Genomic DNA, 52,704 nt, shown 5'->3' on the forward strand with positions numbered 1-52,704 from the left:
CGGGACGGGCGTTCGCTGCCTATGGCGGGGTCTATATCTGCGCCTCGCTGATCTGGATGGCGATGGTCGAGAAAAGTCCTCCGGACCGCTGGGACCTGATCGGCGGCGCGGTCTGTCTGGCCGGGGCCGGGATCATCCTGTTCGCGCCCAGAGGCTGAGGTCGGGGCTGGAGGCCGCCGCAAAAACGCCTGTTTACGGTGGAGCTTGGACGGCATGTTGAACCGTCGCGTCGTCCTTGGGTCCGCCGCCTCCCTGCTGGCCGGCTCCACCTTCGCCTCACGCGCGCTCGCGGACGACGCCGATGAGGCGACGCTGCGCGCCCTGGCGGCCGAAACCGGCTTCACCGGCGTGCTGATGACCGGCCGAGCGGGGCGAGCCGAGCAGACTATCACCCTGGGGATGCACGACGTCGAGGCGGGGGTCCCGACGCGGGCGGACGGCGTCTACTGCCTGGCCTCGATCTCCAAATGGCTGACGGCGACGGCGGTGCTGAAGCTGGTGGACCAGGGCCGCCTGTCGCTGGAGGCGCCGATCACGACCTGGCTGCCGGAGTACCGGGCGGACACCGGGGCGAAGCTGACCCTGACGCACCTGCTGTCGAACACCAGCGGCGTGCCGGCCCTCCTGGGCGACGTCATGCGGGCCGATCCGTCGTTGCGGACGCGGGTGATCCCGACCGAGGAGGCGCTGCGCCTGTTCTGCCAGGGCGACCTGAAGTTCGAGCCGGGCGCCCAGTTCGACTACGCCTTCACCAACTGGATCATCGTCCTGGGCATCGTCGAGCGTGTGACCGGGCAGGCCTTCCCGGACGCCATCCGGACCCTGCTGCTGGAGCCGCTGGGCCTGAACGAGATCCGCGGCGACGACGCCTTCATCGAGACGCCGCGCACGGCGGTGTCCTACCGCACGCTGGAGCCCCTGGTGCGCCAGCCCAATGAGCGAATGCCGATGATGCTGGCTGCGGGCGGCTATTACGGGACCGCCGCCGACCTGCTGAAGGCCGCGCATGGGGTGTTCGACGGCGACTTGCTGTCCACGGATTCGCAGCGCCGGTTGAGGACCGTCATCGCCACGGGCGACGACTACGCGCTGGGCGGGCGGGTGCGGACGCTGATGATCGACGGACAGGCGCGCCCGGCGGCTTGGAACACGGGCAGCACGGTGGGTTATCGCGCCTTGCTGGCGCACCGGTTCGACGATGGGCGCACGCTGGTGATCCTCAACAACACCAGCCTGCCCAATCCCGTGCGCGGCCGGCTCGGCGACGCCGTCTTCGGAGCCTCGCCGCCGGCTTGAGACGGGTCACGCGGTTGATCCCGCAAATCGGTTCCTGTAGGAGCCGCCTCGTTGGGGAGTAGCCGCCGGCGACGTTCAGCCGGGATCGCGTCAACACACTCGTAGCCTTCGATCCGAGGATTGGGGACTCGTGGTGCGATCAGCGGACCGAGTGTCCGCCTGGCGAGACCAGCGTGCTTCGCGGGCCCCTACCGGCAGGGTCGCGAACGCGCTGTCTCGTGCGCCCGGCGGATTCGTTCTCATGACCCCTCTTTCCATCGCGGTGCTGTCGCTCAGCATGTCGACGGACGCCTTCGCCGCCGCCGTGGGGCGCGGCGCGGCCCATCGTCCCCCTTTCGCCACGGCCGTCCGCAACGGCCTGGTCTTCGGCGTGATCGAGGCGATCACCCCGCTGATCGGTTGGTCTCTGGGCCTGATCGCCGCCGGCTTCGTCGAACAGGTCGATCACTGGATCGCCTTCGGCCTGCTGGGGGCGGTGGGCGCCAAGATGCTGTGGGAGGCCTTCCAGCCCGTCGACGATGAAGACGGCGGCGCGAGGGCGGCGCGCAACGGCGTTCTGGCCCTGGTCGCCACCGCCATCGGCACCTCGATCGACGCGGCCGCGGTGGGCGTGGGCCTGGCCTTCATCGGCGCCAACATCTGGATCATCGCCGCGAGCATCGGCTTCACCACCTTCGTGGCGACGACCATCGGCATGCTGATCGGCAAGGCCGTGGGCGCGCGGATGGGCAAGGCGGCCGAGTTCCTGGGCGGGGTGGCGCTCATCGTGATCGGCGCCTCGATCCTGGCCGAACACATGGGCTGGCTGGCCTAGCCCAGCAGCCGGTCCACGAATGCGGGCACGGTCCGGGTCGCCGGACCATAGAGGACCTCGTCGAAGCTGCGGGCGCCGTGGGACGGGTCGAGATTGATCTCGACCGTGCGGGCGCGGGCGCGTCGGGCGTCCTGGACGAAGCCGGCGGCGGGATAGACCGCGCCCGATGTGCCGATGGAGACGAACAGATCGCAGTCCGCGATGGCCGCTTCGATCCGCTCCATGCGCAGCGGCATTTCGCCGAACCAGACGATGTGCGGGCGCAGCCGGCCTTCGCTGCTGAACGGACTGTCGTGGCGCGGGTCGAGGTCGTCGGGGCAGTCGATGACCGCGCCGGTGGCGGTGCAGTGCGCCTTCAGCAGTTCGCCGTGCATGTGGATCAGCTCGAAGCCCGGGGCGGGCGGCTGCAAGGCATGGGCGCGGTCATGCAGGTCGTCGACATTCTGGGTCACCAGCAGGAAGTCGCCCTCCCATCGCGCGGCCAGTTCGGCGAGCGCGTGGTGGGCGAGGTTGGGCTGGACCTCGGCCAGCTGGCGGCGGCGTTTGTTGTAGAAGTCCTGCACCAGGGCGGGGTTGCGGGCGAAGGCTTCAGGCGTGGCGACATCCTCGATCCGATGTCCCATCCACAGGCCGTCGTCGGCGCGGAAGGTTGGGACGCCGCTCTCGGCCGATATGCCGGCGCCGGTGAGGATGACGAGGTTTCCAGAAGCCATGGGTCTTCATAGCATCGACGGGGTCGGCCTCGCAGCGCGTGGCGTCGTCCGGATGGCGGCCCGGCGCCGCCGCCATCCGGACTGGGCCGCTAGCAGTTCAGGGGAACGAAGACCTCGTGCTCGGTGATCCAGGCATAGGGCTCGCCCGGGCCGGGGTAGGGGCCGTGGCGGACTCCATTGCACTCGACGATCTGGTACCCGGCCAGCTGGGTATGGGCTTCGTCCCAGTACCAGTAGGTCGTGCCGGCGTAGATGATGGGATCGCTGACGGCGACGGCGGGCGCGACACCGGCCGACAGACACAGGGCGGCGGCCATGGCCGCAACGGCGCTTCCAAGTTTCACGGTCGTCTCTCCAAGGGTGGTTTCAGACCTTGGGACTGTCGTTTCTTTTCGGCGCGACGGCAACCTTTGCTTGTGGTTTTCGGACGCCTCACAACCTTAGGAGATTTCTAAGTCGCGAGAGGTTGAAGTCCGTCGAACGCCGAACGCCCAAATGGACACTCCGGAGTTTGCTTCCACCCGTGCAGGCAGGGTGAGCTTCCGCCGGGCGCGTGCGGTCGTGCGACCGGCTTTGACGCATCCCTCCGCTAAAGTCCTCCGGACGTCCCGGACGAGCGTGAGCGATGTCAAGTACACTTTACAAAAGTGCACTATGTGCACTCCATTTTTTCACAGTGCACTTTATTGGCGTCGCGACGGTCTGGCCTTTGCGACGCACCTCGTGACACACAGGCGCAAATCAAGGAGCCCAGCCATGAAAACCCGCGCCGCCGTCGCCTTCGAGGCCAAACGTCCGCTGGAGATCGTCGAGGTCGATCTGGAGGGGCCGCGCGCCGGAGAGGTGCTGGTCGAGATCAAGGCCACGGGCATCTGCCACACCGACGCCTACACGCTGGACGGCCTGGATTCCGAAGGCATCTTCCCGAGCATCCTGGGCCACGAGGGCGCAGGCGTGGTGGTCGAGGTCGGACCGGGCGTCACCTCGGTCGAGGTCGGCGATCACGTGATCCCGCTGTACACGCCGGAATGCCGCCAGTGTAAAAGCTGCCTGAGCCGCAAGACCAACCTGTGCACCGCCATTCGCGGCACCCAGGGCAAGGGGCTGATGCCCGACGGTAGCAGCCGCTTCAGCTACAAGGGCCAGGCCATCGCCCACTACATGGGCTGCTCGACCTTCTCGAACTACACGGTTCTGCCGGAGATCGCGCTGGCCAAGATCCGCAAGGACGCCCCCTTCGACAAGGCCTGCTACGTCGGCTGCGGCGTGACCACGGGCGTCGGCGCGGTGGTCAACACGGCCAAGGTCGAGCCCGGCGCCAACGCCGTGGTCTTCGGCCTGGGCGGCATCGGCCTGAACGTCATCCAGGGCCTCAAGATGGTCGGGGCCGACATGATCGTCGGCGTCGACATCAACGGCGACAAGGAAGAGTGGGGCCGCCGCTTCGGCATGACCCATTTCGTCAATCCGAAGGAAGTGTCGGACGTGGTCGCCCATCTGGTCGAGCTGACCGGCGGCGGCGCCGACTACACCTTCGACTGCACCGGCAACACCGTGGTCATGCGCCAGGCGCTGGAAGCCTGCCACCGCGGCTGGGGCGAGAGCATCATCATCGGCGTGGCCGAGGCGGGCAAGGAGATCGCCACCCGTCCGTTCCAGCTGGTCACCGGCCGCGTCTGGAGGGGCTCGGCCTTCGGGGGCGCGCGCGGCCGGACGGATACGCCGAAGATCGTCGACTGGTACATGGACGGCAAGATCGAGATCGACCCGATGATCACCCACACCCTGCCGCTGGAGCGGATCAACGAAGCGTTCGACCTGATGCATGCGGGTACGAGCATCCGCAGCGTGGTAGTCTTCTAGGGCGGATGCCCTGACGATGGCGAAGTGGTACACCCGGCCCGTCCTGTTCGTAACGGACGTCGATGTCGCTCTGGAATTCTATGGCCGGCTGGGGTTCGCCGTGGCGTGGAAATTCGCCGAGGACGATGCGCCCGGACTGCCCGCGCCGACGAAACCCGGCGGACCGTCAGTGGTCGCTCAGGTGCAGCGTGACGAGTGCGAGATCATCTTCAGCAAGCAATGGCCCGACAAGGTCGGCGCGGGCATGCTGTTCATCGAATTGACCGACGAGGATTGGGCGGCGCTGCCGGAAGCCTTCACGGCCGGCGGCGTGGAGTTCTCCCGGGGCTGGTGGGGCTACCGGTCCCTGATCGTAAGCGATCCGGACGGCAATCAACTCTACTTCCCCGATCCGAGCGATCCGGGCGGGGGCGGCTGAGTTCCCGTCCGACCGGCTTGCGCGTCGAGATCAGTTCTCTAAAAAGACTAACCAATAGCAAGGCAGGGAGGGAAAGCCATGTTCACCCACATGACGGTCGGCGCGAACGACATCGAGGCGTCGCGCAAATTCTATGACGCCGCGCTCGGCGCCCTGGGGCTGGAGCCCGCGGCCGGGCCGGATCCCAAGGGGCGCTACTGGTGGCGTTCGGCGCGCGGCGCCTTCGCGATCGGCAAGCCCATCGACGGGGACCCCGCCTGCCACGCCAACGGCGGCACCATCGGCTTCCACGCCAAGACACCCGAAATGGTCCAGGCCTTCCACGACGCCGGTGTCGCCGCCGGCGGCCGCGCGATCGAGGACCCGCCCGGCGAGCGCAACGGCCCGTTTGGCCCGATGATCCTGGCCTATCTGCGCGACCCGTCGGGCAACAAGATCTGCGCCATGCACCGGCCGAAGTAGGCACATCATGTCGGTGGACGCGATCCTGAAAGGGTATGCCGACGCCGCTGACGACCAGATCGCGCGGGCGGAGGCCATCGATCCGGCGGGGCTGTTGTCGCCCGTCCACGCCTTTCTGACGCCGGGGCCCGCGAGGGTGCTGGACGTCGGGGCGGGGGCGGGGACAAACGCCGCCTGGCTGGCGGGACGCGGCTCAAGCGTGCTGGCGGTCGAACCCGTGGCGGCGCTGCGCGAGGCTGGGGCCCGCCGGAGCGGGCCCGCCGTGCGCTGGATGGATGACCGGCTGCCCGCGCTGGAGACGGTTTCCGCGATGGGGCAGCGATTCGATCGGGTGCTGCTATCCGCCGTCTGGCAGCATCTGGACGCCCCGGACCGGCGCATCGCCCTGCCGACGCTGGCGGGTCTGCTGGCGGATGACGGCCTGCTGATCCTGTCGCTGCGGCACGGGGCCGGCGCGGCGAGCCGTCAGGTCTTCCCCTGTACGGCGGACGAGACGATCGCCCTGGGACAGGCGAGCGGCCTGTCGCTGAAACATCGGGAGGCGCGGCCCTCGGTGCAGGCGGAGAATATCGCCAACGGCGTGAACTGGACGTGGCTGGTGCTGGGCCGATAGAGAACCCGGCATGGAAACCACCAAGACCCACACCGTTCACGGCGGCACGCTGCGCTATCTGAAGCACGACAGCACGACGACGGGTACGCCGATGACGCTGTCGGTCTTTGTTCCCGGCGGAGAGGGGCCGTTCCCGGTGCTGATCTGGCTGTCGGGCCTGACCTGCACCGAAGACAATTTCACCACCAAGGCGGGGGCCTATCGCGCCGCGGCCGAGCATGGGGTGATCATCGTCGCGCCCGACACCAGCCCGCGCGGGGAGGGTGTCGCCGACGATCCGGCCTATGACCTGGGGCAGGGCGCGGGCTTCTACGTGGATGCGACCCAGGCGCCGTGGGCGCCGCATTTCCGCATGGAAAGCTATGTCGTCGAGGAGCTGATCGATCTGATCGACGCGAACTTCCCGACGATGAAGACGCGCTCGATCTCCGGCCATTCCATGGGCGGACATGGGGCGCTGACGCTGGCGCTGCGCCATCCGGCGCTGTTCCGCTCGGTCTCGGCCTTCGCGCCGATCAGTTCGCCGACCCGCTGCCCCTGGGGCGAGAAGGCCTTCACCGCCTATCTTGGCGGGGACCGGGCGGAATGGGCCGGGCACGACGCGGCCCGGCTGATCGAGGCCGGAACGGCGAACGGCGTCTATGACGACATCCTGGTCGATCAGGGCGACGCCGACGGCTTCCTGGTCGAGCAGCTAAAGCCGGAACTGCTGATCGCGGCGGGCGAGGTCAGCGGGCAGAAGGTCACGGTGCGGATGCAGCCCGGCTACGACCACTCCTACTTCTTCATGGCCAGCTTCATCGCTGACCACGTGGCCTTCCATGCGGCGCGGCTGAAGGCGTAGGCTCCGGGCGAACCGGAGCGACGCCGATGAAGTGGTCTGTAGTGATCCTGTCCATCCTGACGCTGGCCGCGCCTGCCGCGGCGCAGGAGCAGATGGGCGATCCGTCCTTCCATCCGGTGGTGGCGCGTCCGGCCTATGCCGGCGAGGGGCCTCTGATCCAGCTGGATGCGGCGCACGGCAGCGTGCAGACCATCGGCGGCCGCTATGCCGGGTTCGCGGCGTTGGTGCAGGCGGACGGCTATCGCATCCGGGCGGGCGAGCAGAAGCTGGACCAGCCGGGCGCGCTGGACGGGGTGGACGTGCTGGTCATCTCCAACGCCGTGCGGCCTGCGGACGGCGGCAGTCCCGACGCCTTCACCGCGAGCGAGATCGCGGCGCTCGACGCCTGGGTGCGCGCCGGCGGCTCGCTGTTGCTGGCGGCCGATCACGCCCCCTACGGTAGCGCTAACGAGACCCTGGGCCAGGCGTTGGGCGTCGACATGGGCAAGGGCTACGCCTTCCGCTTCGAGGACGGGCGGATCACCTCCCAGATGAACTTCTCGTCGGAGGCCGGGACGCTGGGCGACCATCCGATCCTGCGCGGGCGCGACGCATCGGAGGCGGTGAGCCGGGTGCGCAGCTTCACCGGCCAGTCGCTGTCCGGACCGCCGGGATCGACAGTGCTGATGGCCCTGCGGCCGGACGACCACGAGGCGGCGAACGTTCAGGTGCTGGGGCAGATCAACAACCGGGTGGAGGGCGACCCCTCGACCCGGGACGCGGTGCTGGCCGAACTGGCGCGACCGGCCCTGCCGGCGCAGGGGCTGGCCTTCGAACATGGACGCGGCCGCGTGGTGGTGCTGGGCGAAGCCGGGATGCTGACCGCGCAGGTGGTGAAGTTTCCCGCCGATTCCGGGCGCGAGGACGTGGTTTTCGGTCTACAGACCCCCGGCCACGACGATCAGCAGTTCGCGTTGAACCTGCTGCACTGGCTGAGCCGCCTTGAGGGCCTGAGATGACCGACGCTTCCTATGACGACATGTTTGCGGCCCTCTGCACCGAGGTGGGCTTCTGTCTGCACGACAAGGGGCAGAAGCGGGTGATCGCGGCCTTGCCGCAGGGGCTGGATGCGGCGACCAAGGTCGCGTTCGAGGCGGCGGGCATCGACTATATGGCGGCGCTGGGCGATCACCGCCGCGCGGTGCGCGACTGCCTGAAGGCCAATCTGCCGAAGGCTGGCTAGCCCTCGCCGCTGCAGCCAATCCGGGGACGCACGCGTTCCTGCATCGAAGATTTCCGCGGCCGCGCCTTGGGCCTCCGCCCCGGGCCGCCTACATGCGGACCAGACTCAACCTGTCGAAAGGAGCCTCCCCATGGCCTTCACCCTCCCGCCCCTCCCGTACGCCTATGACGCCCTGGAGCCGGCGATCGACAAGGAGACGATGACCTTCCACCACGACAAGCACCACCAGACCTATGTCGACAATCTGAACAAGGCCGTCGACGCCGATCCGGCGCTGCAGGGCAAGTCGCTGGAAGAGCTGTTCGCCAACATCTCCAAGCTGCCCAAGGCCGTGCGCAACAACGGCGGCGGGCACTGGAACCACAGCCTGTTCTGGGAACTGCTTGCCCCGCAGGGCGAGACCGGCGAACCGTCGGCCGAGCTGGCCGCCAAGATCGACGCTGAACTGGGCGGACTGGACAAGTTCAAGGCCGACTTCGACGCCGCCGGCGCCGGCCAGTTCGGCTCGGGCTGGGCCTGGCTGATCCTCCAGGACGGCAAGCTGAAGGTCACCTCGACCCCGAACCAGGACAATCCGCTGATGGACCTGGCCGACGAGAAGGGCGCCGTCCTTCTGGCCGCCGACGTGTGGGAGCACGCCTATTATCTGAAATACCAGAACCGCCGGGTCGACTACCTGAAGGCCTTCTGGTCGGTGGTGAACTGGAACAAGGTCAACGAACTGTACGAAGCCGCCAAGTAAGGTCGGCCGGGCAGTCCGGACTTCGGAAAGGCGTCGCATCGCTGCGGCGCCTTTCCTGTATCCTGGGGGTGGCGTTCGGGCGCGGACGCCCCAGATCAGGCGTCGCCGTATTCGCGCACCGGAGTTTCCATGACCTTCTACGCCCGTCTCGCCGCCGCCGGACTGCTCCTCGCGGCCCTCGGCGCCTGTTCGCCCGAAGCCGAGAAGAAGGCCGCGGCGCCCGCGCCGTCGCCCGCCCCGGCCGCGGTCGTGCAGGCGAACACCTACGCCTTCCGCATCGGCCAGTTGGAGGCCGTGGCGCTGAAGGACGGGACGCTGAACCTGCCGGCGGGCAATACGGAGGCGAGCCCGTGGGCGAACACCGCCGAGGTCTCGGCCCTGCTGAAGGCGTCCGGCGTCACGGACGACACCGTCCATCTGTCGATCCAGCCCTTGCTGGTGAAGGACGGCGACCGGGTCGTGCTGATCGATACGGGCGCGGGCGGCCAGATGGGCACGGAAGGCCAGCTGCAGGCCTCGCTGCGTGAGGCGGGCGTGACGCCGGCGCAGGTCACCGACATCCTGATCTCTCACGCCCACGGCGATCACGTCGGCGGGCTGGTGGCCAACGGGGCGCTGGTGTTCCCCAACGCCACGATCCGGCTGAGCATTCCGGAATGGACCGCCCTGCAGTCCGACGCTGACATGGCCGATCTGGTCCGGGCGATCACGCCGAAGGTGCAGGCGTTCGCCCCGGGATCGGTGGTGGCGCCGAACATCACCGCCGTGTCGCTGGACGGCCATACGCCCGGCCACTCAGGCTATGAGATCGCGCAGGGCGGCGGGCGGCTGCTGTACATCGGCGACGCCCTGCACAGTTCGATCCTGTCGGTGCAGCGGCCCGACTGGAAGAACAACTGGGACGCCGACAGCGCCACCGCGATCGCCACGCGGCAGGGACTGCTGGAGCGCGGCGCCTCGCAGAACCTGCGGATCTACGGCGTCCACTTCCCGTTCCCGGGGCTGGGCCGGTTCCAGCGCCGCGACGACGGCTTCGTCTGGACGCCCGAAGCCAACTAGTCGGCACCGTACTCCCAGTCATAGGGCACGCCGGTGTCGCCGAGGATGAAGCGGACCAGATCGGCGAAGCCGGGCTCGGAGCGGACGTCGTTGGACAGGATGACCACGCACCGCTGACCGCGCTCGATGCAGACCATGGTGTTGCCGGTCGTATCGTTGTGGCCGCCCTTGAAGAAGCCGGGACCCTGCGGACCGATGAAGGTGACGACGCCGAGCCCGGACTGGAGGTCGGGACGGCGCTGCGCGGGCGGCAGTTCGTCCTGCAGGGTCGGGAACTGGCTGGCGGTGGTGATCGGCAGCTGGGGCCGGACCAGTTCCGCGCGGGAGGCGCGGCTGAGTCCGTCGCCGCGGATCAGGGCGGCGGCGAAGCGGGACATGTCGGTGATGGTGGTGTCCATCGACCCGGCGGCGCGCACCTTGGAACGCTCGTCATGCGGCTCTGGCGATCCGTCGATCTTCCAGCCGTCCGCCATGTTGGCCGCGAAGTCAGGGCGCCAGATCAGGCTCGTGCGGGTCATGCCCAACGGGGCGAAGGTGCGGTCGCGGGTCCAGTCGCCCAGGTCCGGGCCCGGCCCGCGGTCGATCATGAACTGGAGCAGGGTCAGGCCCTCGCCCGAATAGGCGAAGCGCGAGCCGGGATCGAAATGGATGTGGAGCTTCTCGTCCGGCTCCAGCCAGTAGAAGTTCGCGAAGCCGGTGCTGTGGGTCAGGCTGTGGCGCGGCGTGATGGCGCGCCAGCGCGGATCCTCGGCCAGAGCGCGATAGTCGGAGTAGAGGTCGGCGAGGCGCTCGTCGTAGAGCGACGGCAGGTCGGGCAGGGCGGCCGAGATCGGGCGGTCGAGATCGACCAGACCGTCATCGACCATCTGCATGACCGAGTAGGCGAAGACCGCCTTGGTCAGGGAGGCGCCGTACATGATGGTGTCGGACGTCAGGGGATCGCCGGCCTCGTTGCGCTGGCCGTAGGCCTTCACATGGGCGACCTGGCCGCCGTCGATGACCGCCACGGCGATGCCGCGGGAACCCGTCTGCTGCATGAGGCGAGCGACGGCGGCGTCGATCTCGGGACCGGCGGGGGTCCGATGGGCGGTCTGGGCCGCGGCGGGGGCGGCGCAGAGGCCGAGGGCGGCGGCGAGGGCGGCAAGCAGTCGGGACGTCATGTCGGGGCTCCTTGAGGATCAGCTTCGCCGTAACACGGGTCGGCGCCGGCGTTGACTTAAGCTTTGTCCATAGGCATAAGCGCCGCCTTCGCGCACCCGACTCCGGTCGGGCGCGGGATTTATGACGGATGATGCGTGGACCGCCGTTGGGATTGTCCCTCCAGTTGGGGAGGGACCGGGCCGCATCGCTATAGAGAGTGACTTCATGTCCAAGCGCCACAGCGCCAAGTACAAGATCGACCGCGCCATGGGTGAAAACCTGTGGGGCCGTTCCAAGTCCCCGGTGAACAAGCGTTCGTACGGCCCCGGCCAGCACGGCCAGCGCCGCAAGTCGAAAGTCTCGGACTTCGGCCTGCAGCTGAAGGCCAAGCAGAAACTGAAGGGCTACTACGGCAACATCACCGAGAAGCAGTTCTCGGCCACCTACGCCGAAGCCACCCGCCGCAAGGGCAACAGCTCGGAAAACCTGATCGGCCTGCTGGAGTCGCGCCTGGACGCGATCGTCTACCGCGCCAAGTTCGTCCCGACCGTCTGGGCCGCTCGCCAGTTCGTCAGCCACGGCCACGTGACCGTCGACGGCAAGAAGGTCGACATCGGTTCGTACCGCGTGAAGCCGGGCCAGGTCATCGAGGTCAAGGAAAAGTCCCGCGCCATGGCGCTGGTGCTTGAAGCCCAGCAGTCGTCGGAACGCGACATCCCGGATTACCTGGAAATCGGTGATCGCGGCTTCTCGGTCCGCTACGTCCGCGTGCCGGAACTGGCCGACGTGCCGTACCCGGTGAAGATGGAGCCGAACCTGGTCGTCGAATACTACTCGTCGTAAGGTCTGGCGCGTCAGCGCAATCAAAGTTGAAGGGGCCCCGGAGCAATCCGGGGCCCTTTTGCTTTTCCGGCCCCGAACGCCGGTTCACTTCGCCAGAGAACACGCGCACAATCCGGACGTTCAGGATTTGAGGCGGGAGGTTTGGATGAGGTCGAAGGCGGGCCGACGTTCGCGTCGCTGCTTATCCGTGGAGCGCTCGGCCGGTCCGGAGGCGCGGCGATGACCGCCGAAGTCTTCGCGGACGGGATCGGAGGCGTCCGGATCGTCGGCGACACCGCGCGGATCGATTTCGTGAGCCTGACCGGCGACGGCCGTTTCGAGTCGCGCGTGCGGGTCGTGGCGCCCGTCAGCAACCTCAACAGCATGATCGACATCCTGACGAAGGCGCAGCGCAGCAGGCTCGCTGCGGCTGACGACGGGACGGAGATCCCGGAATGAAGTGGACCGCCGTAGTCGCCGTGCTCTCGCTGTCGCCGCTGATGTCGGCGTGCGCCCTGATGGGCGGCCTTCTGCCCGACCGGGCGCAGAGTGTCGCCGTGGGCCAGATCGAACCCATCCACGCCGCCGCCGTCGGCCAAGGACAGGCCGTGTTCTGGGTCAGCTCGAACGGGTGCACTCGCAAGAACGACCTGAACGTCATGGTGCGGCGCTCGGGCGACACCTCGATCATCACCCTGCGCCGGATTCGGCAGGATCTTTGCGCCGACATCCAGCCGGAAGGCGTCGAGATGCGGTGGTCGTTCGAGGAGCTGGGGCTGAAGCCCGGTTCGCGCGTGACGGTCGAGAACCCCTATCAGCTGAGACCGACGGCCTGACTGTTCCGCCGAGAGCGGGGATGTAGGCCGGCAGCCGCCTTGCCGATTGTTCACGTGCTATTCAGCCCAACGAACGTCACATTGTCCGCAAGCTTCACAAAGAAGCGCTCTCATCATCTGGAAGGGGATTTCCACATGCGCCGTATCGCCCTCGTTCTCGCTCTCGCCATCGCCGCTCCGGTTCTGAGCGGCTGCATCATCGTCGCCACCGACAAGCCGACCACCCGCGTGGTGCATCAGGCCCCGGCGGAAGCGGGTCAGTGATCCGCGCCCTGATCGCGGCGGCGCTGGCTGCGCCGCTGCTTTCGGGCTGCGTCATCTATGCCGATGACTCGGCCCAGAAGGACGTGATCGTCAGTTGGAGCGGCGACCAGTCCGCGCCGGCGCTGGAAGCCGTCCGTTCGGCGCGGATCGCCGACGGTCGCCTGACCGTGCGGGTGGAGTCGAACGGCTGCACCGACGCCTCCCATTTCGCGGTCGATCTGACCCCGGCCGGCGACGGCTGGACCGAGGTGGCGCTGCGCCGCACCGCCCAGGACCTGTGCAAGGCCCTGGTTCCGGACGGTGTCGACGTCAGCTGGACGCTGGCCGAGCTGGGCGTCGAGCCCGGCACCCGGGCGCGCCTGATCAATCCGACGAAGCTGTAGAAAAGCGAAAGGGCCGGAGACGCACAGCGCTCCGGCCCTTTTCAATTCAGCGCTTCTGGAAGGCCGGCAGCATCTCCGCCGGGATGCGGTGCGGGCGCATGGTCCTGGAATCCACCAGCACCCATTCCGAAACGCCCTGGGCGCACAGCCTGCCTTCGCCGTCCTCGATGCGGACGTAGCGGGCGAAGCGCGGCCCCTGCGGATCACCGACCCAGGTGCGCGCCCTGACGCCGGTCGCGTCGGGCATCAGGGGGCGGAAATAGTCGATCTCGTGCCGGACGCCGACCCACGACCACTTCGTGCGGGTGTCCTCGTCGAAGCTGGCGTTCCAGTGGGCCGTGCCGGCGTCCTGCAGCCAGCCGACGTAGACCACGTTGTTCACGTGGCCGTTCTCGTCGATGTGCTCGGGACGGACCTCCAGCGGGAGGACGAAGATCTCGCGGTCCTCGCGCGGCTCCAGCTGGGCGCGGGCCATCAGTCTTCCTGGCCCAGCGGCACGCCCTTTTCGGCCATCAGGGCCTGAAGCTCGCCCGCGTTGAACATTTCGCGCACGATGTCCGAGCCGCCGACGAATTCGCCCTTCACATAGAGCTGCGGGATGGTCGGCCAGTCGGTGAAGGCCTTGATGCCCTCGCGCAGGTTCTCGTCCTGCAGCACATCGACGCCGACGAACGGCGCGCCGATGTGGTCGAGGATCTGAACCGCCAGCGAGGAGAAGCCACAGCGCGGCGCATCCGGGGTGCCCTTCATGAACAGCACGACGTCGTGCTGCGCGAGCGTGTCGACGATGAAGGTGTGGACGGGGTCTGCGACAGCTTGATCGGTCACTGGGTAGGCCTTTCGGTGAAGGGCGTCAGCTAGGGTCGGACAGGGCAGGGGTCAAGGGCGTGCGGCGTTACGCCGAAACGGGCGCGCGAACGTCGGCGGCCCGGAACGCTGCGGTGCAAGCCCTCCTCACGTGGAGAAGGACGGCGTCGTCAGGCCGCCTTGTTGGCGCCGGCGACGCGGGCCATTTCGATCTGGGCGGCCAGACCGGGGGGCAGGTCGCGGTCAGGAACCAGCGACAGGGTGTTGAGCCGCTCGATGTCCGAGGCCTCGATCAGGGCGCTGGCCACCGAGGGATCGGTCAGCGAGTAGGCCAGGCAGATGGCTTCGGCGGTCCAGCCGTTGGTCTGGTGCAAGAAGGCGAAGGTGCCGACGCCCGCCAGCGGATCGGTCTTGGGTCGCGAGGACTTGGCGAAGCCGAAGAAGCCCTTCTTCTCCTCTTCGTGAACCGCGGAGGCCTTCTTGGCGGTGTCGAGGCTGTCGGGGAAATAGCCGTAGACGAAGATGGCCATGTCGCGCTCGCGGGCGTCGCGCAGACGGGAGCGGATCTGCCAGGGCGAATTCACATGGAAGGGGGTGAACAGCACGTCGAAGGCGCCGGTCGAGACATAGGTGTCCATCACCTCGCTCTCGCCCGAGATGCCCAGCAGACGGACACGCTGGGTGGCGCGCAGGGCCTTCAGGGCGTTCAGCGAGGACTGGGGCAGTTCGTGATCGTCCGGTTCGTCCAGCACGGCCAGGTCGAACCAGCCCAGACCGGAGGCGTGCAGGGCGCGGTCGATGGCGCTGGTCATGCCCTCGGCGGAGAAGTCGCGGTCCGAGCCGCGGCGGCCGTCGCCCGCGCCGAGCATCAGCGATACCTGCACCAGCTTGCGGTCGACGTGGCGCAGGGCCTCGCCCAGCACCTCGGCCAGCACGGGGTCGGCGGACTGCAGGCGGTAGCTGTTGATGCCGGCTTCAAGAGCCGAATAGATCAGTTCGCGTCCGGCCTGGGGGCCGTCGGCGATGTCGCGGGGCCCGAGGCTGAGGGTGACCACCGAGACGGCCTGGCCGAGGTTGCCGAAGGGACGATAGCGCATGGGGTCAGCCCTCCGTCGGGACCGAGGTTTCGAGGGCCAGGGCATGCAGTTCGCCGCCCATCTTGCCCTTCAGGGCGGCGTAGACGAGCTGGTGCTGCCGTACGCGCGGCATGCCGGCGAAGGCCGAAGAGACGATCCGCGCGCGATAGTGATCGCCGTCGCCCGCCAGATCGTCGATGGCGATCTCGGCGTCGGGAAAGGCTTCGGTCAGATGGCCGCGAAGATCTTCGACGGACATGGGCATGGGCGGACGCACTCCGGGTTCGTGGTGAATGTCGCCGGTAATCCTTAATGTCCGGCTACGCGCCGACGTTTCAGGCCGCGTGACGCTCCAGCAGGATCACCGGCGCGCCCTTGTAGGCGGTCTCGGCGTAGGGCGTGTAGCCGGCGCGCGCGGCGAGCTTGAGCGACGAGGCGTTGTCCGGGGCGATCATGCAGACGGTGCGCGGGGCGTTCAGGGCGTCGTCGCACCAGGCCAGGGCGGCCGACAGGGCTTCGAAGGCGATCCCCCTGCCGTGGAAGCGGGGTGCGATCCCCCAGCCCAGTTCGGGGGCGTCGAAGGGCGGGTCCATCAGGCGGCGGTAGTCGAAGGCGCCGACACCGCCGAGATATTCGCCAGTGGCGGTCTCGCGGATCGACCAGTTGCCGTAGTTCAGCGCCTCCCAGTGGCCGATGTCGCGCAACAGGCGGAACCAGACCTCTTCGGATGACAGGGCGGCGGGGAAGATGGCGGTGGCGAAGGCCGGATCGCCCCACAGCTTCACAAGGTCCGGGAAATCGGAAGCCTGCACCGGGGTCAGGGTCAGGCGGTTGGTGATCAGGGTGGTGGTCATGTGCCGAACAGGTCCAGCATTTGCCTCCTCACATCAATCCCAGCTGCTTGAAACTGGCCACGCCGTCGCGACCGACGACGAGATGGTCGTGGACCGAGATGTCGAGCGCCCGGGCGGCTTCGACCACCTGACGCGTCATGTCGATGTCGGCGCGGGACGGGGTCGGGTCGCCGGACGGATGGTTGTGGACGATGATCATCGACTTGGCCGACAGCTCCAGCGCCCGGCGCACGACCTCGCGGGGGTAGACGGGGGCATGATCGACGGTGCCGCGGTTCTGGACCTCGTCGAGGATCAGCTGGTTGCGGTTGTCGAGATAGAGGACGCGGAACTGCTCGCGCGGCTCGTGCTGCAGCGACAGCCGGACGTAGGACAGAAGCGCGGTCCATGAGGAGATGACGGTGCGCTTGCCCGCCTGTTCCTTCGCGACGCGGCGGGCGACCTCGTGCAGGGCGGCGAGGTCCAGGGCGGTCTCGGCGCCGACGCCTTTCGAGCGGCCACGTGAATCCTCGGCTCGGACCGTCATCAGGTCCTCGATCGAGGCGGCGAGGACTGCGGCCAATGAGCCGAAGCGCGCCAGCAGGGCCTTGGCGATGGGTTTGATGTCGCCCTGCGGCTGGCTGCGGAACAGGAACAGTTCCAGCAGCTCGTAGTCAGGCAGGTTGTGGACGCCCGCGCCGCGAGCGCGGTCGCGCAGCCGTTCGCGATGACCCACGTGGTGGGGCGATTTCGGGGGCGGCGGGGGATCCAGCATGGCGCGTCCTGTGCCCGCTTAGCCTGCACCAACCGGCGAGAACGCTCAACCTCAGGCGGTTTCAGGACGTCGCGGTGGGATCGAGCGAGAACAACCTATAATCAGCTGGATAACAGAACCGTGAGTTGCTCGCAAAGCCAAGCTCGCCCTCAGTTGCTCGTGCGCAAGAGGCGCTGTTTGGGGACTTCACATGATCGGTAAATTCAAGAGTGTCGCCATGGTTTCGGCCATGGCTCTGGCCGCCGCCGGGACGATGGGCATGGCCCAGAGCACCAATCCGGAGATGACCGGCTATCAGTACGACTACTATGCCGACGCCGCGAAGACGCAGTACCTCGGAACGGTCTACGATCAGGGCTGCGGGCAGGTGCTGGACTACGTCTACGTTGTCCGGGTTCAGGTTCCGTCGGCCTATTTCGATCAGACGCCGATCTTCACCTGCCAGGGCGGTCAGATCGGGCCCATCGAGGCCTAGGCTGATCAGACAGGAGGCCCCGGACATCGCGTCCGGGGTCATCCGCTATCTGACCGATCAGAACTTCGGGCGGAACAGCCCGGCGGGGCTGGCGCTGAACAGTTCAACGCCGTCGTCGGTGACGCCGCAGGTGTGCTCGCACTGGGCGGACAGGGACTTGTCGCGGGTCACGGCGGTCCAGCCGTCGGACAGGACCTTCACGTGCGGCTTGCCCAGGTTCACCATCGGCTCGACGGTGAAGAACATGCCCTTCTTCAAGGTCGCGCCTTCGCCGCGGCGGCCGTAGTGCAGGACGTTGGGGCTGTCGTGGAACAGGCGGCCGATGCCGTGGCCGCAGAAGTCGCGGACGACGGACATCCGCTGGGCCTCGACCACCTGCTGGATGGCGTAGCCGATGTCGCCGAAGGTGGCGCCGGGCTTGATCACCGCCAGGCCGGCTTCCAGCGAATCATAGGTGACGTCGATGAGCTTCCTGGCGCGGGCATTGATCGTCCCGACCGCGAACATGCGGCTGGAGTCGCCATGCCAGCCGTCGACGATGACGGTGTGGTCGATGTTGACGATGTCGCCGTCCTTCAGGACCTTGTCGCCCGGAATGCCGTGGCAGACGACGTGGTTGATCGAGGTGCAGACGGTCTTTTCGTAACCCTTGTAGCCGAGGCAGGCGGGCAGGCCGCCGTTGTCGAGGGTGAACTCGCGGATCAGGTCGTCGATCTCGCCCGTGGTGACGCCCGGCACGACGTGCGGGGTGATCATGTCCAGGGCGCGGGCGACCAGATTGCCAGCGGCGCGCATGCCCTCCCAGGCTTCCTCGTCCTGGTGGACGCGGATCTCATGGGTGCGGACGAAGGTGTCGGCGTCCAGTTCGGGGGTCTCGTACATGCGTCGTCTTTCGGTGCGGCCCCTGTATCCCCGACCTCTTCGTCAGGAGTTGGGCCGCCATGGCAGGGCGCGATCCAGTCGGATCGCTTCAGGCGTCAGGTGGCAACTGTAGCATAAAACCTCAACCCCATGGGAGGCGGCCTGCCGCAGGGCGGGACCGTAGGCCTTGTCGATGTCGTCGGCGGTGGTGAAGGCCGTGCAGTCCATGCGCTGGACGATGAACAGCATGACCGCCCGGCCGCCCGCATCGACCACCCGCTCCAAGGCCTTCAGGTGTTTGCCGGCGCGCTCTGTCCTGCAGTCGGGAAATTCGGCCAGACCGGCGGTGCGGCTGAAGTGGACGTTCTTGATCTCGACCCAGGCGGACGGGCGGTCCGGCGGGAGCCCGCCCCACCCGTCGCCGGCTGCGCCGTCGCCACCCTCCCCAGAAGGGGAGGGAGAAGACTGGAGCAGGATGTCGATGCGGCTGTTCTCGTCGTAGCGGACCTCGCGCCGGAGGATCGGATAGCCGGCCAGTTCGGGAATCAGGCCGTCTGCGATGGCCGCCTCGCCGATGCGGTTCGGGTTCATGGTGTTGACGCCGACGAGGCCCGCGCCGAGCAGGTCGACCATTTCCAGCGTCAGGGGCAGTTTCCGCTTCGGATCCGGCGAGCGGGACATCCACACCGGCAGACCCGGCTCGGTCAGGCCCAGCATGGCCCCGGGGTTGGGGACGTGGATGGTGGTCTCCGCCCCGTCCGCCAGCGCGATGTCCGCCAGGAAGCGCTTGTAGCGGCGGATCAGGGTTCCGCGTTCGAGAGGCGACTTGAAGCGCATGGCTTTGCCTCTAGCTTGTCGTCATGACCGACGCATCCCCCACCGCCGCCGTTCTGATCATCGGCGACGAAGTCCTGTCCGGGCGAACGCAGGACACCAATCTGAACACCATCGCGCGGTTCCTGACGGCGCTGGGGATCGACCTGATCGAGGCGCGGACGGTCGGCGACCGGACGGAGCAGATCGTCGGGAATCTGAACGCCCTGCGCGACAGCCATGACTACGTCTTCACCACCGGCGGCATCGGGCCGACGCATGACGACATCACCGCCGATGCGGTGGCGAAGGCGTTCGGCGCAGCCCTGCCGGAGCATCCGGACGCGGTGGCGATCCTGGAGAAGCGCTACGGACCGGGCGAGTTCAACGCGGCGCGGCGGCGGATGGCGCGGATCCCGGAGGGCGGGACGCTGATCGCCAATCCTGTGACGGACGCGCCGGGGTTCCAGATCGGCAATGTCTTCGTGATGGCCGGCGTGCCCAAGATCATGACGGCCATGCTGGAAGACGTGGCACCGCGCCTGCGGACCGGGGCGGTGGTGCTGTCGCGCACGGTGCGGGTCAGCGGGGTGGGCGAGGGGGCGATCGCCGACATTCTGACGGCGGCGGCGAAGGCCGAGCGCGAGGTCAGCTTCGGCAGCTATCCCTTCGGCCACGGCTCGGCGGGAGAAGTCGGGACGAACCTAGTCTTGCGTGGGCGCGACGAGGCGAAGGTGGAGGCGGCGGTCGAGGCGCTGCTGGCCGATTTGTCCGGAGCGGGCGTCGTGGCGAAACAGGTCTGAGATAACAGGAGCGCCCATGCGGCCCGACGCCGGTACGATTCTGATCCTTTCGACCCTGGTCGCCTTCGGCGGCCCGCTGATCCTGGGACTCGCGGGTCTGGTTCGGCGGGGCGACCGCGCGATGTCCGGTCCGTCCCTGGCCTGGGACTGGCGGCTGACCGGCGTCTCCACCCTGCTGCACGTGCTGGCCTTCAACCTGATCTTCTTCGTGCAGGAGGTCTTCCTGGTCCTGCCCAAGGCCCTGACGCCGGGGCTCGAGCCGGTGCTGTTCCACAACAACCACGACTGGACCGGCGACAATCCGCTGGCCGAGCTGTTCCAGGGGACCGGGGCGCTGGCGACCCTGATCGTCGGTCTGGCGGCCTTCGCGGCGCTGCGGCTGCGCCCGCCGGCTTCGACGACGGCGCGGCTGTTCCTGGTCTGGCTGGCCTTTCACGGGGTGTTCATGGCCCTGCCGCAGGTCGTTGTCGGGACCATGCTGCCGCCAAACGACGTCGGCCGTGCGATGACCTACCTGGGCTTCACGACGCCGGTCTATTGGGCGGCGACGGCGGCGGCGCTGGCCGGAATGGCCGTGTTCGGCGTGGCGCTGGCGCGGCCGATGCTGGAGGTTGCCTCTCATCCGGCGGCTGTAGCCGGACGGGGAAGCCGGACTCTTTTCATGCTGCAAGCGGCGGTCCTGCCGGGACTGGCGGGCCTGCCCCTGATCTTCGCCTATCGGGTTCCCGGCGGTCTGGACCAGGTCGTGCTGGTTCCGGTGGTCATCACGGTGCTGGGGCTGGCGTGGCTGGCGGGGGCGGCCTGGACGGTCTCGGACGTCCGAGCGCGGGGTGGTGCGGTCGCCTGGCGTTGGCCCCTGATCGCCTGCCTGGCGGTCCTGGCGATATTCCAGGTGGTTCTGAGGCCCGGGATCGCCTTCTAGGCGCCGGCCCGCCCGAAAGCACCCATGACCGCCTGATAGGCCGGATTGCCCCGACCCTCCGCGTCCAGAAGCAGCGGGCTGTCCTTGCTGCGGCCTTCACGGACCAGCCAGCTGTCGATGTCGCGCAGGCCCCAGGTGGTGAAGGCGTAGCGCTGGCGCTCAGGCAGGAGGGCGAAGGCCTCGGCCAGTTCGCCGACGCGGGCGACCTGCTGGGCTCGCTTTTCGGTCATGGAGCGCAGGTCGGGCCTGCGGCCGTCGCGCTGCATCGGGAAGTCCAACTCCGACACATGGATCGGCAGGCCCAGCGAGGCGGCGTCGCGCATGAAGCTGGTGATCTGTCCGGCCGGAATCTCGATATCGAGGTGCGACTGGGTCCCTATGCCGCCGATGGGCGCGCCCAGCTTCAGCAGGCGCTCGACCAGCTTGAGGAAGGTCGCGCCTTTCGCCGGGATGTTCTCGAGATTGTATTCGTTCAGGAAAAGGATCGCGTCAGGATCGGCCGCCTTGGCCTGTTCGAAGGCGCGGACCATATAGCCGTCCATGCCCAACGCGCGGCTCCAGTGACACTCGCGCAGCCCGTTTCCGTCCTCGGCCACCGGCTCGTTGACCACGTCCCAGCCGGCCATCTGGCCGCGATAGCGACCGACGAAGGTGGAGATGTAGCGGTCGTACTCGGCGGCGAAACGGGCGCGCGGGACCGTGGCGTCGTTGAAGACTTCCCCGCCCTGCGAATACCAGATCACCGTATGACCGTGGACGCGCAGGCCGTTGTCGCGGGCGAAGGCGACGACGCGGTCGGATGGTTCGAAGTCGTAGGTGAAGCCGCCGCCCAGCGTTCGCTCCATCTTCTGCTCCCACTCCGGGGTGAGCTGCGAGCAATGGCGACGGACGGCGGCGATCCAGTCGGGCTGGTCCAGCTGCCAGGTCATGCCGGTGGCGCCGAAGGGCGCGGGGACGATGGTCTTCAGCGGCGCGGCGATGGGGCCGGGCGCGGGCTGGGCCGAGGCCAGCCGGTCGCAGGCGACCAGAGCCAGGGGAGCGGTCAGGCATGTCCGGCGCGAGATCATGGACGCAACCTAGGGCGCCGGTCGTACCCATTTGGTGAAGACGCGGTCCTGATCCTCAGGAGCCGCCGGACAGGCTCTCGAACCATGTCAGGGTCGGCGCGTAGCTCTGCGCCGCCGCGCCCATGTGGTCGGCGCCCGGGACCGTTTGCGCCGTGACGGTCCCGCGCCGCCGGGCGTGGTCGAGGAGCGCTCGGGATGAGGCGGGGGGCACGTCCTCGTCCGCCGCGCCGATCACGATCCGGAGCGGGGCGCGGGGCGTCCAGGCGGCGGTTTCGTTGTCGCGCAGGGCCCGGGCGAACCAGCCGTTTCCGGCCTTGAGCGCCGCCAGGGCTTCGGGCCGGAACAGCCGGCGCGTGTCGGAGGGCAGCTGGCCGACGATGTCCTCGGGCGAATGGCTTCCGTCGAACAGACCGGGGACGATCCGCGCCAGTTCCGGCGTCAGGAGCGTGTCCAGGGGGTGGCCGTAGTAGTCCGCGTAAGCCGTGGCGGCGAAAGCCAGATAGGCCACGTTGCGCGGGCTCTCGGCGTCGGGCCCGTCCAGCTTTCCGACGACCGCGCCGAGCAGGTCATGCGGTCCCGCGATGGCCACGGTGGCGGCCAGATCGTAGCCGCCGGCGGGGCGTCGCTCGAGCGCGCGGTGCAGGGCCGCGGCGCTCTGGCCGCCCTGCGAGAAGCCCATGAGAAACAGCGGCAGGCGCTCGGGAAGGCCGGGGACGCCGCCCACCCCTCGGATCGCCTTCAGCATGTCGGCGGCCGCATCGACCTGGGGCTGCGCCACCAGATAGGCCTGCGGCAGGTCGGACTCGCCCAGGCCGACGTAATCCGGCAGCAGGGTGATGTAGCCAGAGCCGGCGAAGACCGCCGCCTCCTGGTCGCCGTCGGCCCGGCCGGGCAGGGAGGGCGAGACGGCGCGCGTCGTCGTGGTGCCGTGCAGGTAGACGACCACTCCCTTGGGCGCGACGCCATGCGGAACGGCGACAAGGCCAGAGACCGGGACAGGCCGTCCCTTGACCTGGGTCCAATAGACCACCCGATACAGGTCGACGTCGTTGCGGACCCGGATCGCGCCCGGCAGGTCGTCTGCGGTCCGCTGGAGAGCGGCGCGATCCCGTGTCTCGATCGGGTCGAGGCGGATCACCCAGCCGGGAAGCGGCGCCCCCGCCGCGGGGGGTGGGCGCAGCAGCGGCTCGCTCGGAGCGCCGACGCAGCCGGCGAGCAGGCCCAGGGCGATGAGGCCGGACGCCAGAACACGAAGACGCATCACCGAACTCCCACATATGCGAAACGCGGCGCAGGGCCGCGCGAACGGCCAAGCTCAAGGACAGATTTCGGGGGACTGTGGCGGATGTTGGCCGGGGCGGCGCGATCAGCTCGCGCGGCGGCGCAGGCCCATTTCGTCGAAGGCCGCCGTCTCGCGCTTGCCGGCGGCGATCATGGCGGCGAGGCGGGTCGTCTCGGCGACGTGCTCGAACTTCTTCAGTTCTTCGAAAGCGCCGGTCAGGGCGTCACGGGCGCCCACCTCCTCGGCGTCGATCTCGGCCACGTCGTTCTGGGCGGCGGATTTCCGCATCTTCCAGCCGTTGAGATAGGCCTGAAGCAGCATGGCGGCGTCGGCGTCCTGACGGGCGCGTTCCTGCTCGACCTCGACCTCGGCGTCGAGCACGGCCAGACGCATTTCAGCGGAGGCGCGGCGCGCGGTGATCTCGGCCAGACGCTTCTGCAGCGTCTCGACCTCGTAGTTGGAGATCCGGATCAGCGATTGGGCCCAGGCGGTCATTGGTCTACTCCGGTCACTGGCTGATCATGCCTTGGTTCAGAATTGCTTCCAGCCGGGTAAAGGAATCGGAAAGACCGGTGTGGTCGTCCTTGTCCTGACCCAGGAAAGCTTCCAGCGCGGGGTTCAGCGCGATGGCGCGATCGACGATGGGGTCGGCGCCGGTGCGATAGGCGCCGATCTTGATCAGCTCCTCCATGTTCGCATAGGCCGACAGGCATTGGCGGGCGCGCTTGTTCAGCTCGCGCTCGGGCGGCGTCTGGCAGCCCGGCAGGGTCCGGCTGACGGACTTCAGGACGTCGATGGCCGGGAAGCGGCCGCGCTCGGCGATCTTGCGGTCCATGACGATGTGGCCGTCCAGGATACCGCGCACGGCGTCCGCGATGGGTTCGTCATGGTCGCCGCCGTCCACCAGCACGGTGAACAGGGCGGTGATCGGACCGGCGGTGGTGCCGTCGGGCCGGACCGGACCCGGGCCCGCGCGCTCCAGCAGCTTGGGCAGTTCGGTGAAGACGGTGGGCGTATAGCCCTTGGTCGTCGGCGGCTCGCCCGCGGCCAGGCCGATCTCGCGCTGCGCCATGGCGAAGCGGGTGACGGAGTCCATCAGGCACAGGACCTCGAGGTCCTGATCGCGCAGGTACTCGCTGATCGCCAGGGTCATATAGGCCGACTGGCGGCGCTTCAGGGCGGGTTCGTCGGAGGTGGCGACCACGACGATGGCGCGCTTCAGGCCTTCCTCGCCCAGGGTCTCCTCAATGAACTCGCGGACCTCCCGGCCCCGTTCGCCGATCAGGCCGACGACGACGACATCGCAGGTGGCCTGCTTGGCCAGCATGGACAGCAGCACCGACTTGCCGACGCCGGAGCCGGCGAAGATGCCGAGGCGCTGGCCCCGGCAGGTGGTGGTGAAGACGTCCATGGCCCGCACGCCGAGGTCGAGACGCTCGCCGACGCGGCCACGCGAGTGGGCGGGGGGCGGGGGGGCGCGCAGGGGATAGCTGGCCGGCCCCTGGGGCAGCGGACCCTTGCCGTCGATGGGATTGCCGAAGGCGTCGATGATACGGCCCAGCCAGGCGGTGGTCGGGCGGACGCTGGCGGCGGTGTCGATGATGCGGATGTCGGCGCCGGGGGCCACGCCCTCGACCGGGCCGAACGGCATCAGCAGGGCCTTGGCGTCGCGGAAGCCGACGACTTCGGCGGGCAGGGCGCTGAGGCCCCGTCCGCGCTCGATCTCGGCCCGTGCGCCGACGGCCAGGCGGCTGAGCCCGCCCTTGGACTCGATCAGCAGCCCGCTGACGCCCGCGACCTTGCCGGTCACGACCAGCGGATCGATCGCTTCGACGGCGGCGGCGAGATTGCGCAAACGGGACCCCTGAACAGGCCTCCACGGATGCGGGATCGTGGTTAACCGGAGGTGAAGATCAGGGGCGAGCCGCCTCCACCAACGGTGCATAGCTCTTAAAGTCGTCGGCGGCGCCGGCGTAAAGGGCGAGAGCGGCCGCCTTGTCCGCTTCGCCCTCCTCGGTCCGCCCAAGGGCGATGCGGGCCAGGCCGCGGCCGTAGAGGGAGGCCGGCAGTTCCGGGTTTTCGGCCAGGGCGGCGTCGTAGATTTCGAGCGCCGCGGCGGTGTTCCCTTGCTGCAGAAGAACCCGGGCCTTGCTGTCGAGAATGGCGGCCGAGCCGGGAGCGAGCGCGAGGGCCGCATCGCAGTCCTGCAGGGCCTGATCCAGCAGGGCGCCGACGAGGGCGGCGCTCCAGCACAGGTTGTTGAGCATGCCGGCGTCATCTGAGTGGGCGCTTCGGACGGTCTGGAAGTCCGCCGCGGCCTCATCTGGACGCCCGAGCGTCAGCGCCGCACCGGCGCGCGCGATCAGCAGGTCGGGCGGCGGAGTCTCGCCATCAACGATCAGTCCGTTGATCAGGTCATAGGCTTCCTGCGCTCTGCCGCGGGTCAGTCGGTAGCGGGCCACCGGCAGAACCACCCGCGGATCGTCGGGATGTTGAAGGAGGATCTCGGTCGTCGCGGCCTCGAGATCGTCCTGACGATCGGCGAGCTGGAAGGCCGCGATCCGGAGCATCTTGGTGTCGATGCGCGACGGATCGGCCGCCAGCAGGGCGTCGATGTCCCGCAGCGCACGGTCAAACTGCTTCTGCGCCAGATAGGCGTTCGCCCGCATGCCGAGGGCGAACTCGTCGGTCGGCGCCTGGCGCAGGGCGCGGGTCATTTCGATCACCACATCCTGGTAGCGTCCCTCCGCCCGGGCGATCAGCGCATTGCCGTTCATCGCGATCCGTTCGGACGGATCCAGATCGACGGCCTTCTCCAGGTCGGAGGCGGCGCCCGCGCGGTCACCGGCCCAGAAGCGGTAGACGCCGCGATTGGCCCATGCCCGGCTGCTGTCCGGAGCCAGCGCGATGGCCTGGGTCGCCGCATCGGCCGCGCCGCGCGGGTCGCCGGCCCGCGACAGGGCGACCGCCCGGTCAAGCCAGGCGCCCTCCGTCGTCGGCCTGTCGGCGGCCAGCGCGGTCTGATCGGCCTCGGTCAGACGGTAACCGGTCGGGGCGATGATGCGCGGGTAGTCCGCCCGGCGGTTGTCGGCGGCGATGCGGCCCGCGTCGGCCTCGACGGCCGTGACCTCGGAGGTCAGGCTCTGCACCAGAACTTCGATCGTCGCGGTGTCGCCCTCAAGCCGGACGGTGCGGCTCATGTGATGGCCCAGCTCGGTGCGGTCGAACTGGCCTCCGGCGGTCCGGAAGCCCGCGCCGCCGTCCGGGAGGCGCACGGTCACCAGCTGCCGGTCGAAAACCGGATGGTTCACCGCATAGGGCGTGTGGCGGAACGGACCCTCGGTGCGTTCGATGGCGGAGAGCGACTGGTAGGTCGAGCCGGGCGGGATCAGGCCGCCGTTGCTCCAGTCCAGCGGCATGGAGCCCTTGACCGTCAGGGTCAGGACATTCGCTTCGCGGTCATAGCTGGAACCGATCTCGTCGATCACCACGTCTTGCAGGAGGCCGGTCCAGATGCCCCTCAGGCCCTGGTCCCTTTGCTGCGGGGTGATGAGGCCGATCTGGCCGGCGAGGGCCGCCGCCCCGTCGCCGCGCATGATCAGGGCGCCGGTAACCGGAGCGGGGGCGTGCTGCCCGGCCGTCGCGTCGAACGCGATGATGGTTTCCGACTGGGGGACGGAGAGCGGCGCGGTTTCGAGCCGTTCCAGCTGACCGTTCGCCGCGACGAGCGGCAGGGCCCAGTGTAGCGGGGGAACGATGATGTCCTCCAGCCGGCGGTCGCCCATCCGGGTGCCGTCGAGCCAGTAGGTCTTGTCCGCCACCACCGCCCGCACCAGGACGTGATCGAAGCCTTCGAGGGTCGGCAGGCGCTGGCCGACCAGGTCGCCCTGCGCGAGGCTGACGACCGCGGGTTCGGCGGAGATGCCAAGGCCGTCCAACAGGGCGAGCAGCAGGGCCGTCTTGCCCTTGCAGTCGCCGAAACGCCGGTTCCAGGTTTCGTCGGCGTCGGCGGGGGTCATGGCGCCTTCGCCCATCAGCAGGGCGACATAGCGGATCTCGTCCTGGACCAGCCGCAGGGCGGCGGCGGCCTGAACGGCGGGGTCGTCGGACAGCGCCCGAATGCGAGCGATCTCGGCGTGCAGCGGAGAGTCCGGCGCCAGACGGCGCGCGCGGTCGTAGAGGGGCGTGAGCGTGGCGGCGACCTCGGCCCAGTCGCGGTAGGCGCTCAGCTCGATCAGGTTGATGGCCCGAAACCGAACGGGAACGTCGTCGGGGATCAGGATGGGCTGGGCGTTCTCCCGCACGACATCGATGCTTGAATAGGCGCCGTTGCGGCGGACGGGCACAGGGATCCAGTTGTCGGTGGCGCGGACGGTGACGGGCATGGCGTTGGGCCAGGACGCCCTCACCCGCTGCCGCTCGACCACCAGGGGCATGTTCAGGTCGATGGCCTGGGCCAGTTTCTCGCCCGGGACGGAGTCGCGCGAGGTGATGGTGTAGGCGACGTCCAGCACATCGCCAACGCGCAGGCTCGCCGGCTGGAGCACCGCCGTCAGCTGGCCGTCGAGCATGGCCAGCTGCAGGTTCTCCTCACGGCGGAGCGTCTCGAAATCCTGCGACGCCAGCACGTCGATGGACTGGCCGTCGCGCAGGATGGTCACGTGGTGGATCGTGATGTCCTGGCTCTCCGGGCTCCAAGTCAGGGCGATGTTGCCCAGCGCGATCACGCCCTGGGGCGAGGCGGCCGTGCTGCGGGTCCGGACGTAGACGAATTGCTGATCGTCCTCGGCCCGGAGCTGGCTGTCGAGCAGCAGGAAGCGGAGGCCTTCGCCCGTGGCGGCGCGGGCGGGCGCGGCGGTTTCGTCGGACGGCAGGACCCAGGCGGGCGTCGGGCCCTTCAGAACCCGGTCGCCGGCCTCCGCCGGAGCGGCGAACGTCGCCAGCGTCAACGCAAGGCCGATCACGGCTGTGCAGACGGCCCGCAATGAAGTCGGCATCCGGAGTTCCCCCACCCAAGGTCTCCATCGCTGATACAGCGTGAGCGCGAGAGGGCAAGCGGGTGAAACGCCGGAGGCGCGTGAGGCCCGGATTCGGCCGCGCGGGAACTCAGTTCGCGGTCGGAACCGGGGCGTCGGACGGCGCGTCACGGCCGGTGGTCAAGATGGCGCCGACCGAGGCGACGATGATGCAGCCGATGGCCAGCCACTGCATGCCGCTGAGCTGTTCGTGCAGCAGGATCAGGCCCGCAATGGCGCCGATGGCCGGTTCGCCGGAGAGCAGGACGCCGAAGGTGCGTTTAGGGATGTGGCGGAGCGCGATCATCTCCAGCGAATAGGGCAGGGCGCTGGACGCCAGCGCCACGCAGAGGCCGACGATCAGAACGGCGGGCGCCAGCAGGTTCATCCCGGCGGTGGCGACGCCGAAGGGCAGGATGACCAGTGCGGCGGTGCTCATGCCCAGTGCGACCGACTGGCCCGCATGCATGTGCGACAGGCGTTTGCCGAAAACGATATAGAGCGCCCAGAACACGCCCGCGGCGGCGGCGAAGGCCACGCCGATAGGATCCAGGGCATGGGCCCCGCTCCAGATCGGCAGCAGCATGCCCAGGCCCGCGACGGCGCAGGCGATCCAGACGAAATGGATCAGCCGCCGCGCGTGGATCAGGGCCAGGACCAGCGGGCCGGAGAATTCGATGGCGATGGCCAGCCCCAGGGGGGTGGTGCGCAGGGACATGTAGAAGCTGAGGTTCATCAGGCCCAGCACCAGGCCGTAGAGCAGCACCCGTCCGGCGTCGGCGCGGTTAAGGCGGAACCGCCACGGCCGCCAGATCGCGACCAGCACCAGGGCGGACAGGCCGACACGCAGGGCCGAGGTCCCTTCGGCGCCGACGACAGGGAAGAGCTGTTTGGCGTACGACGTGCCGATCGCCAGCGACACCATTCCCAGCAGCAACGCCAGGTAGGGCATGGCCGTCAGGAAGGCGGGGGAGGACAGGGAGCGGCGGGCGGCGGTCATGTACATAAGGAAAGCATAGTCCGGAACCGGTTGCGCTTCCCGGCGATTTCAGGTTCCAATCCGGCTGAAATCGTCATAAAAGTTCTATCTATGACGGAATTCGTCACCCTCGATGCGTTTGATCACAAGCTGCTCGCACGCGTCCGACGCAACAATCTGGAGCCGGCCCGGGTGACGGCCGAGGCCGTAGGGCTGTCGGAGTCGGCGGTTCTGCGCCGGTTGCGCCGGTTGCGGGCCGAGGGGGTGATCGTCGCCGACGTGGCGGTGGTCGATCCGGCGCGGGTGGAGCCCCGCATCGTGCTGCATGTGCTGGTGGAGATGAACACCCAGGAACGCCGCCACACCGACGCCTTCAAGGCCGCCATGGCCGCCAGTCCGGAAATCCAGGCGTGTTGGGACGTGACGGGAGAGACGGATTTCCTGCTGAATGTCTCAGTGCGGTCTATGGCGGAGTACGAAGCCTTCTGCCAACGAGAGATGACCACCGACACTCATGTTCGAGCCTTCAAGAGCATGATCACGATTCGCGAAGTCGTGAGCTTCGATCCGGCCCGGGCGGTCTTGTCCGGTCAGGGCTGATTACTTGAGGGTTAATAGCAACCTACGGGTTTATCCGCGAGACTTGGACAACCAATCGTAAAGCCACCGAGCAGCAGCATACAATCATGGGTGGCGACGCGATTGTGATCGCCCGATGCGGGAGGCTGTCATGTTCACCGGGCGTCGTCAGAACACTGAACTGCTGGACAAGGTGTCCGAACTTGAAGGGCGGATGGCGGCGATCGGCCGCTCGCAGGCGGTGATCGAGTTCAATCTCGACGGCACCATCATCAACGCCAATGAGAATTTCCTGCTGGCGATGGGCTACAGCCTGGATGAGATCCGGGGCGCGCACCACCGCACCTTCATGGACGCCGACGAGGCGGCCTCGGCCGAGTACGCGGCCTTCTGGCGCGCGTTGAACGAGGGGCAGTTCGCGGCCGGCAAGTTCCGGCGGCTGGCCAAGGGGCGCCGCGAGATCTGGCTGCAGGCCTCCTACAATCCGATCATGGGGGCGGACGGTCGCCCGGTTCGGGTCATCAAGCTGGCCGTCGACATCACCCGAGAGGAACAGGAGAGCCGCCGGAACGAGGCCACGCGGATCGAGGCGGAACAGGCGCAGACGATGCTGGTCGAATCCCTGGCCTCCAGCCTGTCGCGTCTGTCGGACGGCGATCTGACGACCTCGATCGAGGGTCAGATGAGCGGCGGGCACCAACGCATCTGCGAGGACTACAACTCGGCGGTCGGCAGCTTGCGCGCGGCGTTGACGCAGGTGACGGAGGCGGTCGGCGGATTGCGCGGCGGATCGGACGAGATCTCGTCGGCCTCCGACGACCTGTCGCGCCGCACCGAGCAGCAGGCCGCTTCGCTGGAAGAGACCGCCGCAGCGCTGGACGAAATCACCGCCACCGTGAAGCGAAGCGCCGAGGGCGCCCGGCAGGCCTCGACCGCGGCGGCGGGCGCGCGCTCGGAAGCGGAACGCTCGGGCGAAGTCGTGCGCGACGCCATCTCCGCCATGGATGAAATCCAGAAGAGCTCGGTGCAGATCGGCGAGATCATCGGGGTGATCGACGAGATCGCCTTCCAGACCAATCTGCTGGCGCTGAACGCGGGGGTCGAGGCGGCCCGGGCCGGAGACTCCGGTCGCGGCTTCGCGGTCGTGGCGTCGGAAGTTCGATCCCTGGCCCAGCGGTCGGCGGAGGCCGCCAAGGAGATCAAGGCGCTGATCTCGGCCTCGACCAGCCAGGTCGCGGCGGGGGTGAAGCTGGTGGACGAAGCCGGATCGGCCCTGTCGGCCATTGTCGTGCGGGTCGCGGAGATGGACGCGCTGGTGTCCGAAATCTCGGCCTCGGCGCAGGAGCAGGCGACGGGCCTGCAGCAGGTCAACAGCGCGGTGAACCAGATGGATCAGGTCACCCAGCAGAACGCGGCCATGGTCGAGGAGACCACGGCGGCGGCGGCGAACCTGAAGACCGAGGCCGCGCAACTGGCCGCCCTGGTCGAACGCTTCGAGACGGGAACCCGGACGGGAGCCGCGACGCCGACGGTGCACACCCTTCGACCCCGCGCGGCTCCGCCCGCGCCGTTGGCGCGCGAGCGGGCCCGTATCGTCGCCTTCGCCGGCGGCGGCGCGGCGGGCGGGGCGGTGCAAGAGGACGGCTGGCAGGAGTTCTGATCGCCTGAACGGGCGTCGAGCTAACCGCGAAGGCTTCATCCGGCCCTTGCGTCATGACGCGCCTACCCCAGATCGGAGAGGTTCAGTCCCGCAGAACGTGCTTTAATGTCACGCTCTGATCGCCGCCCGGAAACCTCCCCATGACCGACGCTTCGTACGACGCCAGCCGCCACCGCAAATCGGGCCGCGGCAAGATCTATGACTCCATCATCGACACGATCGGCGACACGCCGCTGGTGGGGCTGCCGCGCCTGTCGGCCGAATATCAGCCCAAGGCGCGGGTGCTGGCCAAGCTGGAGTTCTTCAACCCGATCGCCTCGGTGAAGGACCGGATCGGCGTGGCCATGATCGAGGCGCTGGAGCAGGCCGGGAAGCTCGGGCCGGGCAGCGTGCTGATCGAGCCGACGAGCGGCAACACCGGGATCGCCCTGGCCTTCGTGGCGGCGGCCAAGGGGTACAAGCTGATCCTCGTCATGCCGGAGAGCATGTCGATCGAGCGCCGCAAGATGCTGGCCCTGCTGGGCGCGGAGCTGGTCCTGACCCCGGCCGAGAAGGGGATGAAGGGCGCGATCGCCATGGCGCAGGACCTGATCGAGCGGACGCCCGGCGCCGTGAGCCCGGCCCAATTCGACAATCCCGCCAACCCCGCCATCCACCGCGAGACCACGGCCGAGGAAATCTGGGCCGACACGGGCGGCGCGGTCGACATCATCATCGCCGGCGTGGGCACGGGGGGCACCATCACAGGCGTCGGCCAGGCCCTGAAGGCGCGCAAGCCCTCGGTGCAGATGATCGCGGTCGAACCGACCGCCTCGCCCGTGCTGTCGGGCGGCGAGCCGGGGCCGCACAAGATCCAGGGGATCGGCGCGGGCTTCATCCCGACCATCGTCGACCGCTCGGTCATCGACGGCGTCGAACAGGTGTCGAACGAGGACGCCTTCGAGATGGCGCGCAAGGCGGCGCGGCTCGAGGGCATCCCGGTCGGCATCTCGTCGGGCGCCGCGCTGACGGCCGCCTTCCGGGTCGCGGCGCGCGAGGAGAACGCGGGCAAGACAGTGGTGGCGATCATCCCGAGCTTCGCCGAGCGCTATCTGTCGACGGCCCTGTTCGAGGGGCTGTAGGCGAGTCTGTTACCGGTTCGTTTCAGGCGCATGGCGGAAGCGGGTCGAACCTGACCGAAGCTTAACTTTACAGGATGGGCGCGGCGCGGCGCATTGGCGGACCCTTGTTCGTCGATGGAGCGGTCATGCGCGCCCTTCTCGCCTGTCTGAGCCTGCTCGCCGCCTCGTCCGCCCTGGCGCAGGACGACCTGACGACCTTGTCGGATGAGTTCAACGACGGGGCGCTGACCGGCTGGAGCCGCTTCGACCAGACCTTTGGCTGGCCGGACAAGATCAAGGCCCTGGATGTCGGCGAGAGCATGCCGGGCGCGCTGCATCTGGAGCCCTATCATTCGGCCTGGGTGCGCGACCTGAACGCGCCCTTTCTGTTCCGTGAGGTGCGGGGCGATTTCGACGTCCGCGCCCGGGTGAGGGTGCGCGGCCATGCGGGCGATATCCCCGGCGGGACCTGGTCGCTGGGCGGGCTGATGACGCGGGTCCCCAGCCGATTGAGCGCCGCGCAATGGGCGCCGAGGGCCGAGAACTGGCACTTCATCACCACCGGTATGGGTCATGTCGCCGGCGAGCCGATGACGGAGACCAAATCCACCTTCAACAGCTATTCCTCGCTCAAGCTACGGCCGTTCCCGACGGGATGGGTCGAGTTGCGGCTGGTGCGGGTCGGCATGGTGCTGATCGCCCTGGCGCGGCCGGAGGGCGAGACCCATTGGCGGGTGCGCGACCGCTTCTATCGAATGGAGAACAGCCCGGTGATGCAGGTCGGGCTGATCGCCTACACGACCAGCGACGCCGTTCCGCCGGGACCTGAGAATCCGGAGGTCATCAACCGCGAGGTCAATCGCGACGCGCCTGTGGATATGATCCTGGAGGCGGACTGGATCCGCTTCTCGCGCCCGCGTCCGCAGGTTTCGCCGGACTGGTACGGGCAGGTGAGCGCCAATCCGCTGGCCGATCCCAACCTGCCGGAGGCCGACCTGCTGGCGCTTCTCGGCGACTGAAGAACAGGCTTTACCCTAGGTTGTCGGAGGCCGGCGGTCGTCACAGGCGGTTAACCGCGCGCGATCTATCGTGGGCACGATATGTCCGAGCCCGCTGCCCAGCCCGAGGAGACCGCGCCCGTCACCGGGCTTCGCGCGCGCCATGCGCTGCTGAAACGACTGGCGGACGTGGTGTCCCTGCCGGCCAGCCGGATCAATGCGTTCGAACGGTCGGTGACCGGCGACCTGCTGGTCGAGATGCTGCGGCTGGCCTCTCCGGAAGACCGGCGCAGGGTGGCCGCGCGACTGGCCCCGCTGGCGGAGCTGCCCAACGCGCTGGCGCGGATGCTGCTGCGTGACGAACCGCAGATCGCCGGCCTGCTGATCGAGCAATGCGCGTCGCTGTCCGACGCCGATCTGGTCGCCTGCGCGCGGGACGCCGAGGTCGAGCACCGCTTCCTGATGGCCAGCCGTCGCGGCCTGTCGGAGGTGGTCAGCGAGACCCTGCTGAGTTTCGGCGAGAGCCAGGTCATTGAGGCGGTGCTGCGCAACACGACGGCGCGGCTGAGCCAGGTGGCGGTCGAAGGGGTGGTGAGCCTGAGCCGGACGGACCGGCACCTGTGCGCCCACCTGCTGAAACGGCCTGAGCTGCGCCCGTCGGGCGCCTACGTCATGTTCTGGTGGAGCGGCCCGGAGGATCGCCGGACCATCCTGCAGCGGTTCGCCGTGTCCCGGGAGGTGATGCAGGAGGTGTCCGAGGACGTCTTCGCCATGGCCGCCGAAGAGGGCTGGCAGGACCCGGTGTCGCGCAAGGCGCTGCAGTTCATAGAGCGCCGCCAGCGGAACCGCGCCGCCATCGCCAAGAGCCCTTACGGTGGCCTGGAGGAGGCGGTGGCCGCCGCGGGCCAGATGGGGCTGTCGCGAGAGATCGCGACCGAGATCGCCTACCTGTCCGGGGTGAAGCCGATCACCGGGGCCAAGATCCTGGGCGATCCGGGCGGCGAGCCGCTGGCTATCCTGTGCAAGGCCACGGGGCTTGGACGGGGCGAGCTTCAGTTGCTGTGGCGATCCATGCGGCGTCCTGAAGCTCTGTTGGACGGCTCTCCCGATCCGGTCTGGGAACGCGTGCAGATCACCTATGAGATGCTGGCCGTTGACCGGGCGCAAACAGTCCTGCGCTACTGGAACTGGTCGCTGTCTTCAGCCCTGACCCCCGCTCTACTCAGGGCGATCCGGGACGGCGAGGAGGAGGGGGTGGACGACTATTCGGCCCCGGAGCGTGCGGCGATGCTGGCGTTGGCGGAAAACTTCGGTCGCTGAACGATCGAGCCGTGGTGCCTCATCAGATTTGAGGTGCTGACACGCCGCCATTGCTTTCAAAACAGAAGCTCTCTATTCAAAGCGCCGACGATTGGTCGATGCTGATTCAGTCGAACCGAACAGAGATTGTAGGCGGGATGGCTATGGAAGAGACTTCGCAACTGCTCGAGATGACCGCCGATATCGTGTCGGCCTATGTCGGCAACAATAACGTGCAGGCTTCGGAAGTTCCTGGCCTGATTTCGAGCATCCACGCGGCGCTGTCGCAGGTTTCGACCGGTGCGGTCGAGCCGGAGCCGGAACCCCGCGAGCCCGCCGTTCCGGTCCGCAAGTCGATCACGCCGGATTATCTGATCTGCCTGGAAGACGGTCGCAAGTTCAAGTCGCTGAAGCGCCACCTGCGCACCAAGTACAACATGAGCCCCGAGGAATACCGCGCCAAGTGGAACCTCCCGAAGGACTATCCGATGGTCGCTCCGAACTACGCCAAGGCGCGTTCGGATCTGGCCAAGCAGATGGGCCTGGGCCAGGGCGGCCGTAAGCCGGCCCGCGCCGCGACCCGCGCCAAGAAGTAAGCGTCCGCAAGGACAGACGAAGACGCCCGCCGGATCGCTCCGGCGGGCGTTTGCGCGTGTGAAGTGACTAGTGGCCAGTGATTAGTGGCTGGCCACCAGCATGCGGCCGCGCCGCCCTTCCGCGACCAGAGAATTTGCAAACATCAGCCACTCGTCATGCGGCCTGCGCGCCGCGGCGCATGCGCCAGAAGCGCAGGGTGCGGAGAGCCGCCTCGCGGCTGAGTTCGGCGTACATGCGGGCGTAGGAGTGGGCCTTGGCCATGGCGTCGCCGTCGTCGTTCAACAAGACCACGGCGTAGGTGAGGAACAGGGCGCGATCGAGATCGGCCGCCTTGCAGACCACCGCGAGGGCGTCGAGCTCGCGCCGGTCGACGATCTGGCGCGCGGTGTGGAAGTCGATGTCCGACAACTGGGCCAAGGCGATCAGGAAGGACGTCCGCCCGCCCGAGCGGAGAAAGCGTGCCAGCATCTGGGGCGTCAGTTGCCCAGCGGCCTTCAGCTCCTCGACGTAGGCGAGGCATTCCGAATAGTCGGCGGGCAGTGCGCCGTCGTCGGTGGCCACGCGCGCGCGGCCGGCGGCGAGCGCGGCGTCCAGCAGGGCCGGATCCATGCGGGCGTTCTGTTCGAGAATCTGGTTCCGCAGACGCGCCTCGACGACGAAATACATATCGTTGAGCAGGTCGGCGGGCAGGCCCGCGCGAGAGACGGTGGCGTCATGCAGGGCCGGATTGGCCTTGGCCCGCTCGACCGCGACCTCGGAGGCCTTGCGCGACAGGCGGGCGCCGTCGTTGCGCAGCAGGGTCCCGAGCGTCTCGTCATCGCCGCGCTCGACAATGACCTCGGAGATGGCTTCGGAGACCGAAGGGCGTGCCGAGACGGCGCGCAGGTGATCCTGGCCATGGTTGCGCACGACGCCCAGCAGGTCCTCGTCGGTCAGCACGGGCGAGTGGGCCAGGACGGCGCCGGCGACGGCGGCCTCGTCATTGGCCAGGCGGCGGATCAGGGCGTGGGGCGCATCCGGGGTGTTGGCGAAGCGGCTGGAGAGCTCCGCGCGGACGGCCGTCTCCATATCGTCGGCCAGCTTGGCCAGGACGGCGCCGTACAGGGTGTCTTCGGTCGCGGTGCGCGCGGGCGAACCGAAGAAATGCTCGGTCAGTTCGCGCAGCAGGGCCCGGCGCTTCTCGCTCGACCCTTCTTCAGCGAGGGCGATCAGATCGGGCAGGCGCGACACGGCCACGGTGTCGCTCACTGATAATCCCCTTCCGGCGCGGCGGGCTGGGCGCGGACACGGCCCTGGGCGTCGCGGATCAGGGTCGGGGCCTGCTCCGGCTGGGCGAGGTCCTGGGATGCAATGGTCACGGGCGTGGTGATGGCCAGGGCGTCGACATAGGTCGGCTGGGGCAGGGTCAGGGCATCGGGTTCGCGCCCGTTCTGGCGATGCACCGAATAGTAGCGGGCGCTCTGGGCGGAGGGGCGATCCTCGGGGTTGGCGGCGACCATGGCCACGCGAGGGGACGGGGGCGCGGCGCGGGCGGCCTCGACCTGCTCCTGAGGGGCCGGGGCGGCCTGCGCCGCCGGAGCGGGAGCCGGCGTCCGCTGTAGGCGGAAGATCGGAGCGTCGCGGCGAGGCGCCATGGGGTCGTCCGACGGACCCGCGACGGCGGCGGCGGGAGGAGGAGCGGCGAGGGCGATCTCGGCGGGCGCCGGCTGACCCCGTCCGCCCTGGTCAGGGAGGAAGTCGGGAACGGCGCGGGCCGAAGGCGCTGGTGGCGGTGGCGTGACCGGGGCGGCCATGGCCACCGGCGCCGGCGCCGCAACGGGCGCAGGCGCGCGGAGCCAGGCGGTGGCCGGGGTCAGGGTGCGGCGCGGCGCGTCAGAGGCGACGGTCGGGGTTGCGGGAGGCGCCTCGTAGGCGCCGCCGTGAGGAATGACACGATTGGAGCGGCGCGGTTGCGCGTCAGGGCGGGCCGAGACGTCGGCGAGCGCAGGCGCGGCGGCGCCGGCTCCGCGGCCGGCCCAGTTCAGATAGCGGGCCTGGGTCGGCGCCGGGGTCTGGGCGGCGGCCACGCCGACGGCTCCCGTCGTCGCGAGGACGAGGACCGCAAGGCTGAGGGTCTGGCAGTTGGCGCGACGCAAGGGGCGTCTCCGAACGCGGGGAGTTGGAGAGGCACGGTATCCGCGGCGGGCTTAACCCGTCGCTAACGCCCGGATCAGGAGAGATACGCCCGCACGCGGCGCTCAACGAGACCGACCACACCGCTGAGCGCCAGCCCCATGGCCATCAGGCAGATCAGGGCCGCCAACATGTCGGCGGTGCGCAGGCGGTTGCCGGATTCGAGCAGCCGCCAGGCCAGGCCCTGGGTCGCGCCGGAGCCGGAGACGAACTCTGCGACCACCGCCCCGATGACCGCCAGACCCGAGGCGACGCGAAGGCCCTCCAGCGCGAAGGGCAGGGCGGCGGGGATGCGCAGGCGAATGAGGCGCTGGATGCGTGAGGCGCCGTAGAGGTCGAACAGGCGTTCGAGGTCCGGGTCGGCGGACTTCAGCCCCGTCAGGACGCCCGAGAAGATCGGGAAGAAGGCGACGGCGGCGGCCAGGGCGACGACCGCGCGGTCGGCGTGGTCGAGCCCGGCCCAGATCAGGACGAGGGGCGCGATGGCGACGATCGGGGTCACCTGCAGGGCCACGGCGAGCGGACGGACGGCGTGCTCGGCCGTGCGGCTGATCGACACCGCCAGAGCCAGGCCGCCGCCGAGCAGGGCCGCGACAGCCAGGGCCTGCAGCGCCATGCGGAAGGTCTGGAGGGCGGACCCGGCGAGGATGGGCGCGCGTTCGACGAGGGAGACGACGACCGCGCTGGGCGGCGGCAGGAAGTAGACGGGGACCTGCCACAGGCGGCAGGCGATCTCCCAGACCGCCAGCAGCAGGGCGATCAGCGCCAGCGGGGCGACAAGGCGGCTCACGCGACGCGGTCCGGCATGGCGTGGGCGAGGGCGGCGGCCAGGGTCTCGACCGTCTCGCGGTAATCGGGATCGGCGCGCCAGCCCGCCTGGCGCGGGATATCGCCTGGCGTCGGGCGTGCCATGGCCACCTGTCCGCTGACGGCGTCGAGCACGACGGTGCGTCCGGCCAGATAGACGGCTTCCTCGATGTCATGGGTGACGAAGACGATGGCGGGGCGTGGCGACCGTCCGGCCCAGAGGCTGTGCAGGTCCTCGATCAGATGGCGGCGGGTGACGCTGTCGAGCGCGGCGAAGGGCTCATCCAGCAGGAGCAGGTCGGGCTGGGTGACCAACGCCCGGGCCAGGGAGGCGCGCATGGCCATGCCGCCCGAGAGCTGGCGCGGGCGGGCGGTCAGGCGTTCGCCGAGGCCGACGGAGGCGAGGGCGGCGGCGGCCAGGGCGCGGGCCTCGTCCTTCGGCGTTCCGGACAGCTCGAGCGGCAGGGCGACATTGGTCTGGGCGTCCGCCCAGGGCATCAGGGTGGGAGATTGGAAGACGAAGGCGGTGCGGCCCGGGGCGGTGGTGATCGCCTGGCCCTCGGATGGGCGCTCCAGTCCGGCGAGCAGGCGCAGGGCCGTCGATTTGCCCGCACCGGAGGCGCCGACGACGGCGACGATCTCACCCGGGGCGACAGACAGGTTCAGGGGGCCGATGGCGGCCCGGTCCGCATAGCGGACGACGGCGCCGGTCAGCGCCGCGACGACGTCAGCCACGGCCACGCCCGGGCAGGTATTGGGTGGTGAAGGCCTGCCGCCAATCCAGGTTGGTCGGATAGACGCCGGCCTGGCTGGTGACGTCGAAGAAGGCCTGCCAGCGCTCGTTGGTCATGGTTCCGAGGCCATAGAGGGCGGCGTCTCCGCCATCGACGATGCCGTTGGCCTTCAGCTTGGCGCGGGCCTGATCGAGAATGTCCTGGGTCATCTCCGGATTGTCTTTCCGGATCAGGGCGTCGGCGGCCTTGCCGTCGCCCTGGATGTAGTCGCGCCAGCCTTCGGCCGAAGCGGCGATGAAGCCGCGCAGGGCGTCGCCGTTGTCGCGAGCGAAGGCGTTCGGGGCCAGCACCATGGTGGCGTAGGAGGGGTAGCCTTCGTCGGCGAGCAGGAAGACGCGCGGCTCGAAGCCCGCCTCCTTCTCGATCGTGTAGGGCTCAGACGTCAGATAGCCCTGCTGCACGGCGCGCGGGTCGGCGAGGAAGGGCGCGGGGTTGAAGGTGTATTTGCGGACCTGATCGTCGGTGAAGCCGTACCTGGCCTTCAGCCAGACCCAAAAGGCGTTGATCGAGGCGTCGGCCAGAAGGAAGGGGCGTCCCGCCAGGTCCGCGATGCTCCTCAACGCGGGATCCGGGTGGGCGATGAGGACCTGCGGATCCTTCTGGAAGAAGGCGGCGACGGCCTTCACCGGGGCGCCCTCGGCGACCAGGCTCATGGGGATGAAGCTGTTGGAACCCATGCCCAGTTCGACGGCGCCGGCGGCAAGCAGCTGAGGCACGTTCACGCCCGGGCCACCCTGGATGATCTGGACGTTCAGGCCGCGCTTTGCATAGGCCCCCGAGGCGAGCGCCTGATAGAAGCCGCCGTGCTCGGCCTGGGCGCGCCAGTCGGTCGCGAAGCGCAGGCGAATGCGGCCATCGGCGTCGGGTTCGACCTCGGAACGGTTGCAGCCCGCCAGCACGGTCGTGGCGGCCAGAGCCCCGGCTCCGGCGAGCAGGGTGCGGCGGTCGGGTGCGAAACGGCGATTCCCACGCGAGGTCATGGCCTTATGTACGGCCAAGGCGATGGCGGCGAAAGGGCGAAGGAGAACGGCGCCAGACGCCGGAATTGAGCGAGGGGACGAAGGGCCTCGGCGAACCGGTGCTCCTCGTCCCCTCGCCAAGTCCGGGTTGGACTTGGCCTTTGAGGTTTCAGACCCTGGCTTCAGCATCAGCGGAGCGAACCCCGGCGATGGTCAGCTGTATCTTCTCGCGCTCCTGGTCTCCGGCGTTCCACAGGTCTGGCCTGCGCCGTCCTTCGATCCTGATCCGGTTCCCTTCCGGTTCCGTCTCTGGCCGAAGCCTTCGACATTCCCTTGGAGCCTTGATCCTGCCTCCCGCCCGTTACGGTCCAAAGACCGCCCGCAGCGTCGGGTCAGAGAGCCGGGCCGGTTCGCCTTGAGCCCCGGGTCTCCCCGGATTTCCGCGCCGCCGTGTCCCTCGGCCTGATCAAGCTCGCTCCAAATCCCGGATCCAGCAAGCACCCCGAATCATCCGGTTGTGGACGATTTTCGGGATAAAACTTGTCCGAACCCTGTATCGACTTTCGTACGGCAACGAATTTCTTCGAATTGTGAAGCTATTGCAGCGTTATTCACAGGGGCGCGAAACAGGGTCAATTCTGATCCGAATCGCCCGGAAATTCGCTCACCCGGAGACGTTGCGGTCCAGCCAGCCGCTGATTTCCTTGAGCGCTCGCCGGGCGACCGGACCGCCGAAATGGATGAAGCCGTGTGGGGCGAGCGGAATCTCGATCAACTCCGAGCGCGCGGCGGCGGACCAGGCGTCGGCCATCAGCAGGCTGTCGTCGCGCAGGGGATCCAGATCACCGGCGATGAAGAGAGCGGGTGGGAGACCGCGCATTGAGGCGTGCAGCGGGGAGACGTCGGGACGACGGCGCCCGGCCTCGTCGCGATCAGGCAGCAGGCGCCCGAGATCGGCGGCCAGGGTCGGGCCGTTGAGGATCAGGGCGTCCCGGCCCGCGGCGCGGACGGACGGCGTGCCGCTGAGATCGTAGACGCCATAGACCAGGACGCAGCCGCGCACCGCGCCGAGGCGGCCCTCGTCGCGCAGGGCCATGGTGGTCAGGGCGGCCAGGTGGGCGCCGGCGGACTGGCCGCAGATGAAGACATCGGTCGTGCCGAAACGGGCGGCGGCGTGGTCGATCAGCCAGCGCCCCGCGGCGGCGCAGTCGGCGATGGCGTGCTGGAGCAGGACGCCTCGGGTTTCGCTGAGCAGGCGATAGTCGACCGAGACGACGGCCAGGCCGGCTTCGGCGGCGAGGTCGGCGTTGAGATGATCGTTGAGACCCGCGCTGCCGACAACCCAGCCGCCCCCGTGCATGTCGAGGACCACGCCGCGCGGCGGGCCGGGCGGATGCAGGATGCGCAGGGTGACGTCGCCGTCGGGAGAGGAAATACACAGGGTCTCGACGCGGACGCCGCGACGGCGGAGCCAGGCCGCAGTGACCGCCTGGGCCGCTCCCCCGAAGGCGCCGCTGGCCCACTGGCCGGCCTGCAGTCGCCAGCCGTCGGTCTTGAGGCGAGGCATGACGCCGAGCGCGGCGTTGGTCCGGGCGGCCGCGCGGCGTTCGGACGGGGTCAGCTCAAGACGGCGGACGGCAGCGGGCATGGCAGAAGGCTAGGCCGAACGGCCGCGCTTGGCGATGCGGCGTTCGGACGCCGAAATCAGGCGCCGAGCGCGGCCTTCTTCTCTTCCAGCTCGAGCCATTCCAGTTCGGCGTTCTCGAGCTGCTCGCGCGCCCGGGCGGCCGCGGTCATGGCGCGGTCGAAGGCCTTTGGATCGCGGCTGTAAAGTTCGGGATCCGCCAAGGCGGCGTCGTGCTTGGCGATCTGGCCGGGCAGGCTTTCGAGCAGGCCTTCCAGCTCCTTGAGGCGATGGCTGTCCTTGAAGGTCAGCTTGCCGGGCTTCTTGGGCGCGGCGGCGACGGAGGCCGGGGCGGGGTTGGTCTCGGCGCGTTTGGCGGCCTCCTTGTCCTGTGGGCGCGGATTGGCGCCGGGCTGGAGGAACCCGGGGTTCTGGCGAATGAAGTCGGTCCAGCCGCCGGGGGTTTCGACGATGTCGCCGCGGCCATTCATCGCGATGGTCGAGGTGGCCAGGCGGTCGACGAAATCGCGGTCGTGGCTGACCAGAATCAGGGTGCCGTCATAGGACTCGAGCAGCTCTTCCAGCTTGTCGAGCGTGTCCATGTCGAGGTCGTTGGTCGGCTCGTCGAGGACCAGCATATTGGCGGGCTTGGCCAGAGCGCGGGCCAGCAGCAGGCGGTTGCGTTCGCCGCCCGACAGCGTCGAGATCGGCTGGCGCAGCTGGGCCTCGGAGAAGAGGAAGTCCTTGGCGTAGGCGGCCACATGCTTGGAGACGCCGCGCACCAGGATGGAGTCGCCGCCGCCGGGGGTGAGGGCGTCCCACAGGGTCATGTCGGACTTCAGGCCCTCGCGGGACTGATCAAGATAGACCGGGTCGAGATTGGCGCCGAGGCGGACGCTGCCCTCGTCGGCCTGGAGTTCGCCCAGCAAGACCTTGACCAGCGTGGTCTTGCCCGCGCCGTTGGGACCGACGATGGCCAGTCGGTCGCCGCGGATGACACGGGTGGTCAGGTTCTTGAAGATGACGCGATCACCGAACCGCTTGCTGACGCCCTTGAGGTCGGCAACCAGCTTGCCGGAGGTGACGCCGCTGTCGACGCCGAGCTGGAGCTCGCGCGGCAGGTCCTTGACCCGATCGGCGCGGTCGGCGCGCATGGCCATCAGGGCGCGGGCGCGGCCCTCGTTGCGGGTGCGCTGGGCGGTGATGGAGCGGTAGAAGGTGTAGGTCTCGGCCTCGATCTTCTTGGTCAGGCGGCGCAGCGACTCCGCCTCCTCTTCCATGACCTTGTCGGCCCAGTCGTCGAAGGCGACGAAGCCCTTGTCGAGCGTGCGCACGCGGCGACCTTCGAGCCAGTGCACCGACTGGGTGACGCGGTTCAGGAAGGCGCGGTCGTGGCTGACGACCAGGACGGAGAAGCGCGCGGAGAGCAGTTCGCTCTCCAGCAATTCGATGGCCAGGATGTCGAGGTGGTTGGTCGGCTCGTCGAGCAGGAGCAGGTCCGGCTCCTCGGCGAAGGCCTTGGCCAGCGCGGCGCGGCGGGTCTCGCCGCCCGAAAGATTGACGGCGGGCTTGTGTGGGTCGAGGCCGAAGGTGGTCAGCCAGCTTTCGGCGGTCCAGGGCTGGGCGCCGCCCGAGGCGGCGTAGTCGAGCAGGGTCTCGCCCGCGATGTCCGGCTCCTGCGGGACATAGGCGAAGCGAACGCCGGCCTGGACCGAGCGGTCGCCGGCGTCGGGCTCGATCAGGCCCATGACCATCTTCATCAGGGTCGACTTGCCCGCCCCGTTGCGGCCGACGAGGGCGGCGCGGGTGCGCGGTTCGATGGCCATGTCGACACCGTCGAACAATGGGCGTTGACCGTCCTGAAGACGGACATCCTTGAGGGCGACGAGGGGGGGACGGGCAGCCATGGCGGGCCATATAGAGGAGGGGGCGGCGCATCGCCACGGCCTTGCGCGATTGACCCTTACCGTCCAGCCGGTATGTAAGGCGAATGGACATCAAGACACGCCGCCGCGCGCCCGACACCACCCGCGCCGAGATCATGGACAAGGCGCTGGAAGTCGTCGCCCAACTGGGGCCCCGAGGCTTCACCCTGGACGCGGTCGCGGCGCGCACCACGGTCAGCAAGGGCGCGCTGCTCCATCATTTCCCGACCAAGATGGCCTTGCTCGAAGGCGTGGTGGACTATCTGGGCGAGACGTTCAGCGCATCGATCCTGGACGAGGCGGCGCGCGATCCGGAGCCGTACGGACGGCTGGCGCGCGCCTATCTGCGCGTGACGATCAACGATGCGGTGACTTCGGAAGACGTGAGCATCGGGCGGGCCATCCTGGCCGCCTGCGCCATCGAGCCGTCCCTGCGCGAGCGCTGGTCGACAGCGACGGCTCCGGTGCGGGCGGACGATCCGACCGACCCGGTCGGGGCGGATGACGCCCTGCTGTTGCGACTGGTGGCCGACGGCCTGTGGATGTCGGACATCTTCGGAGTCTACGACGTATCGCCGGACCAGCGCCGGGCGCTGCTGTCGCTGCTGACCCCGGGCCATACCCTGATGGAGACGGCGCGATGAACCCGCTGACCTGGGCCGCCCTGGCGGGCGCCATCGGGCTGGAAGTGGCGGGGACGACGATGCTGCAGATGTCCCAGCAGTTCACCCGGCCGTGGCCGACGCTGGGGATGGGCCTCTGCTACCTGATCGCCTTCTACCTGCTGTCGATCGCGCTGAAGCAGATCCCCGTCGGGCTGGCCTACGCGATCTGGAGCGGGCTGGGCGTGGTGATGATCGCGGCGATCGGGGCAGTGCTGTTCAAACAGAAGCTGGACCTGCCGGCCATCGCCGGGCTGGCGATGATCGTCAGCGGCGTGCTGGTGATCAACCTGTTCTCCAGGTCGGTCAGTCACTGACGATCAGGCCAGCGCGCCGGGTTTGCGCTTCTTGCGGCCAGGCTCGGGAAGGAAGGCGGCGGCGCCGGTGATGACGCCCGCGATCACCAGCCAGACGGCGAAGGCCGCAGGAGCGGTCTTCGCCATTGCTTCCCCGAAGCCCGAGACGAACAGGGCGCCGAACCAGCCCGTCGTGAGCCAGACGCGCCGGAACTGGAATGCGGGGCCGAAGCGATCCGTCGCCAGGGCGCGATCCATGAAGGCGAAGCCGCAGACCAGGCCGACAGCGAGGCCTGGCGCGCCGGTCCGGGCGGTGAGGACGGCGAGGCCGCCCACCACGACGGCGCCGACGATCAGAACCAGGGAAGTCAGACGCTGGCGATCCGGGCTCTGGTAGAGCCATTCCTGTACGATGGCGTGGCCGCCGAAGCGGAAGACCAGGGTCGCGCTGACCATGGCGGCGATCAGTGTCGGCTGCGAGGCGGAGGCGGGCAGGGAGAGAACGTAGAAGAGGATCGGGACGACGCCGATGAATTCGGAGATCCGGTAGCGGGACATGGGCGGAGGCGGGATGTGGGCGGTGACGATCCGCGCCCAGGCGACGAGGCCCAGTCCGGCCAGCAGGATCCCTGGCCACAGCCAGTCCATGTTGGGGAAGAAGGGGGCGACTGTGAGCAGGGCTGCGGCGGCCGGGGCCCAGCCCAGGCGCTTCCACAGGGGGGCGTCCCACGGATAACGATCCGCCCATTTACGGGCCGGCTTGAGCACGCCGTTGACCCAGGCCGCACCGATCCCGGTCATGGCGGCCAGGGCGACCACCCAGGCAGCGAGGATGTTGAGCAGGGCCGTCGGACCGAATGCGCCCGTGCTGACCGCGATCAGAGCCAGGATCGGCGGTACGATCAGCAGGCTGAGCAGGAAGAGGGCGCTGAACCGGGGATGGGCCAGACGCGCCCGCCAGGTCGCCACGGCGTCGGGGTCGAGATGGCTGTACAGGTCCGGAAGGTCGTGGGCGGCTCGGGCGAGCAGATCGGTCACCTGTCGCGACAGGAACGGATCAAGCCGGTCGGCGATGCGACGGAACAGGGTCTGCTTCGTTCGCAAGGCCTTCCAGGCGTCGTGGCCGACGGTCATGGGCCGGGCCAGCCGTTCTATGATGAGGGCCGTCTCGCGGCGCTGCAGGACAGGCTGGGCGTGGGACATGTCCACGCCGACCCGTCCGCTGTCCCAGCCGAAGAATTTGACCGCTGACTCGATCAGGCTGTCGGCCGCCGGGCCGCCGCGGGCGATGGCGTGGGCCAGCCAGTACTCGGTGTTTGCATGAACTCGCAGCGAGTCCATCGCGGGCGAGCGAAAGATGCGCAGCATGATGCCGAGCGCATCGCCGGAGGGCGCGGTGGTCTGGCGAAGCAGGCCTTCAAGTTGGTCGCACAGGGCGGCGTGCGCCGCCAGCCGGGCCTTTTCGGCCTCCAGCTCGGCGGCGATCTCAGGCGACAGCTTCGGTTCAGGCGCGGACGGTGGAGGGGCGACGTCCCACCGGTCTGTCCCGGCGTCGTTCCAGCCTTCACCCGAGTCAGCCTCAGGCTCCGTCCAGCGGTCCGCATCGTCGTCCGCCCAGCGGTCGTCGGAAGCAGGTGCATCGATGACCGTTTCGGCCTTTTTCTTGCGCGGCTTGCGCGCAAGGGGGACGGCCCAGCCGCGGCGGGCCATTTCGAGGGCGCGTTCATAGGCCTCGCGCAAGGCCTGAAAGCCTTCGGCGTCGTCTTCGGGATGGACCTCTTTCAGACGGCGGGCGTAGGCGCGGCGAACCTCGCGCTCGTCATTGGTCGGCTCGAGACCGAGAATGGACCAGATGGATCCGCCTAGAGCCACGTCTGGCCCTCGAACTGGTCGAGGACGGTGGTGAGCTGGCCGATGGCGTGCTCGATCTCGCGCGGGTCCTGGCCTTCGACCACCAGTTCGAAGCGGGTGATCTGGTCGCCGAGGAACTGGCGGGTTTCGCCGAGTGCATCCTCGTAGCAGCGGTGGCCGCGGGCGAGGACGGTCTTCACCGCATCGGAATCCCGCGGGTGCTGCTTGAGCGCAGCGAGCGCGGCGCGGCGCTTCTCGAAGTCCGGTGCGGCGGCGACATCGTCATCGACGATAATCAGCTGACGGGTCTCACCGGTCTTCATCACCGTGACGTCGACCTCGAGCAGGCCGTTGATGTCATAGGTGAACCGGACATCGGTGGCGCCGTCCTCGGCGCGGCCGCCGGCGAGGGGGACCTTGATTTCGCCGAGGTGGACGTTGTCGACGACATGGCGCGACTCCCCTTGATAGATGCGCAGGATCAGCTCGCGCTGGTGATCACGCATCGGGGCGTAGTTTTGTGTCCGACTGGCCGGAATGACGGTGTTCCGCTCGATAATCGGCGAGAAGATGCCGTCGATGATGCGTCCGCCCGGACCGCGCTCGGCGACCTCGACCCCCAAGCTGTAGGGGCAGACGTCGGTCATGACGACTTCCTTCAGGGCCACGTCGCGGGACTTGAGCCCGGCCTGGACGGCGGCGCCAAGGGCGACGGCCTCGTCCGGATTGACGGCGTTGGCGGGGAACCGGCCGAACATGCGAGTGATGGCCTTGCGGACCACGGGCATGCGGGTCGAGCCGCCGACCAGAATGATTTCGGACAGGTCCTCGGAGCGGATGCCCGCGTCGCGCAGCGAGCGCAGGACCGGATCGCGCAGGCGGTTGAGCAGGCCGGTGCAGAGGATTTCGAACTCTTCGGTGCTGATCTGCCGCTCGATCGCCTGGTCCTTCCAGACGATGGACATGGTGGCCGAGGAGCCCTCGGTCAGCGCGCGGCGGGCCCGCTCGGCGGCGACGCGGATGCGTTCGCGCAAGGTGGGGTCAGCGCGGTCCTTTTCGCTGATGTCCTTGCCCGCGGTGCGGCGGAATTCCTCGATGAGGACGTCATTGAAGTCCTCGCCGCCCAGACGATTGTCGCCGGTGGAGGCCCGGACCTCGATCACGCCCTCGAAGATTTCGAGCACGGAGACATCGAAGGTGCCGCCGCCGAGGTCGAAAACCAGGAAACGGCTCTCATTGCCGAGTTCGTGGATGCCGTAGGCCAGTGCGGCGGCGGTGGGTTCGTTGAGCAGGCGTTCGACGCGAAGGCCTGCCAGTTCACCGGCGCGGCGGGTGGCCTTGCGCTGCTTGTCGTTGAAATAGGCGGGGACGGTGATGACCGCCTCGGTCACCGGCTCGCCCAGATAGGCCTCGGCGTCGGCCTTGAGGCGGCCGAGAACGAGGGCCGACAGTTCCTCGGCCGTGAAGTCACGTTTGCCCAGGGGCGTCGCGCGGTTGGCGCCCATGTAGCGCTTGAAGGCCGTGGCGGTGTGGCGGGGGTGGGTGGACTGACGCTCCCGCGCGGCCAGGCCGACCATGACTTCGCCCGAGGTTTCATCGACGCTGACGGCCGAAGGCGTCAGGACGTGGCCGAGACTGTTCGGAATCAGCTCCGCCTTGCCATTGCGAAAGACGCCGACCGCGCTGTTGGTCGTGCCCAGATCGATGCCGATGATCACGCGTATCCCCCGAACGCCACTCGATTTTCCCTACCTTGACGGCGGCTTTCGGGGAAGTGCCCCGGCGACACAAGGCCCCGATCGGCGTATGGAGCCGCCGATGACCGCCTTCTGGGAAACCAAGACCCTCGACCAGATGACCCGCGAACAGTGGGAAAGCCTGTGCGACGGCTGCGGTCTGTGCTGCCTGGTGCGGTTCGAGGACGAGGACACCGGCGAGGTGATCCCGACACGGGTGCACTGCAAGCTGTTCGACCCGGTGCGATGCACCTGCTCCGACTACGCCAATCGGAAGGAGCATGTGCCGGACTGCATCAAGCTGACGCCCTGGAACATCGAGGCGCTGGAGTGGATGCCAAAGTCCTGCGCCTATCGCCGCATCCATGAGGGGCGGACCCTGGCGCCGTGGCATCATCTGGTCTCGGGCAGCCGCGAGACGGTGCACGAGGCGGGCGTTTCTGTGCGCGGGCAGACCGTGTCGGAACTGGCGTTGAAAGAGGCCGAAGACGCGCTGGACTTCGAGGCCCCCGAGTGGCGGGAAGAGCGCGGCGTCTGAGGCTGTCGCGAACCTTCGTCCGAACTGGCGCTGAGAAGCGCAGGAAGATCAGCCACTTGTAAGAAAGAGTCCGCGATCTTCCAACGGTCGGGCGCTGGCGCCCCATACTATTGGCAAGACGGAAAAGACCGGCAGGCGGCGTCCCCCGGTTCCGGGCCAACGGAGATCATCATGCTGAACTGGCGACGGCCCTTCGGGGATCGGCGGCGCGTCGCCGCGCCCGAGATCAAGGACAGCCGGGTCGGCGCCCTGATCGCGTTGGCGGGCGGCGGCCGGGCGCGTTGGACCCCCCGGGACTACGCCAGCCTTGCGACGGAAGGCTTCACCAAGAACCCGGTGGCCTACCGGTGCGTGCGGATGATCTCGGAGGCCGCGGCGGCGACGCCGCTGGCGGTGTTCGCGGGCGGCGTTCGGGCCGACGAGCATCCCCTGGCGGACCTTCTGGCGCGGCCCAATCCCGAGCAGTCCGGAGTGGAATGGCTGGAAGGGGTCTATGGCGCGCTGCAGACGGCGGGGAACGCCTATGTCGAGGCGGCGGGGGACGTGGCGCCGGACGAGCTGTGGTCGCTGCGGCCCGACCGGATGAAGGTCGTACCGGGGCGAAGCGGTTGGCCTGAGGCCTATGAGTATTCGGTGCACGGACGGTCCGTGACCCTGGCGCGGGCGGCGGACGGCTGGATGCCGGTGCTGCATCTGAAACTGTTCCACCCGGTTGACGATCACTACGGCTTCTCGCCGCTGGAGGCGGCCGCCTTCGCCATCGACGTGCACAACGCGTCCGGGCAATGGAACAAGGCGCTGCTGGACAATTCCGCGCGACCGTCCGGGGCGCTGGTCTTTTCGGCGAGGGACGGCGAGCGGCTGACCGACGAGCAGTTCGTTTCCCTGAAGACCCAGATCGACGACCTGCACAGCGGCACGGCGAACGCCGGCCGGCCACTGGTGCTGGAGGGCGGACTGGACTGGAAACCGCTGAGCTGGACGCCGGCGGAGATGGATTTCATCGCCGGGAAACACGCGGCGGCGCGGGAGATCGCGCTGGCCTTCGGAGTTCCGCCGCAACTGCTGGGGATTCCCGGGGACGCGACCTACGCCAACTATCGCGAGGCCAATGTGGCTTTCTGGCGCGGGACCGTGGCCCCTCTGGTGCGCAAGACGGCGGCGGCGTTGACCGGCTGGCTGGGTGGTCGCTTTCCGGACGTGCGGATCGAGCCGGACATGGATGCGGTTCCGGCGCTGCAGCCCGAACGGGAGGCACTATGGGCGCGACTGGAGGCGGCGAGCTTCCTGACCGACGAGGAGCGTCGGCGCATGGCCGGCGTGGGGGCTTGAGCATGGACGGCGTGCGAAAAATTCCCGTGGCCCTGATCACCGCGCTGGCGGTGCAGACGATCGGCGGCCTGGTCTGGGCGGGCGGCGCGGCGGCGCGGATCGGAACCCTAGAGGATCAGGTCGCCGAACAGAGGCTGGTCGCGGAACGGCTGGCGCGACTGGAGGCCCAGGGCGAGGCGACGCGGGCGGCCATGGATCGGATCGAGCGACGGCTGGAGACGCAACGATGAGCCGGTTGGTGGAACGGACGGCGTCCATCCTGCCGGAGGCCGTCGTCATCGAAGGCTACGCCTCGCTGTGGGGCGTGGCGGATCTGAACCGGGACGTGGTGGCGAAGGGGGCGTTCGAGGCCTGTCTGGCCAGGACGGGCGCCGGCGGGGTGCGAATGCTGCACCAGCACGAGGGGCGGGCGGTGGTCGGGCTCTGGAACCGGATGGTCGAGGACGATCGAGGCTTGTTCGTCAGTGGACAGATCCTGGACTGGTCAGCCGAGGCGCGGTTCGCCGGGGCCTTGGCGAAGGCCGGGGCGATGGACGGGTTGTCCATCGGCTTTCGCGCGGTCCGGGCCCGGCGCGACGGGGCGCTGCGGGTGCTGACGGAAGTCGATCTGTGGGAGGTGTCGCTGGTGACCTTTCCCATGCTGCCGGGGGCGCGGTTCAGTCCGGTCCGATAACCCGAGAGGTTTGCCATCCATCGACCACCTTGCGGACGGCCGTGAGGAACGTCTGCTGCTTTACGGCGCGGCCCGCGACGATGGCGAAGAAGACGCCCAGGGCGAAGGGCAGGCGGAAGACGAAGACGAGCAGGAGGGCGATCACGCCGATCAGGGCCCAAAGCCCGATCAGCAAAGACATCTGGTCCGTGGGAACCCGGGGTTCGGGCGTGGGATCGGGTGTCAGGACCGAGGCCGGGAGGTGGCGCGGGGGCGCATCGACCTCCTGAACCCGCTGGAGCGCGCCGACATTGACGAGCGGGGGCGGTTCGACCGGCCGGGCGGCGGGATCGTGGTCGTTGTGACGATGCAGGTCCAGCAGGGGGCTGGGCGGCATTTGCCGCGTCGGCTCGAAGGGAATGGACTGCCCCCGGGCATCGACGGTGAAGACCTGATCGAAGGCCACGGTGGCGAAATCGATGGCGCGGGTGTCCTGGCCGTAGCTGTCGCCGAGGAGGCCGAGCAGGACGCCGTGGCGGACGCGGGCCTTGAAGGCGATCGGGTCGGGGAGGTGACCGACCATGACGTGGACCGTACCGAGGTCGCCGGTCGGGCCCGTGGTGGGCGCCGGACGGCTGCGATCGACGATCATTTCGGTGAACAGGCCGAAGCCGGAGTTGCGGCGTTGGCTGGGCCGGCTTTCCTCGAACTGGCCCGCCAGATCGGGGATCTCCGCGCGGAGGTCGTGGACCAAGGCGTCCATGACGGCCCGTTCGAGACGGGTGTAGCGGCTCATCGGACGGCGCCCGGGAGCGCGGCCGTGAGGCGGGCGAAACGAAGAGTTCCGGGGCGGTTCACGTCCCGACCCTAACCGCGATCGGCGGTTCTTCAACACCGGAGACAGAATGAAAGAGACCAAACAGGCCCCGGCCACGCCGGAGGCGCGCGCCGCCATGCATGAAATGATGGCCGCGTTCGAGGCGTTCAAAGGCGCCAACGACACGCGGCTGGATGAGATCGAGCGCAAGGCGTCGGCCGATACGCTGCTGGAAGAGAAGGTGGCGCGTATCGACCAGGCGGTGGCCAGCGCTCAGGCGCGGCTGGACCGGGTGGTCAGCGAAGGGCGTCGACCGCCGCTCGGGACCGAACCCAAGGTGATCGAGGCACCCGAGGCCAAAGCGGCCTTCGACGGCTATCTGCGCGCGGGCGCATCATTCGGGCTGGAGCTGAAGGCGGGGCTGTCGTCGGCGTCGAACTCGGCCGGCTATGTCGTGCCTGAGCAGACCGAACGCGCCATCGAGCGGCGATTGATGGCCGGATCGCCGATGCGCGAGATCTCGACGGTGCGCACGGTGCAAGCAGGCGTCTTCCGCAAGCCGGTGTCCATCGCCGGCGTGGGCTCGGGCTGGGTAGCGGAGACGGCGGCGCGGCCCGAGACCGATCCGGCGACGCTGGCGCTGCTCGAGTTCCCGTCGGCCGACCTCTATGCCTGCCCGGCGGCGACCCAGTCGTTGCTGGACGACGCTCTGGTCGATCTGGACGAATGGCTGGCCGCGGAGGTCGAGGACGCCTTCACCGCGCAGGAAACCCAGGCCTTCGTCAACGGCGACGGGAGCAACAAGCCGCGTGGCTTCCTGGACTACACGATCGTCGCAGACGCCGATCAGGACTGGGGCGAGATCGGCTACGTCGCCTCCGGCGCGGCCGGCGCCTTCGCCCCGACCAGCCCGGCGGACCGCCTGATCGATCTGATCTACGCGCCGAAGGCCCAATACCGGCCCAACGCCCGCTTCGTGATGAACCGGCGCACGGTCTCGGCGGTGCGCAAATTCAAGGACGCGGACGGCAACTACATCTGGCAGCCGGCGCAGCGGGCGGGTGAGACGGCCTCGCTGCTGGGTTACCCGGTCACCGAGATCGAGAC

The 52,704-nt window shown here is 68.7% G+C and carries 60 protein-coding genes (2 of these 60 only partly in view); 33 read left to right on the forward strand and 27 right to left on the reverse strand.

The window, feature by feature from the left end; translation table 11 throughout:
• The 3 genes from AC07NB_RS09990 to AC07NB_RS10000 all read left to right on the forward strand — a co-directional run.
• On the forward strand, positions 1-158 hold the end of the coding sequence (locus tag AC07NB_RS09990) for a YnfA family protein (RefSeq protein ID WP_494570741.1). 166 nt of this gene lie to the left of the window's left edge; only the last 158 of its 324 coding nucleotides appear in the window; its start codon lies beyond the left edge, outside the window; the stop codon is at positions 156-158.
• A 55-nt stretch (positions 159-213) separates the two neighbouring features.
• On the forward strand, positions 214-1,296 hold the full coding sequence (locus tag AC07NB_RS09995; protein ID WP_494570742.1) for a serine hydrolase domain-containing protein: 1,083 nt from the start codon (positions 214-216) through the stop codon (positions 1,294-1,296).
• A 241-nt stretch (positions 1,297-1,537) separates the two neighbouring features.
• Positions 1,538-2,110 carry a manganese efflux pump MntP gene (locus AC07NB_RS10000; protein WP_494570743.1) on the forward strand — a complete coding sequence of 191 codons (573 nt, stop codon included), beginning with the start codon at positions 1,538-1,540 and terminating at the stop codon, positions 2,108-2,110.
• Here AC07NB_RS10000 and AC07NB_RS10005 read toward each other — a convergent pair.
• The gene (locus AC07NB_RS10005; protein ID WP_494570744.1) at positions 2,107-2,823 is read right to left on the reverse strand and encodes an NAD-dependent deacylase; all 717 of its coding nucleotides are present in this window, start codon (positions 2,821-2,823) and stop codon (positions 2,107-2,109) included. The two genes, AC07NB_RS10000 and AC07NB_RS10005, sit on opposite strands and share 4 nt — an antisense overlap.
• 89 nt (positions 2,824-2,912) lie before the next feature.
• Positions 2,913-3,167 (reverse strand): hypothetical protein, encoded by a 255-nt coding sequence (locus tag AC07NB_RS10010; RefSeq protein ID WP_492312416.1) that lies wholly within the window; start codon positions 3,165-3,167, stop codon positions 2,913-2,915.
• A gap of 412 nt (positions 3,168-3,579) precedes the next feature.
• On the opposite strand from AC07NB_RS10010, the gene AC07NB_RS10015 reads away from it, so the two are divergent.
• The 9 genes from AC07NB_RS10015 to AC07NB_RS10055 all read left to right on the forward strand — a co-directional run bounded on the left by AC07NB_RS10015 (position 3,580) and on the right by AC07NB_RS10055 (position 10,046).
• Positions 3,580-4,686 (forward strand): S-(hydroxymethyl)glutathione dehydrogenase/class III alcohol dehydrogenase, encoded by a 1,107-nt coding sequence (locus AC07NB_RS10015; RefSeq protein WP_494570745.1) that lies wholly within the window; start codon positions 3,580-3,582, stop codon positions 4,684-4,686.
• Between the two features lie 16 nt (positions 4,687-4,702).
• Positions 4,703-5,104: a VOC family protein gene (locus AC07NB_RS10020; RefSeq protein WP_494570746.1), complete on the forward strand. Its 402-nt coding sequence runs from the start codon at positions 4,703-4,705 to the stop codon at positions 5,102-5,104.
• A gap of 78 nt (positions 5,105-5,182) precedes the next feature.
• Positions 5,183-5,566, forward strand: coding sequence for a VOC family protein (locus AC07NB_RS10025; RefSeq protein WP_494570747.1), 384 nt, complete (start codon positions 5,183-5,185; stop codon positions 5,564-5,566).
• Positions 5,567-5,573: 7 nt separating this feature from the next.
• Positions 5,574-6,179 (forward strand): class I SAM-dependent methyltransferase, encoded by a 606-nt coding sequence (locus AC07NB_RS10030; protein WP_494570748.1) that lies wholly within the window; start codon positions 5,574-5,576, stop codon positions 6,177-6,179.
• 10 nt (positions 6,180-6,189) lie between these two features.
• The gene (gene fghA / locus AC07NB_RS10035; protein ID WP_494570749.1) at positions 6,190-7,023 is read left to right on the forward strand and encodes an S-formylglutathione hydrolase; all 834 of its coding nucleotides are present in this window, start codon (positions 6,190-6,192) and stop codon (positions 7,021-7,023) included.
• Between the two features lie 26 nt (positions 7,024-7,049).
• Positions 7,050-8,021 carry a DUF4350 domain-containing protein gene (locus AC07NB_RS10040; RefSeq protein WP_494570750.1) on the forward strand — a complete coding sequence of 324 codons (972 nt, stop codon included), beginning with the start codon at positions 7,050-7,052 and terminating at the stop codon, positions 8,019-8,021.
• On the forward strand, positions 8,018-8,245 hold the full coding sequence (locus AC07NB_RS10045; RefSeq protein WP_494570751.1) for a hypothetical protein: 228 nt from the start codon (positions 8,018-8,020) through the stop codon (positions 8,243-8,245). The genes AC07NB_RS10040 and AC07NB_RS10045 overlap by 4 nt, the downstream gene beginning before the upstream one ends.
• 130 nt (positions 8,246-8,375) lie before the next feature.
• The gene (locus AC07NB_RS10050) at positions 8,376-8,987 is read left to right on the forward strand and encodes a superoxide dismutase (protein WP_494570752.1); all 612 of its coding nucleotides are present in this window, start codon (positions 8,376-8,378) and stop codon (positions 8,985-8,987) included.
• A 129-nt stretch (positions 8,988-9,116) separates the two neighbouring features.
• Entirely contained in the window at positions 9,117-10,046 is a 930-nt protein-coding gene (locus AC07NB_RS10055) for an MBL fold metallo-hydrolase (protein WP_494570753.1), read from the forward strand.
• Here the strand turns inward: AC07NB_RS10055 and AC07NB_RS10060 are convergent.
• Positions 10,043-11,206, reverse strand: coding sequence for a serine hydrolase domain-containing protein (locus AC07NB_RS10060; RefSeq protein WP_494570754.1), 1,164 nt, complete (start codon positions 11,204-11,206; stop codon positions 10,043-10,045). The two genes, AC07NB_RS10055 and AC07NB_RS10060, sit on opposite strands and share 4 nt — an antisense overlap.
• A gap of 205 nt (positions 11,207-11,411) precedes the next feature.
• Here AC07NB_RS10060 and rpsD point away from each other — a divergent pair, with 205 nt between their 5' ends.
• The 5 genes from rpsD (at position 11,412) to AC07NB_RS10085 (ending at position 13,491) form a co-directional block, all read left to right on the forward strand.
• Positions 11,412-12,029: a 30S ribosomal protein S4 gene (gene rpsD / locus AC07NB_RS10065; RefSeq protein ID WP_291832678.1), complete on the forward strand. Its 618-nt coding sequence runs from the start codon at positions 11,412-11,414 to the stop codon at positions 12,027-12,029.
• 219 nt (positions 12,030-12,248) lie between these two features.
• A complete protein-coding gene (locus AC07NB_RS10070; RefSeq protein ID WP_494570755.1) occupies positions 12,249-12,467 on the forward strand; it encodes a hypothetical protein in 219 nt (72 codons plus the stop codon).
• Positions 12,464-12,844: a hypothetical protein gene (locus tag AC07NB_RS10075; RefSeq protein WP_494570756.1), complete on the forward strand. Its 381-nt coding sequence runs from the start codon at positions 12,464-12,466 to the stop codon at positions 12,842-12,844. Before AC07NB_RS10070 ends, AC07NB_RS10075 begins: the two co-directional genes overlap by 4 nt.
• 135 nt (positions 12,845-12,979) lie before the next feature.
• Positions 12,980-13,108, forward strand: a complete 129-nt coding sequence (locus tag AC07NB_RS10080; RefSeq protein WP_291832670.1) for a hypothetical protein — start codon at positions 12,980-12,982, stop codon at positions 13,106-13,108.
• The gene (locus AC07NB_RS10085) at positions 13,105-13,491 is read left to right on the forward strand and encodes a hypothetical protein (protein WP_291832667.1); all 387 of its coding nucleotides are present in this window, start codon (positions 13,105-13,107) and stop codon (positions 13,489-13,491) included. The genes AC07NB_RS10080 and AC07NB_RS10085 overlap by 4 nt, the downstream gene beginning before the upstream one ends.
• Positions 13,492-13,537: 46 nt before the next feature.
• Here AC07NB_RS10085 and AC07NB_RS10090 read toward each other — a convergent pair whose 3' ends face one another.
• The 6 genes from AC07NB_RS10090 to radC all read right to left on the reverse strand — a co-directional run bounded on the left by AC07NB_RS10090 (position 13,538) and on the right by radC (position 16,982).
• Positions 13,538-13,966: an acyl-CoA thioesterase gene (locus tag AC07NB_RS10090; RefSeq protein WP_291832664.1), complete on the reverse strand. Its 429-nt coding sequence runs from the start codon at positions 13,964-13,966 to the stop codon at positions 13,538-13,540.
• The gene (grxD, locus tag AC07NB_RS10095; protein WP_494570757.1) at positions 13,966-14,319 is read right to left on the reverse strand and encodes a Grx4 family monothiol glutaredoxin; all 354 of its coding nucleotides are present in this window, start codon (positions 14,317-14,319) and stop codon (positions 13,966-13,968) included. Before grxD ends, AC07NB_RS10090 begins: the two co-directional genes overlap by 1 nt.
• 149 nt (positions 14,320-14,468) lie before the next feature.
• Positions 14,469-15,395: an aldo/keto reductase gene (locus tag AC07NB_RS10100; protein ID WP_291832658.1), complete on the reverse strand. Its 927-nt coding sequence runs from the start codon at positions 15,393-15,395 to the stop codon at positions 14,469-14,471.
• Between the two features lie 4 nt (positions 15,396-15,399).
• Complete coding sequence (locus AC07NB_RS10105; RefSeq protein ID WP_291832654.1) at positions 15,400-15,639, reverse strand: BolA family protein; 240 nt, start codon at positions 15,637-15,639, stop codon at positions 15,400-15,402.
• 70 nt (positions 15,640-15,709) lie between these two features.
• Positions 15,710-16,228 carry a GNAT family N-acetyltransferase gene (locus AC07NB_RS10110; RefSeq protein WP_494570758.1) on the reverse strand — a complete coding sequence of 173 codons (519 nt, stop codon included), beginning with the start codon at positions 16,226-16,228 and terminating at the stop codon, positions 15,710-15,712.
• 28 nt (positions 16,229-16,256) lie between these two features.
• Positions 16,257-16,982 carry a RadC family protein gene (gene radC / locus AC07NB_RS10115; protein ID WP_291832647.1) on the reverse strand — a complete coding sequence of 242 codons (726 nt, stop codon included), beginning with the start codon at positions 16,980-16,982 and terminating at the stop codon, positions 16,257-16,259.
• Between the two features lie 190 nt (positions 16,983-17,172).
• Here radC and AC07NB_RS10120 point away from each other — a divergent pair, with 190 nt between their 5' ends.
• The gene (locus AC07NB_RS10120; protein WP_291832644.1) at positions 17,173-17,457 is read left to right on the forward strand and encodes a hypothetical protein; all 285 of its coding nucleotides are present in this window, start codon (positions 17,173-17,175) and stop codon (positions 17,455-17,457) included.
• Between the two features lie 57 nt (positions 17,458-17,514).
• On the opposite strand, the gene map is transcribed toward AC07NB_RS10120, so the two are convergent.
• Both map and AC07NB_RS10130 read right to left on the reverse strand, forming a co-directional pair.
• Positions 17,515-18,339: a type I methionyl aminopeptidase gene (gene map / locus AC07NB_RS10125; RefSeq protein WP_291832641.1), complete on the reverse strand. Its 825-nt coding sequence runs from the start codon at positions 18,337-18,339 to the stop codon at positions 17,515-17,517.
• 42 nt (positions 18,340-18,381) lie between these two features.
• Complete coding sequence (locus AC07NB_RS10130; RefSeq protein ID WP_494570759.1) at positions 18,382-19,155, reverse strand: DNA/RNA nuclease SfsA; 774 nt, start codon at positions 19,153-19,155, stop codon at positions 18,382-18,384.
• Between the two features lie 23 nt (positions 19,156-19,178).
• Here AC07NB_RS10130 and AC07NB_RS10135 point away from each other — a divergent pair, with 23 nt between their 5' ends.
• Together AC07NB_RS10135 and AC07NB_RS10140 are read left to right on the forward strand one after the other, a co-directional pair.
• On the forward strand, positions 19,179-19,934 hold the full coding sequence (locus tag AC07NB_RS10135; protein ID WP_494570760.1) for a competence/damage-inducible protein A: 756 nt from the start codon (positions 19,179-19,181) through the stop codon (positions 19,932-19,934).
• A gap of 16 nt (positions 19,935-19,950) precedes the next feature.
• The gene (locus AC07NB_RS10140) at positions 19,951-20,856 is read left to right on the forward strand and encodes a hypothetical protein (protein ID WP_494570761.1); all 906 of its coding nucleotides are present in this window, start codon (positions 19,951-19,953) and stop codon (positions 20,854-20,856) included.
• On the opposite strand, the gene AC07NB_RS10145 is transcribed toward AC07NB_RS10140, so the two are convergent.
• The 6 genes from AC07NB_RS10145 to AC07NB_RS10170 all read right to left on the reverse strand — a co-directional run bounded on the left by AC07NB_RS10145 (position 20,853) and on the right by AC07NB_RS10170 (position 29,226).
• Complete coding sequence (locus AC07NB_RS10145) at positions 20,853-21,923, reverse strand: endo-1,4-beta-xylanase (protein ID WP_494570762.1); 1,071 nt, start codon at positions 21,921-21,923, stop codon at positions 20,853-20,855. The two genes, AC07NB_RS10140 and AC07NB_RS10145, sit on opposite strands and share 4 nt — an antisense overlap.
• A 55-nt stretch (positions 21,924-21,978) precedes the next feature.
• Positions 21,979-23,184 carry an alpha/beta hydrolase family protein gene (locus AC07NB_RS10150; RefSeq protein WP_494570763.1) on the reverse strand — a complete coding sequence of 402 codons (1,206 nt, stop codon included), beginning with the start codon at positions 23,182-23,184 and terminating at the stop codon, positions 21,979-21,981.
• A 105-nt stretch (positions 23,185-23,289) separates the two neighbouring features.
• A complete protein-coding gene (locus tag AC07NB_RS10155) occupies positions 23,290-23,700 on the reverse strand; it encodes a flagellar export protein FliJ (RefSeq protein ID WP_492312431.1) in 411 nt (136 codons plus the stop codon).
• A gap of 13 nt (positions 23,701-23,713) precedes the next feature.
• Entirely contained in the window at positions 23,714-25,060 is a 1,347-nt protein-coding gene (gene fliI / locus AC07NB_RS10160) for a flagellar protein export ATPase FliI (protein ID WP_291832623.1), read from the reverse strand.
• Between the two features lie 58 nt (positions 25,061-25,118).
• On the reverse strand, positions 25,119-28,202 hold the full coding sequence (locus AC07NB_RS10165) for a DUF3857 domain-containing protein (RefSeq protein ID WP_494570764.1): 3,084 nt from the start codon (positions 28,200-28,202) through the stop codon (positions 25,119-25,121).
• Positions 28,203-28,311: 109 nt separating this feature from the next.
• A complete protein-coding gene (locus tag AC07NB_RS10170) occupies positions 28,312-29,226 on the reverse strand; it encodes an EamA family transporter (RefSeq protein ID WP_494570765.1) in 915 nt (304 codons plus the stop codon).
• Between the two features lie 84 nt (positions 29,227-29,310).
• Here AC07NB_RS10170 and AC07NB_RS10175 point away from each other — a divergent pair, with 84 nt between their 5' ends.
• The 6 genes from AC07NB_RS10175 (at position 29,311) to AC07NB_RS10200 (ending at position 35,431) form a co-directional block, all read left to right on the forward strand.
• The gene (locus tag AC07NB_RS10175; RefSeq protein ID WP_492312434.1) at positions 29,311-29,799 is read left to right on the forward strand and encodes an Lrp/AsnC family transcriptional regulator; all 489 of its coding nucleotides are present in this window, start codon (positions 29,311-29,313) and stop codon (positions 29,797-29,799) included.
• A 130-nt stretch (positions 29,800-29,929) separates the two neighbouring features.
• Positions 29,930-31,438 carry a methyl-accepting chemotaxis protein gene (locus AC07NB_RS10180; protein ID WP_494570766.1) on the forward strand — a complete coding sequence of 503 codons (1,509 nt, stop codon included), beginning with the start codon at positions 29,930-29,932 and terminating at the stop codon, positions 31,436-31,438.
• Between the two features lie 140 nt (positions 31,439-31,578).
• A complete protein-coding gene (gene cysK, locus AC07NB_RS10185; RefSeq protein WP_291832608.1) occupies positions 31,579-32,559 on the forward strand; it encodes a cysteine synthase A in 981 nt (326 codons plus the stop codon).
• 125 nt (positions 32,560-32,684) lie between these two features.
• Complete coding sequence (locus AC07NB_RS10190; protein WP_494570767.1) at positions 32,685-33,557, forward strand: DUF1349 domain-containing protein; 873 nt, start codon at positions 32,685-32,687, stop codon at positions 33,555-33,557.
• An 81-nt stretch (positions 33,558-33,638) separates the two neighbouring features.
• Positions 33,639-34,856 (forward strand): DUF2336 domain-containing protein, encoded by a 1,218-nt coding sequence (locus tag AC07NB_RS10195; RefSeq protein WP_494570768.1) that lies wholly within the window; start codon positions 33,639-33,641, stop codon positions 34,854-34,856.
• 143 nt (positions 34,857-34,999) lie between these two features.
• Positions 35,000-35,431: a Ros/MucR family transcriptional regulator gene (locus AC07NB_RS10200; RefSeq protein WP_492834119.1), complete on the forward strand. Its 432-nt coding sequence runs from the start codon at positions 35,000-35,002 to the stop codon at positions 35,429-35,431.
• Between the two features lie 154 nt (positions 35,432-35,585).
• Here the strand turns inward: AC07NB_RS10200 and AC07NB_RS10205 are convergent, their stop codons facing one another.
• The 7 genes from AC07NB_RS10205 to AC07NB_RS10235 form a co-directional block, all read right to left on the reverse strand.
• Positions 35,586-36,680 carry a DUF2336 domain-containing protein gene (locus tag AC07NB_RS10205; protein WP_291832597.1) on the reverse strand — a complete coding sequence of 365 codons (1,095 nt, stop codon included), beginning with the start codon at positions 36,678-36,680 and terminating at the stop codon, positions 35,586-35,588.
• Positions 36,677-37,567 carry a hypothetical protein gene (locus tag AC07NB_RS10210; RefSeq protein WP_494570769.1) on the reverse strand — a complete coding sequence of 297 codons (891 nt, stop codon included), beginning with the start codon at positions 37,565-37,567 and terminating at the stop codon, positions 36,677-36,679. The genes AC07NB_RS10205 and AC07NB_RS10210 overlap by 4 nt, the downstream gene beginning before the upstream one ends.
• A 74-nt stretch (positions 37,568-37,641) precedes the next feature.
• On the reverse strand, positions 37,642-38,394 hold the full coding sequence (locus tag AC07NB_RS10215) for an ABC transporter permease (protein ID WP_492312439.1): 753 nt from the start codon (positions 38,392-38,394) through the stop codon (positions 37,642-37,644).
• A complete protein-coding gene (locus tag AC07NB_RS10220; protein WP_291836264.1) occupies positions 38,391-39,146 on the reverse strand; it encodes an ABC transporter ATP-binding protein in 756 nt (251 codons plus the stop codon). The genes AC07NB_RS10215 and AC07NB_RS10220 overlap by 4 nt, the downstream gene beginning before the upstream one ends.
• Positions 39,139-40,185, reverse strand: coding sequence for an ABC transporter substrate-binding protein (locus AC07NB_RS10225; RefSeq protein WP_291836261.1), 1,047 nt, complete (start codon positions 40,183-40,185; stop codon positions 39,139-39,141). The genes AC07NB_RS10220 and AC07NB_RS10225 overlap by 8 nt, the downstream gene beginning before the upstream one ends.
• Positions 40,186-40,828: 643 nt before the next feature.
• The gene (locus tag AC07NB_RS10230; protein ID WP_494570770.1) at positions 40,829-41,812 is read right to left on the reverse strand and encodes an alpha/beta hydrolase; all 984 of its coding nucleotides are present in this window, start codon (positions 41,810-41,812) and stop codon (positions 40,829-40,831) included.
• 56 nt (positions 41,813-41,868) lie between these two features.
• On the reverse strand, positions 41,869-43,695 hold the full coding sequence (locus AC07NB_RS10235) for an ABC-F family ATP-binding cassette domain-containing protein (RefSeq protein WP_494570771.1): 1,827 nt from the start codon (positions 43,693-43,695) through the stop codon (positions 41,869-41,871).
• 83 nt (positions 43,696-43,778) lie between these two features.
• Here AC07NB_RS10235 and AC07NB_RS10240 point away from each other — a divergent pair, with 83 nt between their 5' ends.
• Positions 43,779-44,357, forward strand: coding sequence for a TetR/AcrR family transcriptional regulator (locus AC07NB_RS10240; RefSeq protein ID WP_494570772.1), 579 nt, complete (start codon positions 43,779-43,781; stop codon positions 44,355-44,357).
• Positions 44,354-44,692 carry a DMT family transporter gene (locus AC07NB_RS10245; protein ID WP_494570773.1) on the forward strand — a complete coding sequence of 113 codons (339 nt, stop codon included), beginning with the start codon at positions 44,354-44,356 and terminating at the stop codon, positions 44,690-44,692. The genes AC07NB_RS10240 and AC07NB_RS10245 overlap by 4 nt, the downstream gene beginning before the upstream one ends.
• Positions 44,693-44,695: 3 nt before the next feature.
• Here AC07NB_RS10245 and AC07NB_RS10250 read toward each other — a convergent pair whose 3' ends face one another.
• Both AC07NB_RS10250 and AC07NB_RS10255 read right to left on the reverse strand, forming a co-directional pair.
• Entirely contained in the window at positions 44,696-46,543 is a 1,848-nt protein-coding gene (locus tag AC07NB_RS10250) for a J domain-containing protein (RefSeq protein WP_494570774.1), read from the reverse strand.
• Positions 46,534-48,240, reverse strand: a complete 1,707-nt coding sequence (locus AC07NB_RS10255) for an Hsp70 family protein (protein ID WP_494570775.1) — start codon at positions 48,238-48,240, stop codon at positions 46,534-46,536. The genes AC07NB_RS10250 and AC07NB_RS10255 overlap by 10 nt, the downstream gene beginning before the upstream one ends.
• Positions 48,241-48,328: 88 nt before the next feature.
• Between AC07NB_RS10255 and AC07NB_RS10260 the strand changes: the two genes are divergently transcribed.
• The 4 genes from AC07NB_RS10260 (at position 48,329) to AC07NB_RS10275 (ending at position 50,801) form a co-directional block, all read left to right on the forward strand.
• Positions 48,329-48,796: a YcgN family cysteine cluster protein gene (locus AC07NB_RS10260; protein ID WP_492312446.1), complete on the forward strand. Its 468-nt coding sequence runs from the start codon at positions 48,329-48,331 to the stop codon at positions 48,794-48,796.
• 171 nt (positions 48,797-48,967) lie between these two features.
• Positions 48,968-50,128, forward strand: coding sequence for a phage portal protein (locus AC07NB_RS10265; protein ID WP_492312447.1), 1,161 nt, complete (start codon positions 48,968-48,970; stop codon positions 50,126-50,128).
• Between the two features lie 2 nt (positions 50,129-50,130).
• A complete protein-coding gene (locus tag AC07NB_RS10270; RefSeq protein WP_492312448.1) occupies positions 50,131-50,358 on the forward strand; it encodes a hypothetical protein in 228 nt (75 codons plus the stop codon).
• Entirely contained in the window at positions 50,355-50,801 is a 447-nt protein-coding gene (locus AC07NB_RS10275) for an HK97 family phage prohead protease (protein ID WP_494570776.1), read from the forward strand. The genes AC07NB_RS10270 and AC07NB_RS10275 overlap by 4 nt, the downstream gene beginning before the upstream one ends.
• Here AC07NB_RS10275 and AC07NB_RS10280 read toward each other — a convergent pair.
• A complete protein-coding gene (locus AC07NB_RS10280) occupies positions 50,785-51,576 on the reverse strand; it encodes a hypothetical protein (protein WP_492312450.1) in 792 nt (263 codons plus the stop codon). The two genes, AC07NB_RS10275 and AC07NB_RS10280, sit on opposite strands and share 17 nt — an antisense overlap.
• Before the next feature lie 109 nt (positions 51,577-51,685).
• Between AC07NB_RS10280 and AC07NB_RS10285 the strand changes: the two genes are divergently transcribed.
• Positions 51,686-52,704, forward strand: the 5' portion of a protein-coding gene (locus tag AC07NB_RS10285) for a phage major capsid protein (RefSeq protein ID WP_291833053.1). Its footprint extends 205 nt past the window's final position; 1,019 of the gene's 1,224 nt are visible here — the first part of the coding sequence; the start codon lies at positions 51,686-51,688; the stop codon falls past the right edge of the window.

It is taken from the genome of Brevundimonas sp. GW821-FHT09G01 (assembly GCF_059416065.1).

Excerpts from the sequence above, each read along its gene's own strand:
- AC07NB_RS09995 (WP_494570742.1), top strand. The coding sequence starts at position 214 with ATGTTGAACCGTCGCGTCGTCCTTGGGTCCGCCGCCTCCCTGCTGGCC.
- AC07NB_RS10000 (WP_494570743.1), top strand. The coding sequence starts at position 1,538 with ATGACCCCTCTTTCCATCGCGGTGCTGTCGCTCAGCATGTCGACGGAC.
- AC07NB_RS10005 (WP_494570744.1), bottom strand. The coding sequence starts at position 2,823 with ATGGCTTCTGGAAACCTCGTCATCCTCACCGGCGCCGGCATATCGGCC.
- AC07NB_RS10015 (WP_494570745.1), top strand. The coding sequence starts at position 3,580 with ATGAAAACCCGCGCCGCCGTCGCCTTCGAGGCCAAACGTCCGCTGGAG.
- AC07NB_RS10020 (WP_494570746.1), top strand. The coding sequence starts at position 4,703 with ATGGCGAAGTGGTACACCCGGCCCGTCCTGTTCGTAACGGACGTCGAT.
- AC07NB_RS10025 (WP_494570747.1), top strand. The coding sequence starts at position 5,183 with ATGTTCACCCACATGACGGTCGGCGCGAACGACATCGAGGCGTCGCGC.
- AC07NB_RS10030 (WP_494570748.1), top strand. The coding sequence starts at position 5,574 with ATGTCGGTGGACGCGATCCTGAAAGGGTATGCCGACGCCGCTGACGAC.
- fghA (WP_494570749.1), top strand. The coding sequence starts at position 6,190 with ATGGAAACCACCAAGACCCACACCGTTCACGGCGGCACGCTGCGCTAT.
- AC07NB_RS10040 (WP_494570750.1), top strand. The coding sequence starts at position 7,050 with ATGAAGTGGTCTGTAGTGATCCTGTCCATCCTGACGCTGGCCGCGCCT.
- AC07NB_RS10045 (WP_494570751.1), top strand. The coding sequence starts at position 8,018 with ATGACCGACGCTTCCTATGACGACATGTTTGCGGCCCTCTGCACCGAG.
- AC07NB_RS10050 (WP_494570752.1), top strand. The coding sequence starts at position 8,376 with ATGGCCTTCACCCTCCCGCCCCTCCCGTACGCCTATGACGCCCTGGAG.
- AC07NB_RS10055 (WP_494570753.1), top strand. The coding sequence starts at position 9,117 with ATGACCTTCTACGCCCGTCTCGCCGCCGCCGGACTGCTCCTCGCGGCC.
- AC07NB_RS10060 (WP_494570754.1), bottom strand. The coding sequence starts at position 11,206 with ATGACGTCCCGACTGCTTGCCGCCCTCGCCGCCGCCCTCGGCCTCTGC.
- rpsD (WP_291832678.1), top strand. The coding sequence starts at position 11,412 with ATGTCCAAGCGCCACAGCGCCAAGTACAAGATCGACCGCGCCATGGGT.
- AC07NB_RS10070 (WP_494570755.1), top strand. The coding sequence starts at position 12,249 with ATGACCGCCGAAGTCTTCGCGGACGGGATCGGAGGCGTCCGGATCGTC.
- AC07NB_RS10075 (WP_494570756.1), top strand. The coding sequence starts at position 12,464 with ATGAAGTGGACCGCCGTAGTCGCCGTGCTCTCGCTGTCGCCGCTGATG.
- AC07NB_RS10080 (WP_291832670.1), top strand. The coding sequence starts at position 12,980 with ATGCGCCGTATCGCCCTCGTTCTCGCTCTCGCCATCGCCGCTCCGGTT.
- AC07NB_RS10090 (WP_291832664.1), bottom strand. The coding sequence starts at position 13,966 with ATGGCCCGCGCCCAGCTGGAGCCGCGCGAGGACCGCGAGATCTTCGTC.
- AC07NB_RS10100 (WP_291832658.1), bottom strand. The coding sequence starts at position 15,395 with ATGCGCTATCGTCCCTTCGGCAACCTCGGCCAGGCCGTCTCGGTGGTC.
- AC07NB_RS10105 (WP_291832654.1), bottom strand. The coding sequence starts at position 15,639 with ATGCCCATGTCCGTCGAAGATCTTCGCGGCCATCTGACCGAAGCCTTT.
- AC07NB_RS10110 (WP_494570758.1), bottom strand. The coding sequence starts at position 16,228 with ATGACCACCACCCTGATCACCAACCGCCTGACCCTGACCCCGGTGCAG.
- radC (WP_291832647.1), bottom strand. The coding sequence starts at position 16,982 with ATGCTGGATCCCCCGCCGCCCCCGAAATCGCCCCACCACGTGGGTCAT.
- AC07NB_RS10120 (WP_291832644.1), top strand. The coding sequence starts at position 17,173 with ATGATCGGTAAATTCAAGAGTGTCGCCATGGTTTCGGCCATGGCTCTG.
- map (WP_291832641.1), bottom strand. The coding sequence starts at position 18,339 with ATGTACGAGACCCCCGAACTGGACGCCGACACCTTCGTCCGCACCCAT.
- AC07NB_RS10130 (WP_494570759.1), bottom strand. The coding sequence starts at position 19,155 with ATGCGCTTCAAGTCGCCTCTCGAACGCGGAACCCTGATCCGCCGCTAC.
- AC07NB_RS10135 (WP_494570760.1), top strand. The coding sequence starts at position 19,179 with ATGACCGACGCATCCCCCACCGCCGCCGTTCTGATCATCGGCGACGAA.
- AC07NB_RS10140 (WP_494570761.1), top strand. The coding sequence starts at position 19,951 with ATGCGGCCCGACGCCGGTACGATTCTGATCCTTTCGACCCTGGTCGCC.
- AC07NB_RS10145 (WP_494570762.1), bottom strand. The coding sequence starts at position 21,923 with ATGATCTCGCGCCGGACATGCCTGACCGCTCCCCTGGCTCTGGTCGCC.
- AC07NB_RS10150 (WP_494570763.1), bottom strand. The coding sequence starts at position 23,184 with ATGCGTCTTCGTGTTCTGGCGTCCGGCCTCATCGCCCTGGGCCTGCTC.
- AC07NB_RS10155 (WP_492312431.1), bottom strand. The coding sequence starts at position 23,700 with ATGACCGCCTGGGCCCAATCGCTGATCCGGATCTCCAACTACGAGGTC.
- AC07NB_RS10165 (WP_494570764.1), bottom strand. The coding sequence starts at position 28,202 with ATGCCGACTTCATTGCGGGCCGTCTGCACAGCCGTGATCGGCCTTGCG.
- AC07NB_RS10170 (WP_494570765.1), bottom strand. The coding sequence starts at position 29,226 with ATGTACATGACCGCCGCCCGCCGCTCCCTGTCCTCCCCCGCCTTCCTG.
- AC07NB_RS10175 (WP_492312434.1), top strand. The coding sequence starts at position 29,311 with ATGACGGAATTCGTCACCCTCGATGCGTTTGATCACAAGCTGCTCGCA.
- AC07NB_RS10180 (WP_494570766.1), top strand. The coding sequence starts at position 29,930 with ATGTTCACCGGGCGTCGTCAGAACACTGAACTGCTGGACAAGGTGTCC.
- cysK (WP_291832608.1), top strand. The coding sequence starts at position 31,579 with ATGACCGACGCTTCGTACGACGCCAGCCGCCACCGCAAATCGGGCCGC.
- AC07NB_RS10190 (WP_494570767.1), top strand. The coding sequence starts at position 32,685 with ATGCGCGCCCTTCTCGCCTGTCTGAGCCTGCTCGCCGCCTCGTCCGCC.
- AC07NB_RS10195 (WP_494570768.1), top strand. The coding sequence starts at position 33,639 with ATGTCCGAGCCCGCTGCCCAGCCCGAGGAGACCGCGCCCGTCACCGGG.
- AC07NB_RS10200 (WP_492834119.1), top strand. The coding sequence starts at position 35,000 with ATGGAAGAGACTTCGCAACTGCTCGAGATGACCGCCGATATCGTGTCG.
- AC07NB_RS10225 (WP_291836261.1), bottom strand. The coding sequence starts at position 40,185 with ATGACCTCGCGTGGGAATCGCCGTTTCGCACCCGACCGCCGCACCCTG.
- AC07NB_RS10230 (WP_494570770.1), bottom strand. The coding sequence starts at position 41,812 with ATGCCCGCTGCCGTCCGCCGTCTTGAGCTGACCCCGTCCGAACGCCGC.
- AC07NB_RS10235 (WP_494570771.1), bottom strand. The coding sequence starts at position 43,695 with ATGGCTGCCCGTCCCCCCCTCGTCGCCCTCAAGGATGTCCGTCTTCAG.
- AC07NB_RS10240 (WP_494570772.1), top strand. The coding sequence starts at position 43,779 with ATGGACATCAAGACACGCCGCCGCGCGCCCGACACCACCCGCGCCGAG.
- AC07NB_RS10245 (WP_494570773.1), top strand. The coding sequence starts at position 44,354 with ATGAACCCGCTGACCTGGGCCGCCCTGGCGGGCGCCATCGGGCTGGAA.
- AC07NB_RS10260 (WP_492312446.1), top strand. The coding sequence starts at position 48,329 with ATGGAGCCGCCGATGACCGCCTTCTGGGAAACCAAGACCCTCGACCAG.
- AC07NB_RS10265 (WP_492312447.1), top strand. The coding sequence starts at position 48,968 with ATGCTGAACTGGCGACGGCCCTTCGGGGATCGGCGGCGCGTCGCCGCG.
- AC07NB_RS10270 (WP_492312448.1), top strand. The coding sequence starts at position 50,131 with ATGGACGGCGTGCGAAAAATTCCCGTGGCCCTGATCACCGCGCTGGCG.
- AC07NB_RS10275 (WP_494570776.1), top strand. The coding sequence starts at position 50,355 with ATGAGCCGGTTGGTGGAACGGACGGCGTCCATCCTGCCGGAGGCCGTC.
- AC07NB_RS10280 (WP_492312450.1), bottom strand. The coding sequence starts at position 51,576 with ATGAGCCGCTACACCCGTCTCGAACGGGCCGTCATGGACGCCTTGGTC.